Origin of the sequence: Lelliottia sp. 7254-16 (genome assembly GCF_002922995.1) — a bacterium.
In the GTDB taxonomy this organism is placed as follows: Bacteria; Pseudomonadota; Gammaproteobacteria; order Enterobacterales; family Enterobacteriaceae; genus Enterobacter; species Enterobacter jeotgali.
In genome coordinates, this window is record NZ_PQVS01000011.1 from 114,657 (window position 1) to 171,318 (window position 56,662).

The window sequence follows — 56,662 nt, forward strand, 5'->3', positions numbered from 1 at the left end:
CGCCGCCGGGCAAAAAAAAGGAAGGCTGATGCCTTCCTTTTAACATCACTAACCTTACGCCACGTGGCTTGCCGCGATATCCAGCAGGGCCATTTCGTCGCTGTTCAGCAGTTTTTCGATATTCACCAGAATCAGCATACGGTCGCCGAGTGCGCCGAGGCCGGTCAGGTATTCGGTCGACAGGGTCACAGCGAATTCCGGAGCCGGACGGATCTGGTCGGCGGTCAGGGACAGCACGTCAGACACGCCATCGACCACAATACCCACCACGCGCTGGCCCAGATTCAGGACGATCACCACGGTGTTGTCATTATACTCCACGTCACCCTGGCTGAATTTCACGCGCAGGTCGACGATAGGGACAATTACTCCACGCAGGTTGGTCACACCTTTAATGAAGGAAGGCGTGTTGGCAATGCGAGTCACCTGATCGTAGCCGCGAATCTCCTGCACTTTAAGAATATCGATGCCGTACTCTTCATCGCCTAAAGTGAAAACCAGGAATTCCTGCCCTGATGGCTCGCCGGCCAGTTTCGTTACATTACTCATACCGGTCATGTTTTTACCTTCTTAACTAATCAGGCGGCTGTGTACGCCACACGTTGTTCACGATTTAAACCCTGAAGCGCCGACACATCGACGATCAGTGCGACGCTGCCATCGCCAAGGATGGTGGCAGCTGAAATTCCCGGCACTTTGCGGTAGTTGCTTTCGAGGTTTTTCACCACCACCTGGTGCTGACCAATCAGCTGATCGACCAGCAGCGCATAGCGGCGACCCGCGCTTTGCAGAATAACCACGATGCCCTGAGTCGCTTCGGTTTTCGCCCCGTCGACTTCAAACACTTTCCACAATTCCACCAGCGGCAGATATTCACCACGCACTTCGAGCACGCGTTCACCGCCTGCCAGCGGATGCAAATCTTCATCACGCGGCTGCAGGGATTCCATCACCGCATTCAGCGGCAGAATAAACACTTCACCCGCGACTTTGACCGACATCCCGTCAAGGATTGCCAGCGTCAGCGGGAGTAGAATCCGAATCGTAGTACCCGAACCTTGCTTAGATTTGATCTCAACGTGGCCGCCCATCTCCTGGATGTTACGTTTCACCACGTCCATGCCCACGCCACGCCCGGACACGTCAGTCACCTGCTCTGCCGTCGAGAAACCAGGCGCGAAGATCAGCATTCCCACTTCTTCGTCGGTCATGTTTTCGTTAACCGACATGCCTTGCGAAAGCGCTTTCGCCAGAATACGTTCACGATTCAGACCCGCGCCGTCATCAGTTACTTCGATGCAGATGTTCCCGCCCTGATGTTCTGCGGAGAGAATCAGGTTGCCGACCGGGGATTTCCCCGCCGCAATACGGTTTTCCGGGGATTCGATACCGTGGTCGAGGCTGTTACGTACCAGGTGCGTTAACGGATCGATAATGCGCTCAATCAGGCTCTTATCCAGCTCGGTAGAACTCCCGAGCTGAGTCAGTTCAATTTGTTTATTGAGTTTGCTGGCCAAATCGCGAACCAGGCGCGGGAAACGGCTGAACACGTATTCCATCGGCATCATACGGATGGACATCACCGATTCTTGCAGGTCACGGGCGTTACGTTGTAACTGCCCCATGCTGGTAATCAGATCGCCGTGCGTCACTGGGTCCAGTTCGTTAGAACGTTGCGCCAGCATCGACTGGGTAATCACCAGCTCGCCGACCAGGTTAATCAGCTGATCGACCTTCTCTACCGCGACGCGGATACTGGTTGATTCGCTGCTACGGGCGGCCGGTTTTTCACGCTCAGCGCGGTTAGGTGCGCCCGTTTCAGTTGGCACGGCTTTCAGCGCAGGCGCTGTGGCAACAACGGCTGGCGCGCTGGCTTCTGGTGCGGCCAGGACTTCGGCCACTTCAGCAGGCGCTTCAACGGCAGCCGCTTCGGTTTCAAAGGTAATCTGGTCGGCTTCAATCACGAAGCACAGTACCGCGACAATATCATCCTGACCGATACCACCATCGATGGTGGCAGCCAGGCTGTCCGGTCCTTTGACGATATTGCTTAACGTCGCCAGATTGCCCAGTTCTTCTTCCAGCAGATTGACTTCACTCTCTTTCAGACGAGAGAGAACCACGCGCAGCTTTTCTTCGGCTGCTGGCGGGGTCGCGTCTTCTGACGCCAGTGCATCTACCACACTCAATTTTGCCGCGCTGACCGCAGGTGCAGCCGCTTCGCCCTTCGCTTCCAGAGCTAACTGGCGCAGAGCGTTGCAGATGTATTCAAAGCTTGCAGCATCTGGCTCTTGCGAGCTTTTATAGGCGTCGAGCTGTTCCTGCATAATATCTTTGGTTTCCAAAAACAGGTTAATAATGTCGGTGTTGAGCTGCATCTCACCGCGACGAGCTTCATCCAGCAGGTTCTCCATTAAATGGGTCGTTTCCTGCAGAACGGTAAAACCAAATGTACCGGCACCACCTTTAATGGAATGTGCTGCACGGAAAATGGCGTTGAGCTGTTCTGAATCTGGCGCCTCAGGCACTAAATTCAGCAGATGCTGCTCCATGTCCGCCAACAACTCGTCGGCTTCATCAAAAAACGTCTGGTAAAAATCGCTAATATCCATGCTCACGCTATCACCTCGGATTGGCTGGTGGCGATGTTGGAACGGCAGCCGAAGGAACTGCCCCTGGCTGTTTTAAATCGTCCAGTGACTCATTCTGGCTTTCGGCGTTTTCGTGCAGAATGGTCTGCTCCGCCTGCTGATTGAGCACTAAAAGACTGATACGACGGTTAATGGCATCGTCCGGGCCACGGTCGGTGACGCGCATGGTGGCGGCCATACCGACGACGCGCAGGACTTTGCCTTCATCAAGCCCACCGATAACCAGCTCGCGACGCGAGGCGTTGGCACGATCGGCAGAAAGCTCCCAGTTGCTGTATCCCTTCTCGCCGTTGGCATACGGGAAATCATCCGTATGTCCAGAGAGGCTGATGCGATTAGGAATACCGTTCAGCACCGGCGCAATACCGCGCAGAATATCGCGCATGTAAGGCTCGACTTCCGCGCTGCCGGTTTTGAACATCGGGCGGTTCTGGCTATCAATAATCTGGATACGTAATCCTTCCTGCACCAGATCAATTTTTAAATGCGGACGCAGCGCGCGCAGTTTCGGGTCCGCCTCGATGAGCTGATCGAGGTCGCCACGCAGTTTTTTCAACCGCGCTTGCTCCATGCGTTTTTTAAGCTCGTCGATATTGGGCTCTCGTTTCACTTCACCCTTTTGTTGGGTGTAGTCATCACCGCCGCCGGGGATCACGCTTTCACTGTTAGAAATACGCTGTCCACCCGTGACCGCCGTCGCCAGCGGTGTTCTGAAATACTCCGCAATCTGAATCAGCTCTTTCGGGCTGGAAATGGAGATCAGCCACATCACCAGGAAAAACGCCATCATTGCGGTCATAAAGTCCGCATAAGCGATTTTCCACGAGCCATGAGAGCCGCCACCATGACTTTTGTGCTTGCGCTTTTTGACTATGACGATGGGATGGGACTGATTTTTCATGCGTCCTCAGTCGTCGTCTGTTGGTTTGGGTTTTTCACGGCGCGCACGTGTTCTTCAAGCTCGATGAACGACGGACGCTCGCTCGAATACAGAGTTTTACGTCCGAATTCCACCGCGATTGGCGGCGCATAACCGTTCAGGTTAGAGAGCAACGTTATCTTCACGCACTGCATCATCTTGGTAGTTTCAGCACTTTTCTGGCGCAGCACGCTTGCCAGCGGAGAGATAAATCCGTAAGCGAGAAGAATACCGAGGAATGTTCCCACCATTGCGTGGGCAATCAGCGCCCCCAACTCAGCCGCTGGACGATCGGCGGACGCCAGGGCATGAACCACGCCCATTACCGCCGCGACGATACCGAATGCGGGCAAGGAGTCACCCACCAGCGCCAGGGCGTTAGCCGGCACTTCGGATTCGCTTTCGTGCGTTTCGATCTCTTCGTCCATCAGCGCTTCGATTTCGAAGGTGTTCATGTTGCCACTGATAATCAGTCGCAGATAATCGACGATGAAATCCAGCATCATCGCGTCGGCGAGAATACGTGGATAGCTGGCAAAAATTTCACTCTCTTTCGGGTTCTCAATATCACGCTCCAGCGAGAACATGCCTTGTTGACGCGATTTCGCCATTAAGCGATAGAGCAGCGCCAGCAAATCCATATACATGCTTTTGGTGTATTTCGAACGACGAAACAGCAACGGGAGCGCCTTCAGCGTCCCTTTGATTGATTTACCGTTGTTACCAACGATAAAAGCACCTACCCCTGCGCCGCCGATGATAATCAGTTCAGCCGGTTGATAGAGTGCTCCCAGGTGTCCGCCGGTCATCATATAACCGCCGAAAACTGTACCGATAACAACCAGGTAACCTAATAAGATAAGCACGACATCATCCTTCCGCTAGTGACTATGGCAGGACGTCCAGTTCGAAGGCATAACCGGATCGCAGGGTAAAAAAAAGCAGCGGTAATTGCTTACCGCTGCTGGAATCTTGCCCACGAGTTCGGGTTAAACAGCTTGTTCGATCTGTTCATCCAGCAGTTGTGGAATAATATCGGCAGCTTCCGGGGAAAGTTTACGTCTTTTTACCGCACGGGATGGCGGCTGGCATAAACTGCAGGCAAAGCTACCAGCTGGCTGATGAGCATGGGTGATAAAGTTGCCGTCACAGCAGTTACAGCGCGACAATTGCAACAGACCACTCTCAACAAAGCGCACCAGAGTCCAGGCGCGGGTCAGTGCCAGTAAAGGCCCTTCTTCCGGCTGGGGACATTGTTCAAGGTAGAGTTTGTAAGCTTTAATCACGGCGTCCACGCCGCTACACAAACCTGTTTTCAGAAGAAATTGCCAGGCGTTGCAAAACATCGATGCATGGATGTTTTGCTCCCAGGTCATAAACCAGTCCGTTGAAAACGGCAGCATACCTTTCGGTGGCGGACTGCCGCGCAATTCTTTGTACAATTTGATAAGACGACCGCGGCTCAGTTGAGTCTCGCTTTCCAGCATTTGTAAGCGAGCACCCAACGTGATCAGTTCCATTGCCAACTGAATGTCGCGAGCTTCCTGAACAATGCTTTTTTCGCTCATCATTAAGCCCTTTTCTTGCGGGCCACTTCGTCAGGCTGGCTGATTTCGGTGAGAAGGCGGGTGGAAAGCAAAATTCCGGTGTGGATCTGTTGCAGATCGTCAACGCGTGAATCCTGGGTCAGACGGGTAATGGTCTGATGACTGTCGAAGCGGAACTGACAAACCAGCTGATTGGTTTCTGCCAGTTTGACCATCTGAGGGAGGGTTAATCCGCCGAGCGTTGTTGCCATCTCTTCGCTGATACCCAGACGGAACATTGCGGACGGTTTGTCCTGACTAATCAAACGCTGCGCAAGTAATAAGTATGACAAATTAATGTCATAGACATGTTTCAGCATCTCGGATGTATGCATTTTTCCCATCCAGAATAACCAACTATTATTTTTATGCGGTAAGACCGCACCCCGTGATGTCGCCGGGAAAACCCCGGTAAAAAAAAAAGAAAAGGCGAAAATGCATAGTCGAATTAAGGGGTAAACTGGATAAAACACGCGATGTTTAAATGATGATCCCTTTCCTACGCGCTTTATCAATTCTTACAAATAACTAAGATTTTTCCTAATTCGAGGCAACTCTACTCGTCAGTTTTGAGACATACAATGCAGCCCCTCCCGAAATTTAAAAAAAATGTGATCCACGTCACACAATTTAAGCCATAAACTCAGATTAATCCATCAGTATGACTTCTAAGTTGGTTGTTTTTTGCTCAAAGAGTACACTTTTATATTCTGAATGAACGAATACTCATGCAGAGGGATGAACATTCCCCGCATACGGCTCTTTTGGTTTAAAACCCTTCTCTGTGCGCGGATTAGAGAATAAGCCCCTTGAGAAGGGGTAAAATAAAAACCCATAAAAAACATAATGTTAGTCGTTAAATAAAACTAACTAGTTTCAATGAGTAACGATCGCCATTTTGTTGATAACGGGTTAAAACGATTCGTCGGCCAATTATTAACATTGTGGTATTTACGTTAAGTAGCACATTTCCGTGGTTATGTTGGGTTATGACACTATTCGTTTTATAAGAATAATTAATGAATAATTATGATAAGCGTCACACCAATGTCGTATTGCCCTCTTGCGAAGCGCAAAGAATCGCGCTAATGGTGATGAACCATCAGTCTCTGACAATCACAGGAGTGAGTGATGAGTTACTCTCATGTTCTTGTTTGCGTTGCAGTGACGCCAGAAAGCCATCAGCTCGTGGCACGCGCAGTTTCTATCGCCCGTCCGCTTAATGCGCGGGTTAGCCTGATTACTCTGGCGACCGAACCGGAAATGTACAATCAGCTTGCAGCCCCTATGCTGGAAGACATTCGTGGTCTTTTACAGGAAGAAACGCAGGTGTTTTTGCAGGAGCTGGAGGAAAAGGCCCAGTACCCTATCGCACGGACTTTTATCGCCACGGGGGAGCTAAGCGCACATATTCTCGATATTTGCCGTAAAGAACATGTCGACTTGGTCATTTGTGGCAACCACAACCACAGCTTTTTCTCACGCGCCGCGTGTTCAGCCAAAGCGATTGTAGGCTCAAGTCTGGTCGACGTACTGCTGGTTCCCCTCGGCAACTGATGCCGCCGAGGGGCTGAACTCAGGCGAGTTTAGGGAAGGTTGCGACCTTTTTTTGCAGGTTGCTCTCCACGGTTCGAGGAGTTGTCCGCTCAAGATCGCGAATAAAATGCTCCTGCCAGTGGTTAATATCGTTTTCGCGTATGACCTTCATCATCTCAGCATGCCGTGCAATACGCTCTGTCAGCGGCATGGTTAGCGCCCTGTCCAGCGCATTTGCCACATCATCGCTGTCATAGGGATTAACGATCAGCGCTGAACTCAGTTCATTGGCTGCTCCGGCAAACTGCGATAGCACCAGCACGCCTGGGTCTTTCGGATCTTGTGCGGCAACATACTCTTTTGCCACCAGATTCATGCCATCACGCAGGGGCGTCACCAGTCCCACTTCGGAATAGCGGAACACTTTCATCAACACCTTACGGTCAAAATGTTGGTTCAAATAGTAAAGCGGCGTCCAGCCAAGCTGGCCGTAGCGCCCGTTGATCCGCCCGGCTTCAGTCTCTAACTGATGGCGGATATCCTGATAAGCTTGCACCTCTCCACGGGATGTCGGCGCAATCTGCGTGTAACGAATTTTACCGTGATGCTGCGGGAATTTATCCAGCAGGCGTTCGTAGGCCAGGAAACGCTCCGGTAACCCTTTGGAGTAATCCAGACGTTCGACGGAGAAGATATTTTTGACGTTTTTCAGCTCACTTTTAAGCTGTGCCAGCTTCGGCGGTAACGGGCCAGAGGCGTCGGTCGCTATCTCATCGGGTTCAATACCAATGGGATACACCTCCGTATTGAACGCTTTACCCCACGCGGTGTGGGACTTGCCGCTGCGGGTGGTCACGCGAGTCTTACCGGAAACGCTATCCAGAAACGCCAGTCGGTCATTTTCGGTCTGGAATCCCAGCAAATCGTAATCGCATAATCCTTCAAGCAGTTCTTCGTGTGGCGGCAAGGCGTTAAAGATTTCTGGCGTCGGGAACGGGATATGCAGGAAGAAGCCGATCCGGTTATTCACTCCCCTTTTGCGCAGCTCGCTGGCAAACGGAATCAGGTGATAATCGTGGATCCATAAAATATCGTCTTCCTCGATTAAAGGCAGCAGTTTATCCGCCAGCAGCGCATTGACGCGCATGTACCCTTCAAACGATTCCCGCTGGAATTTGACCAGGTCCAGACGATAGTGAAACGCGGGCCACAGCACGGCGTTGGAAAACTGCGAGTAATACTCTTCGTAATCCTTTTCGCCAAGATTAAACGATGCCCAGGTGATATTCCCCTGCGTCACCTTTTTTAGCGGCTGATCCTCGTTACCGACATCACCGCTCCAGCCAAACCACAGCCCACCCGCTGATTTTAAGGCACCTAAAATCCCCACCGCCAGACCACCCGCGCTGGATTTTTTATCGTCCGGTGGCGCAATTCGGTTAGAGACTACGACTAAGCGACCCATCATGTTTTCTCCTGTTGTTATGCGCTATTTTTTCTTGTTGTTGCTGGTTAGCGACTTCAGTGACCCATTCCCAGACGCTGGCTACGTTCGCCAGTCGCCATGCGGCGCAGGTTTCACCCTGCCCGACTTTAATTGATACCCCTCCGGCCTGATTGACGACGCTAAACCCGCTCTCATCCGTCAAATCGTCACCGACAAATACCGGCGTTTTGCCCGCAAACGGTGCCTCGGTCATAAAGGCTTTAATCGCCTCGCCTTTATTGATGCCTTTGGGTTTGATTTCGACCACGCATTTACCCGGCTGCAGGGCAAGTTGCGGGTTCGCTGCCACGACAGATTCTGCCAGCGCCGTTATTGCAGCCTCATGCTGAGGAGCCTGTCGGTAGTGCAGCGCAAAGGCCATCCCTTTGGCTTCCAGTTCCGTTCCCGGAAGACGTTCCAGCGCAGATGTAAGCTGCGCCGTGAGCGTCTGAATGAGCGTGGAAGGGAGTGAGACGATATGCGCGTTGTCATGGATGTCGCGGCGCTCCGCTCCGTGCACACCGGCAAGCGGAAAACGGTAAGGCCTGGCGAGCTCATCTAGCTCGGCCATTGAGCGCCCTGATATCAATGCCAGTGCTCCCTGACTCATCCCGGAGAGCTGGTGTAACACCCGGAGAATATCGGCGGGTAAAACCACCTGGTCGGGATGAGGTTTGATCTCGGCGAGCGTTCCGTCGAGGTCAAAAAAGAATGCAAATTCTCCGGTTAGTGCAGGCGGTACGGTTAACGAATCAGCCACCCTTATCCTCCTTACGGTTTTCGAGATGTAAGACATTTAACATCTCAGTAGCCATGTAAGTATAGACAGTGTGACGCTGCTCGCCATTTAGCAAACCGCCCACCAGCAAAGCTGGCAGGCGGCAAGGAGGTAGAACTAGACTTAAAAGTTGCGCCCGAATTTCCTTATACGGTACGTTTCGCTTTTTGCTTGTAACGGTCGAAGATCACCGCTGCCAGCAGGATTAGGCCGCGAACCACGTACTGAGAGAACGGGGAGATATTCAGCAGGTTCATGGCATTCTCGACGGTACCGAGAATCAATATACCGGCGACCACATATGAGATTTTTCCGATGCCGCCTTTCAGCGAAACGCCACCCAAAACGCAGGCCGAGATAACAATCAGCTCATAACCAATCGAGGTCATCGGCTGACCGCTGGTCATACGTGAGGCCAGAATAATCCCCGCCGCCGCCGACACCAGCCCGGAGAGCACAAAGATAATAATCTTGGTGCGCACCACCGGAACACCCGCCAGACGCGCCGCTTCTTCATTGCCACCAATCGCCAGCGTGTTACGGCCAAACGTGGTTCTGTTGAGCAGGAAACCGAAGATGATCAGGCACCCCACCGTCAGCCAGATAGGTGCAGGCAGACCCAGCCAGTTGGCATAGCCGAGGGTAAAGAAGCGTTCGTCTTCGATGCCTACGGCTTTACCGTCAGAGATAATATAGGCCAGACCGCGCACAATCTGCATAGTGGCAAGCGTGGTGATCAGGGCGTTAATTTTCAGGCGTGCAATAACGAAACCGTTCACCAGACCGCTGAGCACGCCGAGCATCAGACCGGCTAACACGCCTATCCACAGGCTTTCGGTCATGTTGATGACCACCGCCGTCGTCACCCCAGCGCAGGCGATAACCGACGCGACAGAAAGGTCGAAATCACCCGAAGCCAGGCAAAACAGCATCCCGCAGGCGACCATGCCCGACATCGAAATTGCCAGCCCAAGCCCTTTCATATTGATAAAACTGGCGAAGTTCGGCACAAAAATCGCACAGCCAATAAACAGGACCGCAAACACCACCAGCATCCCGTATTGATCCCAGATACGCCCAAGGTTAAAAGCCGACTTTGGCGCACGGGAGGAAGTAACAGAGGACATCATTGACTCCTTGCTCAGGCGACAGCCTGGCTAACTTTAGGCATGGCGAGGCTCAACGCCTGTTGTTCATTCGCCTGTTCATGTAACAACTCACCGGCAATATCCCCTTCGCGCATCACGATGATGCGGTCAGCGACGCCCAACACTTCGGGCAGATCGCTTGAGGCGAACAATACCGCCACGCCGCGTTTTGCCAGCGCATAGATGACGTTATAAATCTCGTGCTTGGCCCCAACATCGATGCCGCGCGTCGGCTCATCGAGCAAAATGACTTTCATCTCCTCCGACAGCCAGCGCCCGAGAATCGCCTTTTGCTGATTCCCGCCAGAAAGGTTCATGATCAGCTGCTCGGCACCGGGGGTTTTAATATTCAGCGCACGAATGTGGTGATCGGCATTGCTCGTTTCCCAGCCGTCGTTTATCAGGCATCCGGCACGGATAAATTTGCGCCGTGCGGAGATATTGATATTGTCCCGCACCGAATGGACAGGAATGATCCCGTCGGCTTTTCGGTCCTCCGGGCAGAGCATTAAACCCGCGCGAATGGCATGGGCCGGTTTCTGAATATCCACCGCCTGACCGTCGATATAGACCTGCCCTTCGGAGATTCGCGTCCCGCCAAAAAGCCCTTTCATCAGCTCGCTGCGCCCCGCGCCAACCAGCCCGAACAGGCCGACAATTTCACCGCTGCGCACCGACAGGCTGATTGGCGTGCGCACACCAGGTGCTTTTACACCGTTCAGGCGCAGGCGTTCCGTGCCGTATTGTCGCGGCTGCCAGTGGTAGATATCCCCCAGTTCACGGCCCACCATCGCCTGCACCAGCTGGTCGTGATTCACCTGCTGCATATCGGTAAAGGTGCGCACGTAGCGTCCGTCTTTGAACACCGTTATCGCATCGCTCAGGGCGAAGATCTCTTCCATGCGGTGCGAGACGTATAAAATGATCCGCCCTTCTTTGCGCAGTTCGCGGATTACACGGAACAGATTGTCGATTTCTCGCGCAGAAAGTGAGCTCGTCGGCTCATCAAAGGCGATGATCTTGGCGTTTCGTGCCAGCGCCTTGGCGATTTCCACCATCTGCCATTGACCAATCGACAGATATTTCAGCGGTGTTTGTGGATCAATATCCAGCCCGAGGTGCTGGAGTTGCAGCCCGGCTTCGTAATTGAGCAGCGAGCGATTGACGATCCCGCTCTTGTGAGGCAATTGCCCCAGATAGATATTTTCCGCCACCGTCATTTCAGGCACCAGATGCAGTTCCTGATAAATAATGGCGACCCCGGCATTCAGCGCCGCTGTGGTATCGGCAAACGCCACCTCTTCACCGCGCAACACAAGCGAGCCGGTGGTCGGGGCGTAGTTGCCGCTAAGGATTTTCAACAGCGTGGATTTCCCCGCGCCGTTCTCCCCCATCAGGGCGTGAACCTGACCGGGATAGCAGTCAAAACTGATATCGGTCAGCGCGTTTACACCGGGAAAGGTTTTACCGATGCCGCGAAAAGAGAGATACGGGTCAGACTGTTGCATAACGTCTCCGTGATTCCAGTAGTGTACGTCTGGCCCCTCAGCAGCGAGGGGCGCAATCACAACAAGTTACTTACCGCCCAGCCCTTTTTTCGCCAGCTCCTCTTTGAAGTTGTCGCGGGTGATCAGCACCACGTCGGTGACTTCAGTGAATTTCGGTGGCTCGGCGTCTTTGGTGACCCAGTTATAGAGCATTTCGCTGGATTTATAGCCATGAACATCCGGGCTTGGCAGGAGCGATCCGTAGAAGCCGGTCGCCTGCGCTTTGGACAGTTCACTCACCGCATCCACACCGTTAATGCCGATGCCAATAACATCAGGTGCTTTAAAGCCCTGGCCTTCGGTTGCACGAACGCCGCCCAGCACGGTGTTATCGTTCATGCCGACCACCAGCCAGTGTTTCACTTCCGGATGCTGAACCAGCATCGAGTTGGCGGCATCAAATGCACCCGGGATATCGTTCGATTTGGTAGGCACTTTATAGATCTGCTTTTCCGGGAAACCGGCGGCTTTCAACGCTTCCATCGAACCGGAGGTGCGGCGGCGAGCGGTATCCAACTCATCCGCGGTGATAGCCATCACCGCACTCTCTTTCACATCCCAGCCGCGTTTTTGCATCTCTTTATAGAGTTCCTGGCCCTGACGTTCACCGATTTTGGTGGCCGCCATCATCACCAGCGGCACGGTGTCCATCGGCTTGCCTTTGGCGTTGACGAACTGATCGTCAACCGCAATCACCTTCATGCCGTAGCCACGCGCTTTCGCCACGATCGCCGATCCGAGTTTTGGGTCCGGCGTACAAATCACAAATCCTTTCGCACCGCTGGCTGCGAGGCTATCGATGGCGTTTAAGGTTTTTTCACCGTCGGGAACGGCAATTTTAATGACGTCAAAGCCCAGATCTTTCCCGGCTTTATCGGCAAATTTCCATTCAGTCTGGAACCAGGGTTCTTCTGGCTGTTTGACCAGGAAACCGAGTTTTAAATTCTCTGCCATAGCGGATTGTGACATAACGGCAGCCAGGCCGATGGCCGCCAGCGTTTTAGTAAATTTGTGCATGGTTAACTCCAGCATTAGCATTCTTTTATGTAGGGTATATTGTCGTGCTTTCTATTTAATCGGACTTAAAACAAGGCATTAGCGCTAAACCTGTAATAAGCGATAGTGCTGGAGATAGTTTTAGCGGGAAATTAATCATCCATAAGAGAGCGCCATCACACCGCAGAATTACAGTAATTGCGTACATAGATTCAGCGATAAATGACATAAAAATGAGGGGTATTGTCGGACAAATAGTGAGGGTTTAAGCAGAATTATCCATGAGGTTAGCTAACATGTCCCTGTAAGACGGGCGCCGTAGCGCCCGACAGAAAAATTACCAGGCGTAGTAAATGTGATCGGCGTGGTCACGCACCGGAGCTTCATCTCCCAGCAAACGTGCCGAGAGCGTCAGGGCAAAATCAAAGGCATGCCCCAGACCTTTGCCGCTGAGCAGATTTTGGTCTTCCACGACCGGCGCATCAACATATTCTCCGTCTTTGACCGTTTCCCACAGTTCCCCGGAACAGACGTAGCGACGGCCTTTCAGCAGGCCATTTCCGCCCAGCACACGGGCAGCGGCAGAGCAGATCGGACAGATGAGTTTTCCGGCATCATCGTGGGCTTTCACAAAAGTAATCACTTCCTTGCTGGCGGCCAGATTCACACTCCCCTGCGGCCCGCCCGGCAGAACGACTGCGTCATACAGGGTATCTGCACGCTCCGTTAGCGTCCCGTCTGCCACCATCGGAATATTATGATAACTCACTACCGCGCGAGACTCCGCGCAGGCCAACGTCTCGACCTCAATCTGCATCCGTCGCAGGATATCAATCGTGATAATTGCTTCCGCTTCTTCAAATCCTGGTGCCAATAACACTGCAACCTTTGCCATTATGATCTCCACGCATAAAATAGATAAAACATCGTTTCATTTTACAAGATGTCATAAGTCAAACCTGTGCGTGGATCACAGTTCCTTAGAAAGGCGAAATGATGGCGTTATTCTTTTTTAATGAGGGGAAATGGATAGCCGGTCACATTAAGATGATGCTGAACGGCTTTATTCTGTTAGTAATCATCCCGTTCAGAAATAAGGATATTATAATGACGACCTCAGGAATGATTCAAAAGCTCAACACCCAGATGAATCTCGAATTCAACGCGTCAAATCTCTATTTACACTTGAGCGACTGGTGTTCAGAGCACAGCCTCAATGGCACCGCCACCTTCCTGCGCACCCAGGCACAAAGCAATATTACCCAAATGATGCGGGTGTTCGAATTTATGAAACAAGTCGGTGCAAATCCGATTGTTAAAGCCCGCGTGATATCCGAAGAGTCTTATTCATCGCTGGAAGAATTGTTCCAAAAAACCCTCGACGAGTATGAGCAGCGCCTGAGTATGCTCAATTCCTTAGCCGGTGAAGCGAAGGCCCTAAAGGACGACACTATTCTGGATTTCTTGCACGACATGGGGAAAGAGCAGCAGCAGGATGGATTGTTATTGAAAACCATTCTGGATGAGGTGCGCAGCGCAAAACGCGCCGGGCTGTGTATGGAGCAGACCGATCAGCATCTGCTCAACGTGGTGAATTATCAGCATCACTGATCCCTTTTCCGTAATTGTTAATTAATAGTTACCAAGTCTCTGCTTTTATTGAAATTTAACAAATCTGATCTGGCTCCCAGCCAATACCCTTACAAAGTGAAATGATTTAATTCATTTCACTTTGATTGACGAGGGAGCTTCATGATAACCATTGAGTTTATTGTCATTATTCTCTGCCTGCTGGTGGGAACACGGTTTGGCGGGATGGGTCTTGGGCTGATAAGCGGTATCGGCCTGTTCATTTTAAGCTTTGTATTCGGCTTACAGCCCGGCAAACCGCCGGTTGATGTGATGCTGACTATTCTCGCGGTGATTGGTTGTGCCGCCACGTTACAGACTGCAGGCGGTTTGAACGTGATGATGCAGTTTGCTGAGCGTTTACTGCGCAAGCATCCGCAGCACATTACTCTCCTCGCACCTTTCACTACCTGGATGTTGACGTTTCTGTGTGGCACCGGGCACGTGGTTTACACCATGTTTCCGATCATCGCTGATATCGCGCTGAAAAAAGGAATTCGTCCGGAACGCCCAATGGCCGTTGCTTCCATCGCTTCGCAGATGGCAATTACCGCCTCTCCGGTCTCTGTCGCCGTGGTGTCGCTGGTGTCGATCATTGGCGCTCAGCACGGTGTAGGTCAGGCGTGGGGCATCCTTGAGATTCTGGCCGTTTCGGTTCCCGCCTCGCTGTTTGGCGTGATGATCGCCGCGCTCTGGAGCCTGCGTCGCGGGAAAGATCTGGCTGATGACGCTGAGTTTCAGGAGAAATTAACCGACCCAAAACAGCGCGAATTTATTTACGGCAGCACCGAAACGCTAATGAATCAGCGCTTTCCGAAGCAGGCGTACTGGTCAACATGGATTTTCTTCGCCGGGATCGCCGTGGTGGTTCTGCTGGGTGCCCTGCCCGATTTACGACCTGCCTTCGAAATTAAAGGTAAAATGACGGCGTTGTCGATGAACCTGGTGATTCAGATGATGATGCTGATTGCCGGGGCCGTGATGCTGATTGCCTGTAAGGTCAATGCCTCCGCCATTTCGAACGGCGCGGTATTTAAAGCCGGGATGGTGGCGATTTTCTCGGTGTTCGGCGTCGCGTGGATGAGCGATACCTTTTTCCAGGCGCATCTCGACGAGCTGAAAATGGCGCTGGAGGGCGTGGTGAAAAGCCATCCGTGGACCTATGCCATCGTACTGTTCCTGGTCTCCAAACTGGTGAACAGCCAGGCCGCAGCGCTCACCGCCGTCGCGCCGATGGGACTGATGCTGGGCATCGAGCCGAAAATGTTAATCGCATTCTTCCCGGCCTCTTACGGCTATTTCGTCCTGCCGACTTATCCAAGCGATCTGGCCTGTATTGGCTTTGACCGCTCCGGTACGACCAAAATCGGCAAGTTTATTATCAACCACAGCTTTATTCTGCCGGGGCTGATCGGCGTGAGCTGCGCCTGTGCCGCCAGCTATCTGCTGGTGCAAACCTTCTTCTAATCGCGAACAGCGTGCTGCCAGTCAAAGACGCCCGGCGGCACTTCGTTTGCACGGGCCTACGGGGTTTTGTAGGCCGGGTAAGCGAAGCGCCACCCGGCAAAAACCTGTTTCAAAATTCAAAACATCGGTTTATTTTAGTGTGACTCACCCTGCGGTGTGAACTTGAGTTCGATAAGCGCAATGGCTTTTTGAATGGCGCGAAGCGTGACGGGATCCGCCGCAGCAGGATGGCTGGTGAAATCGATGTTTTTCAGTTGGGTGGACATTTTTTCCCGCACTTCGGTCGGGGTGATAACGTCTAACACATCCAGGATTTGTTTGATGACCAACTGGCACGCGACGACGTCAGATACCAGTTCCTGATCGGCGCTCAGATTTTGAGACATAGGAAGCTCCTTCAATAAAGAGCGCCATAGTAACAAAATGAGTGCCCTTTCATCTTCCCTCTCGTCGACCGCAGGCACAAAAAAACCTGCCGAAGCAGGTTTTTTTCATCAGAACATTGCGCCTGGTGGTACGTCTTTGAACGTATTGCAGTAGTTTGCCCACATGCTTTTCAGGATTTTGCGCAGTTTCATTTTATGCTCCGGTAATGTGTTATGCAGGTGTTATTGTCTATGCGCATATAATATGACCAGCATCACAAAAATCAATGGTTATGTGATGTGCATCACGGTTATAAAACCAACAATGCTGCCAAGTTGTTATAAAAAATCACGGCAAATCCACAGGTTAGGAACTTATAAGTTCCAGTAAATTTTTATAAAATTTTTTGATATGGCAGGGTAAAGATGACCGAAAACATCACCGGGAAAGAGAGTCGCGGCTTGTCGCCTGCGGCGCTGCTGGTTGCCGGGGCGTTCTTTATGGAGTTTCTCGACGGCACCGTCATTGCCACCGCGCTTCCGGATATGGCAAAAAGTTTTGCCGTGCAGGCCGTCGATTTGAATATCGGTATCAGCGCCTACCTGATTACGCTGGCGGTATTGATCCCCGCCAGCGGCTGGATTGCCGATCGTTTTGGCGCACGCAGGGTGTTCGCTGTGGCGCTGGCAATTTTTACGCTGGCTTCCGTTCTGTGTGGCCTGTCCACCACAGTCGATCAGTTTGTCGCCATGCGCGTGCTTCAGGGTATGGGTGGCGCGCTGATGGTCCCGGTAGGCAGGCTCGCCGTGCTGCGTACCACGCCCAAGCATCAGCTTATCACCGCTATCGCGACCCTTACCTGGCCCGCGCTGGTTGCGCCGATTATTGGCCCGCCGCTCGGAGGATTTATCACCAGTTATGCCGACTGGCGCTGGATCTTCTTCATTAATGTGCCGCTCGGGATAGTGGCGATAATTCTGGCACTGCGAATTATTCCCGATCTGCACGAAGACACGCGTCGACCGTTCGATACACCCGGTTTTATCGCCACCACCGTTGCGATGGTAAGCCTGGTTTATGCTATGGAGTTAATGGGTGCGCAACAGTCCGAAGGATTAGTTCTCACTCTCTGCCTGTTGGCCGTGGGCGCGGCAACACTCATTTATGCCCTGCGCCATTTTCAGCGAGCCCAGTGGCCGATGATTCGCCTCGACGCCATGCAGGTTCCGACATTTCGCGTGACGATGTACGGCGGTTCCCTGTTCCGGGCCTCCATTAGCGCGGTCCCTTTCCTGCTGCCGCTGATGTTCCAGGTCGGATTCGGGATGGACGCTTTTCACTCCGGCCTGTTGGTGCTGGCGGTATTTGTCGGCAATCTGACGATTAAACCGGCGACCACGCCGCTGATTCGCAGTCTCGGATTCAGAAAACTATTGCTGATGAATGGTGCGTTAAACGTCCTGTCGCTGCTGGCCTGCGCGTTTATCACCCCACAAACGCCGGTCTGGCTGATTATGCTCATCCTTTATCTGGGTGGCGTGTTCCGTTCGATTCAGTTTACTGCCGTTAGCACTCTGGCATTTTCGGATGTGCCTTCGGCGCAAATGAGCTACGCCAATACGTTGTTTTCCACCGCGACGCAGCTGGCTGTCGGGCTTGGGATCACGCTCGGAGCGATTGGTATTCGTATCGGGGAAACACTGGGGGCGGTTCTGGGAATGGGGAATGTACCAGGAATCAGCTTCCGTCTGGCCTTTGTCGCCATCGCGCTGATTTGTCTGGTGGGGATGTTTGATACCTTGCGACTCACAAAAGACGCGGGAAGTGCAGTGTCGAATAGACAATGAAACAGGTTTAGTAGGCCGGGTAAGCGAAGCGCCACCCGGCATATTCGAATGACGGATTAACCGACGATACCGCGAACAAAGGCTTCGATCTCTTTGTCCTGACAGTTTTCGAAGAAGCACTGCTGGAAACGCTGGCCGGACACCGCGGTTTTCACCAGTTCAGGATCGATGGCGCGCAGGGTATCCAGATAGTTGTCTTTCACCACGGCGGCTTTCACCTGGTTCAGAATACCGGCGTTACGTACCTGCGGCTCTTTACGCTCTGGTGGATAGCCTTCACCTTTGCGGCCAGTGAACGCTTTTTCGAAGATAAAGCGTACGTTCAACTCCGCGCCCCAGCCGAAGCCTTTTGCGAACGGCAGAGACAGCGCGTTACCGTTGTTGATTTGCGCAAACAGGAACGCATCTGCCGGGTCGATACAGTAGCCGCAGATCACGCCCGGATGGATGTTCAGGGACATCAACGCGCCTTGCCCGGTCCCGCAACCCGTCACGACGAAGTCGACAGCTTTAGAATTTAACAGGATGCTGGCCATGATGCCCAGGTGAATATAGGTCAGATGGTGATCGTTCTCGTCACTCATCCCGACGTTATAGACCGGGAATCCCTTCTCATCGACGACGGTTTTTAATTCGTTGAGGATAGTGGAGTTTTTGCCAGCCTGGCTGTTTTCCATCATCAGTGCAATTTTCATTCTTCATCTCCTGAATGCGTTGCGGTTTTTGCCGCTACAGATAGCTAATCCACCCAACCTTACTATCTAACAAACACACTTTCAAATTAACTGAAAAAATGTTTTAAAAAACGAAAGCCGCCTCACAAATTCAGGTAAAGAGAAGGAAATGGCGAGCTATTGCATAAAGTTAAGAAATCTCTACTCACGAATCCAGCAGTTAGCTAGACTGCTTTTTAAAAGACAATAAAAATTCTCTGGGGAACCACTGTGAATATGCGCCGCCGGACGCCTCGCATCACATCGTTTTTCTTGATAGCAATCCTCACAGCCCTGGTCTGGGCACGAGCGGCTTGTGCACAACCGACACCCGAATCACATGTTATTCCTGTCTGGATTTACGATGCCGACAGCTTCGAATTCTGGCGCACGCCGCAGGGTGAGTTACAGGGTTTTTACCCGGAACTGGTTCGCGCCATCAACCAAAAATTAGATATTCACTTACAGCTCCAGCCGATTTCCGGTCCTGAAATCGGCCAGCGTTTTAATGACGACAGATACGGCGTCTATGCCGGTGTCCTGCGAACCGAAGCCCGTGCGCGCACCAAAATCCTCTCATCGCAGCTTTTTAATAACGAAGTGGTTGTCGCCAGTCCGACCATGTCGGTCAATACGGCCGACGAACTCTCTCATGCCAGAGTCTTGTTTCGCCAGAACGACGCTACGCTGGAAAGCGTGCAAAAGCGCTACCCGGATCTGAAATTCCGCTCGCTACGACTGGTCGCCAGCAGTGAAGAAGCCTTTCGGCTGCTCGGCGAACACCAGGCAGATTTCTACATTAATGACGCCAGCGAAATGGAAAATACCCAGCGTTATTATCTTATCTCCAGGCCCTTCCCTGAACTGCGCATTCCGGTGGTGCTGGCATTCAGCCCAGAATTGAAGGATCTGCGCGAAAAAGTGAACGCTTTTATCGGCGAGTGGTATCGCAGCGGGGAGATACGTAAAGCGCTGGAAGAGAGTAAACGACAGTATCTGCTCAGCCGCATTACCCTCTCGAAAGAAGAACGTACCTGGCTTGCGAATAATCGTCTGCAAATCTGGCTGCCTAAAAATGAGAATTTCGCGCCGATAATCTGGAAAGACGATCGAGGCTATCAGGGAACCGCCATCAACATGATCCATGACATGCGCGAGCTGCTAGGCATGGAGGTGGATGTCCATTTTGTCGATAACTATGCCGAGGAGCTGGCGCAGCAGCGCTGGCCGGTGCGCCTGGTGGACGTCGCAGAGAAAACAGACCTTGATCACGCCGCCGGGCGAATCGGCCCCGACGTTGCCTGGCATAACGTCTATTACAACCGTATCAAGCAACCCTTTTTGTGGGATGAAGAGAGCATCCGCAGCCAGCGCGTTGGCGTGCTGGCGGGATCGTTCTCGGCACGCTATCTCCAGGAGCGATTTGGCAGCGATGTGGTGATCGTCACCCGACACAGCGTTAACGGCCTTATTGATGCGATTGAGAACAATAAAATTGACTATATTTTGGGAGATTTGAGCTCACTGGAATCGACACTTCGCGGCAATGAGCTTTTTCGCGGCGTACTGAAAGTGGCGGGCGTGACGCGCAGCGAAGTGATTATCGGTCCCTGGGTTCAACCCGATAATCCCATGTATCACTTGCTGACTCAGGTGAATCGCCTGTCCAGTTTCCGCACGCAGTTGGAGCGCCACGAAACGCGGGACTTTTTCCCCGCACTGACCAAAAATACTCTCAAGGTCATCAGCGTAATTTTGCTCATCACCGCGCTTTTCAGCATCGGAATGCTGGTAATGATGCGTCGTCATATGAAAGAAAACCGGCTGGTGAACCGCAACATCGTCCAGGCCCTGGAGAAAGTAAACCGCGCGCACGATGATGAAACCGGGAGCCATATTCAGCGCGTGGCGAAATACTGCGGGATGATGGCCCGTGAACTGGATCTATCGCGCAAAATGATCGCTGAAATAGAACATTTTGCCTCGCTGCACGACGTCGGGAAAATTGCTGTACCCGAGCGCATTTTGCGTAAGCAAGGGCCGTTGACCGCGCAAGAATTCAACGAAATGAAACTACACACCACCAAAGGCTATATGATCATTCAGGGTCTGGGTTTGGGTCCGGTGGCAGAAAACATTATCCACTTCCATCATGAAAAATGGGATGGAAGTGGTTATCCCGAAGGGCTTCGCGGGGAAAACATTCCGCTTGAGGCGCGCATCCTGGCGCTGGCGGACGTGTACGATGCGCTGAGGCAAAAACGCGTTTATAAGCCGGGGTTTACTCATGAGCTGGCATGTGAGGTTATCTTTGAGGGTGCCGGGAAACATTTCGATCCGCAGCTTATCGCCTTGTTCCGTCAGCATCATTTGAAGTTCTGCACGATCTTCGACAGTCTCGCTGACTAAATCATATCGTTGTTAAGAGAAAGGGAAATTCATCCGGCTATTCCTGGCATTGTTCGACTGATCGGACGGTAAAATGGTGTATTCCCATTAAATCAGAGCGAAATATGAAGAGATTATTCGTTGCCGGTTTAGTTCTGCTCCTCGCGGGCTGCACGGTCACCCGTCAGGCGCAGGTGAGCAATGCCGATGCGCCAAACGGTGTTGTCCGACTGGATTACGGCCAGGCGATTTTTCAAAATGCCCGTTACGATGACTATGTCACCAACGGGACGGCCACGCGCGAGTGTCAAAGCATGGGCTTCGCGACCGCCTCTTTCTATGGCCAGCCGATTAAAACCTGCAGTCTGTTCAGCGGTTCGGTGTGCCTTAACGAAACGGTGACTATCCAGTACAAATGCATGGCTATGCGGTTAATCCCGCCGCTACGCAAACCTGGTAATAAGGGTAGGGCTGCCAGAATAGTGCTGGCAGCTCATTAAAATAAGAACCAGAACAATTCTCATTAATATATCAACTACTGCCAATGCGTTTTATTCCCATTCGTATTTTTAATAAATAATATAATTATTTTACCTTTTGCAAATATTTAAATAACAAATTATAGTGACGCCCTGACTGACAAAATAAATAATTTCCTGGAGCTGCGCTATGCTGAAAACTGAAATGATTGATAAGCTCAACGAACAAATGAACCTTGAGCTTTTTTCATCCCTGCTTTATCAACAAATGAGTGCCTGGTGCAGCTACCACAGCTTTGAAGGTGCTGCCGCTTTCCTGCGCCGCCATGCTCAGGAAGAGATGACGCACATGCAGCGCCTGTTCGATTATCTCGCGGATACCGGCAGCCTGCCGCGCATCAACCCGGTCGCGTCTCCTTTTGCTGAGTACACCTCTCTGGATGAACTGTTCCGCGCGACCTATGAGCACGAGCAGCTGATCACTCAGAAGATTAACGAGCTGACTCACGCGGCAATGATCGGTCAGGATTATCCAACCTTTAATTTCCTGCAATGGTATGTTGCAGAACAGCACGAAGAAGAGAAACTGTTTAAATCCGTTCTCGATAAATTATCACTGGCGGGTAAATCAGGCGAAGGTCTGTACTTTATTGATAAAGAGTTGTCGACTCTCGACACGCAAAAATAAAGTTTATGGGAGCCTTCCGGCTCCCTTTTTTTAATGCCGACAGATTTTACTTTCGTGCGTTGAAAACCCCTCTTCCAGCGGAACAAATTTCCCGCGCGCCGCCAGAAATGCCACCAGCTCCGCCGCCGTCATATTCTCCGCTGAACAAGTATGAAAACGCGCATGACTGCCAAAGCGTGAATCAATGGCCTGAACCAGGCTCTCCTCGCCGTACTGCTCACCCGACTCAATCATCATGTTGAGCACATCGTGTCCGTGAATCGACGCCATAAATCCTCCGAAGTGAAAGTGACAGCCTAAACGCGAATGTGTATCGCTGCCTTGCGCTGGCTCAGGTTTAACCCTGTAAAAATATCATTACACTGCTTGTAACGGGGATTTGACGAGATTGAGCTTTTGTCTTACTCTGCGCCGCAGATTAGGTTGCCATTGGCGGTTGTAGTAGAGGAAAGCGTGAAGAACAGAACTCTGGGAAGTATTTTTATCGTCGCAGGCACGACGATTGGCGCAGGAATGCTGGCAATGCCGTTAGCCGCAGCAGGCGTGGGATTTAGCGTTACGCTGCTGCTATTGGGATGCCTGTGGGCGCTGATGTGTTACACCGCCTTACTGCTGCTGGAAGTGTATCAGCACGTCCCGGCAGATACGGGCCTCGGTTCGCTGGCGGCACGCTATCTTGGTCGCTACGGCCAGTGGATAACGGGTTTTAGCATGATGTTCCTGATGTATGCCCTGACAGCGGCGTACATGAGCGGCGCGGGTGAACTGATTGCCTCCAGCGTCAACGACTGGTTTGGCACAAATATCTCCCCGGCCACCGGGGTGATTTTCTTTACCCTGATCGGCGGTGGCGTAGTGTGCGTTGGCACTTCTCTGGTCGATCTGTTTAACCGTTTTCTGTTCACTGCCAAGATTATTTTCCTGGTGGTGATGCTGGCATTACTCGCCCCGCACGTCCACAAAGTCAATTTGCTGACCTTACCGCTCCAGCAGGGGCTGGCGCTTTCAGCCATTCCAGTGATTTTTACCTCGTTCGGTTTCCACGGCAGCGTGCCGAGTATCGTCAGCTACATGAATGGCGATATTCGCAAACTGCGCCGCGTATTTGTTATCGGCAGCGCCATTCCGCTGATTGCTTATATTTTCTGGCAGCTGGTGACGCTGGGCAGCATTGGCTCCTCGACCTTTATAGGCCTGATGGCCGATCACTCGGGTCTGAACGGATTTTTACAGGCGTTGCGTGAAGTGGTTGCGTCGCCGCACGTTGAGCTGGCGGTGCATCTGTTTGCCGATCTGGCGCTGGCTACTTCATTCCTGGGCGTGGCGCTCGGACTGTTCGACTATCTGGCGGATCTATTCCAGCGGAATCGCTCCGTCGGCGGACGCATTCAGACGGGCCTGATCACCTTCCTTCCTCCGCTGGCCTTCGCGCTGTTCTATCCACGCGGATTTGTGATGGCACTCGGTTACGCGGGCGTGGCGCTTGCCGTGCTGGCGCTGCTGCTCCCTTCCCTGCTGGTATGGAAAAGCCGCCAGCAACATCCGGATTCGGGTTATCGGGTGTGGGGCGGGAAGCCGTTGTTAGCCCTGGTGTTTGCGTGTGGGATTGGGGTGATTTTGGTGCAGTTTTTGATTGTGGCGGGATTACTGCCCGAAGTGGGCTAAAACCGCCCGGCGGCGCTTCGCTTGCACGGGCCTACAGGTTTTTTGTAGGCCAGGTAAGCGCAGCGCCACCCGGCACTGTTTTTAATGCAAACAACAGCTCTTAAACTTCTTCCCGCTGCCGCAAGGACAGGGATCGTTACGGCCCACTTTGACGCCATTGACGATCGGTTTCTTCGCCAGAGGCTCCTGCGGATTCGCCAGCCAGTAGTTGTACAAACGAATTGCCGCCGGGCGAATGCTGTCGACGCTCGCGTGGTATTCCTCTTCGGTCATCTCTTCAACGCGATCGGTGTTCTCATCGCTGCCATGCAGGGCGATAACGGCTAAATCCGCTTTCAGCTCTTCGGGTAAGGTCGACCAGTCGGTCAATGCCATCCCGCGCATGTAGCCGTAACACCACTCTTCCACCACGGTGTAGGTATTACCTTCGACCTCGTTTTCGCCAAACATCGGTTCAAACTGATCGGGATAATCGCTCAGACGCTCGGCGATATCGTTCATATGCTTAAAGCAAAGATCGATAAAGCGGTTCATTTCACGATCGTTTTTCCAGCGCGGAATATGTTTTTCGCCGCCCCATACAGCCACCAGCCAGGTGTCAGGTTCCACCACAACAGGACCCGACAGCACTGCGGTCAGCATGCCGTCGAGTTCAGAAAGATCGAGAACGGACGCATCGTCATGACCATGAGAGATTAATGTCTCTTCCAGCCACTCCATTTCGTTTTCATTTAATGGGCCTTCAGTCATTACTGATACTCCTGAAAAAAAAGAAAACGATTTTATCACACTTCAGGTTAGTACTCTTTAAATGCCAGCTCCAGCCGGGCAATCAGCGGTTTAAACAGATAGCTCATCAGCGTACGCTCCCCGGTTTTTATCGTCACGCTGGCCGGCATCCCCGCTTTAATTTTGTAGTCACCGAGCAAATGCACCCCCTGTGGGCTAACCTGGACTTCCGCCAGATAATAGGGTTGCTGGGTGACTTTATCGATCAGCCTGTCCGCCGAAACCGTTAAAACACGCGCGGGAACCGAAGGCAGCAGCGCATGATTCAGCGCCGGGAACATCACATCCACCGTCAGCCCCGGCACCATTTTATCTATCGCATGTACCGGTATTTTGGCATCGATTTGCAGCGGCTGATTCGCGGCAACAATATCCATTAAATGTTCACCGGGCTGAATAATGCCGCCGACTGTACTGACTTTCACATCCAGCACAATACCGTCAATCGGCGAGCGGATCTCGGTGTTTTCCAGTTCATGGCGGGTAGATGCCAGTTCGTCCTCGAGCGTCGCAACATCTTTCTGATTGACCGTTAGCTCAGACTCAACCTCACGAATAAACTGGTGATTCACCTGATAGGCTTTAATTCTCAATTCGTTCTGCTGGGATTTCAGTTTGGCGATGTTGAGAATATCCTCCGACACGCTGCTGGAGATCTCTGCCGCCTCGCGCTCCAGCACCAACAGTTGTGCTTTGGGGTAGTAGTTTTTGGCGCTGAGCGCTCTGAGTGTGCCTAATTCACGGTTAATCAGGATGAACTGATGTTCCCGGTAGCCTTTTATTTTATTCAAATTCTCCGTTTGCCCCGCCAGACCATCCAGCGTCTCCTGGATCATCGACAGTTCATCCTGAATAGTTTTTTTGCGCGTATCGAAGAGTTTCTCCTGCAAGCGCCGGACTTCTGCCAGACGTTTATTGGTCGAAAAAGCCGTCGATAATGCGTCGCTAAAGGCGATAAATTTCATACCGTCTCGCTCTGCCAACAGCCGGTCTTCGATGGTTTTCGCGGAGATGTATTGCGCACTTAGGGCGCTGTAACGCATATCGAGCTGGATTTTATCCAGCCGGACCAGGACCTGCCCCTTTTTAACCAGCTCCCCTTCTTTGATAAAAATGTCCGTGACTCGCCCGCCGCTCAAATGCTGAATAGTTTTACGATTGCTCGACACGGTCACCGTCCCATCGGCCACCACACCGGCATCCAGCGGGGCCTGCACGGCCCAAAGCAAAAATCCGCCCACGCCAAGTACAATCACCAGAATGCCCCGCAGCAACGGCGGCCAGATATTGGTATCAACGGTTTTGTCATGATTATCTTTCATCACAGTGCCTCGCGTTGCGGTTCATTTTGCGGTGCAGACGCGGTAGCCACCGGTTTCAAAATATTGGCCTGCCGCAGATTGGCGATCACCTGCTCACGGGTACCGAACTCCTGAATGGTCCCTTCATTGAGCAACAGAATTTTGTTCACCACGCCCAGCAGAGTGGGACGATGAGAAATAATCACTACCGTTTGCCCCTGGGTTCTCAGGGTATTGATGGCCTGAATGAGGGCATATTCCCCGGCGTCGTCCAGACTGGCGTTCGGTTCATCGAGTACCAGAAAAGCGGGATTGTTGTAGACCGCGCGGGCCAAACCGATGCGCTGGCGCTGACCGCCAGAAAGCTGATATCCGTTGGCACCGAGCGGCGTGTCGTACCCTTCTGGCAGTCGCAAAATCATGTCGTGAACACCGGCAAGCGTAGCGGCAGCGACGACCAGTTGACTCTCATTTTGCGTGAAACGGGCGATATTTTGCGCGATGGTGCCGTCAAAGAGTTCGACATCCTGCGGCAAATAGCCGATCGCCGGGCCCAACAGGGCTTTATCCCACTGGCAAATATCAGCCCCGTCGATGCGTACTTTTCCAGACAGCGGTGACCAGACACCGACTAACAGTTTTGCCAGCGAGGTTTTCCCTGAAGCCGACGGGCCGATAATGCCCAGTACTTCACCCTGTTCGAGCTGAAAAGAGATATTACGCAGCACCGGCGTTTTTTGCCCCGGCGGCGCGGCAAACAGAGATTCAACGCTGATATTGCCTTTTGGACGGGGCAGCGTCAGAACCTCTTTCTCGCTTGGATAGTCGCTCAGCAAACGAGAAAGCTGGCGCCAGGCGTGGCGAAACTGCACAAACTGTTTCCAGTTGCCAATCACCTGCTCCACCGGATTCAGCACCCGCCCCAGAATAATGGAGGCGGCGATCATCAGTCCGGGGGTGATTTCACCGGCAATTACCAGCAAAGCCCCCGCGCCCAGCGCCACGGACTGCAGCAAAATGCGCACGAAACGACTCAGGCTACTTAGCCCGGCGGTTTTATCGGCGATTTGCGTCTGTATGACCAGGGCTTTGCTGTGCTGCTCAAGCCAGTTGTGCTTCAGGGTTGGCAGCATTCCCATCGCTTCAATGGTGTCTGAGTTTTGCAGTTGCTTATTCAGCTTGCTGGTATTGTAGATCGTTAATGCATGGGCCTGCTGGATGGGTTTTTTAGTGGTTAATTCGGTGACCAGCGTCAGCGAAAACAGTATAGCGATCCCCCCGAGGGACAAATATCCGAGTAAGGGATGAACAAGAAAGGCGATGAATAAGTAAAAAGGTGTCCACGGAATATCGAGCAGCGCAAATAAACTGTTTCCCGAGATAAACTGGCGAACTTGTGCAAGGTCATTAATCGCCTGCGCGGGGTTATTATCCCCCGTTGCAATACGACGTTTAAAGGTCGCATTAAAAATAAGTTGGTTTAATTTCACATCCAGACGATTGCCGAGGCGCGTCATGACGCTGGAACGGGCAACTTCAATCATCGAAATGACCGTATACAAGCCGATAATAAGCAACGTTAACATCAACAGCGTGGTGGTGTTTTTACTGACCAACACCCGATCGTAAACCTGCAGCATATATATTGCCGGGGCCAGCATCAGAATATTGATCGTGCTGCTAAAAAACAGCAACATGAAAAACACCGGTCGGGTTCCTTTTAAAGCCGTATTCAATTCAGTAAGCGGTTGCTGGCGCGGCATAACGTTCTCCTTATATTCGCGGTGAGCTACGGCCATTTTCATGGCCGTAGCAGCAGGAGTTATAAGATAAAGTCAGACACATTGATGGTGCTGGCCGTGACGCCCGTAAGGGTGATCACGTTACCGTCAATGGTGATGACCGCATCGCCTCCGCTGGCGGCAATCGCCACACGGCTACCGAAGTTTCCGCCGGTGATCCCAAGCCCACTGATATCCATGAGATCCTGTCCACCGCGCGCATCGCTGTCGAAGCCAGTAACGCGATCTCGCCCGAAGCCCGCCGCAAATGTGAACCGGTCATCGCCTGTTCCCCCGTCGAGCGCGTCGTTTCCTGCGCCGCCGCTGAGAATGTCATCTCCGATACCGCTTGAGAGCACATCATCACCTGCCCCTCCGCTCAGGTTGTCATTCCCGTTGGCACCCACGAGGTTATCGTTCCCGTCGCCGCCGTCGAGCACGTCGTTGCCGATCCCGCCCTGCAACAGGTCGTTCCCGCCCATTCCAGACAACCGGTCATTCCCTGTACCGCCAGTGATGGTATTGGCAAGCGCATTCCCGGTCCCCGTGAAATTCCCCTGTCCGGTAAAGACCAACACTTCTACGTTTTCCGTCATCACGTAGGTCGCAAGATTGGTCTGGACGGTATCCGTTCCGCCGTTCAATCCCTCGGTGACCCCATCTGCGGCGTTATCGACGATATAAAGATCGTCACCTACGCCACCGGCCATGATGTCCGCGCCCTGACCGCCATCGAGTTCATCGTTCCCGGCATCTCCGTTCAGAATATCCTGCCCCTGACCGCCGCTCAGATCGTCATTCCCCGCACCACCGTTGAGGAGATCGTCTCCCGCCTGGCCCAGCAGAGTGTCATTCCCGCCTTCACCATTGAGAATATCGCTCCATGCTGTGCCGACCAGGGTATTCGCCGCGTTGGTCCCCGTCACCAAATCGCCGATTGGTTGGGTCGCGGCAGATGTCAGCACCACTGGCGGGTTGCCTTCGTCATCCACCACCGTCACCACCACCTGCAGGGTGCGTCCGATCATGGCCTGCCCCGGCGTGTAAGTCGCCCCTGTCGCGCCGGCGATATTCACAAATCCATTGCCCGCATTCATTCTCCACTGGTAGCTGAAGTTGTTGCCGGTCAGACCATCGCTGTCAGCAATACCCGAGACCACAGCGGTCAGCGTGATGCTTTCCGTCGGCGTGAGATCGCTGATAACCGGAGCGCCTGTTGTCGGCTGATCGCGCACCTGAACGGCACCCGTTTGTGTCGATACCAGTCGCTCGGCATCGCCCATCCGGTCGGTGAAGCTGGCGATAACGCGTAGCGGAGCGCCCAGAATGCCACCCGGTACGCGGAAGGTTTCTCCGCTTGCCTGGTCGCGCCATTGCCCGCCCACCAGCGCCTGCCATGTGAGTACAATCGGCGCATTCGTCGCGATGCCGTTTCCATCCTGAAGATCCGTGAGATTCACGCGCAACAGGTCGCCTACCTCAGGCGTCGCATCGGTGATCGACAGATTCCCGGTAGCTTGCTGCGCTTTGACCCACAGCTGCTCACCGTTGCCAAACTCCACTTTTTCGATATTGAGCAGGCGGTCAACGCCGTCGTTAAACGCCAGCCCGGCCGCCGGAGTCGCGTGGTTCACCGTGAGACTGCCGTCCGCATTGCGGTTAAACAGATAGTTACTGCTCAGATCCCGATAGACAGCCACATCCGTTTCTGAACCGTTACCCTCACGCAATATTTCCCGCACGATGGAAAGCTGATTCGGCTTAAGCGTACCCGCCAGCATGAGCGATTTCAGCTCATTCATACTGTCGGCGCTGGTTAACCCCGGCATACCGGAAACCGCGATGCGAACGTTCAGCCAGGCATCACCATCAATAATGTCGTTACCTGATTTACCGGTGATGCGATCGCTACCGCCGCCGCCGAGTAAAATGTCACCGCCATTATCCGGGTTAAACACCACCGCGTTAGGGTCTGTCAGTCGCGAGCCGCCGACAATGCTCTGCAAACCGGCGATCCTGTCGACGCCTTCCTGCGTGAGGTTATTGGACAGCGGTACGCCCTGAACTGGCGCGGTCCCGATCGGCTGTTCCGTGCCGGTTAAGACATCGTCAAACTTCCAGCCTGACAGCCCTTCCACCAGGTCAAAGCGATCGCGCAGGATGAACTCCTGTTGGTTGACGAAGATTGGAATGCCCAGATCCGAGTTGGCCGCGTTGGGGTCGCCTTTATGGATCGCCCAGTCGAAACCGGCCATGCCGTTGTTGCGCTGGATGCCCGCCCCCTGAACCATGATGTCGTCACCGGCTTCACCATCGTAGTCCGTGTCGTTACCCTGACCGTTGAGGACGTCGTGGCCGATAATGGTGCTGTTGAAGAACAGCTCGGAGTTTTCACCGGTCAGGGAGTCAAATCCGTCGCCGCCTTCAAGCCAGTCATCCCCTTCGTTACCCAACAGCGCATCACCGCCGGAACCGCCGAGCACGAAGTCATTGTCACGTCCGGCAAAGACTTCCTGCGCATCTTCACCGACAACGATAAAATCACTTCCGCTGCCGCCGAAGATCAGATCGTTACCGTTGCCGGAGAAAATGACATCGTGGCCCGCGTCGCCGTGCAAGAAATCCGCCCCGCCAATCGGCGTCCCGGTATCGGTAATAATGTCGTTTCCGTCACCGCCGTGAACCACGTCCGCCTCGTCGCCGCCGTCCAGGCGGTCATCACCCGCATCACCCCACAAACTGTCGATCCCTTTCCCGCCGATAAGCGTGTCATTCCCTGCCGAACCGCCAAGCACTACATGTCCGTCCCCTGTGTATTTCAGATACGCGCCGTCGGCCGCGCCATCTCCGTCAACATCCGCCCCGGCCGCTCGGCGTACCACAAGCGGGAAGAGCAGATCTTTGAGCGCATTCCCCCATTTAGGGTCGACATCTGTTTGCAGCGCTTTGTTGACCTCAAAGGTGTAGTCCGGCGTCTGGAACAAATGGGCTGGCAGGTGAGACGACCCTGCGTCCCCCAGGTCACTGTTACGCATCACCAGTGCCGAGAACGAGTTACCCTCCAGCTCGTTGAGCAAGTTCAGGCCCTGCACGCGGCTCAGATAGTAGAACCGGTCGCCGTCCTGTAGCATTTCCATCTGGGTTTCAAAGACAAAGTTAAAGGTTGAGCCGAGCATGCCGCCAAACTCATTTTTGCGCTCGGCCAGCCCGCCAATCCAAAAATCGACCTTGTTGAGCCCCGTCTCTTTGGTGGCCCACGCTCCGGTTCCCATAAAGAAATCCAGCGCATCGGCACGGGCAGGATCGTCAGCATCACCAAAAAGCAGGAAGTTCACTGCATCGCGGCGTGCTTCATTGGTGGTGGCGTTGAGAATCAACTCATGCTGACCATAGGCGGCCATGAAGTTGATAATCGAGGCCGGATTTTTCAGGAACGACGCAAAATCGCCCCAGCTTGTATACGGCCTGAGCTCACTGTTCCCGGTTAACTCGAAGAACTGTTCCCGCGCCTGGTTCAGCGTTGGCATGAGCGTATCGCGCCCACGGGCGAGGTTCAGCGCGCCGAGATCCAACGGCAGCCCGACCAGGTTATTACGCAGCGCATCGGTAATAAACTCATCAATCTCGTTACCCACCTGACGGGTCATCCCCCGCACAATTGCCCCCACCGCCTGCTCGGTTGAAACAGTCTGTCCGTTAAGCTCATGGAACGCGACCGGGTTCAGAAACGCTTCGATAAGCCCGATATCATCACTCTGCATGTCCTCATCGGTACGCGCGACGGTTTCCGTCAGCATCGAGTGGCCAAAGCGATATACCACGTGGGCAAACTCGGCAAAAATCGCCGGGTTAATGTCCGCGCTGTTCGAGAACACAAACGGATCAACCGCCGGTTGTACGGCGCGGGCGAACTCTTCAAACACCAGATGCTGGTACTCCATTTCCGTGGCGAAACGCCCCGCCTGGAACAGATACTCTCCGTTCCATTGCAGGGTGCTGGTATCCGCAGGAATTTCAGTTATCTGATGATTTGGCAGCAGCCATTGGTTAATCAGGTCAATGTCGTTGCTTTCAAGGATGGTGGTTTTGTACTGCTCAACCAGACGGTTGTGTTCGCTGTGGAATACGGAGTGAACAGCGGTCAGGCCGATGTTTTCGTTGCCACGTCCGTCACCGGTAATAAAGTGGCGATCGAGCAGTTCGTTGTCGTAGGTCCCGCCCGCCTGAGCGTTTCCTGTATCAGAATCGCCATCTGCAACCAGACCTGCTTTAGGCGCAGCGGTGTGGGCGATATCATCAAGGAACGCATGTCCGGTACGGATGGTGTCTGATGGCAGCGTGCCGCCGTTAGCCTCAACCAGACCGCTTGCAGTGACGATTTGCACTTTGCCGTTGTCGCTTAAAATCAGATTGCCGTAGCGATCGGTTGCCAGCAGCGGAACATTGAACACATCTTGATCGGTGAGCGTAATACCGAGCAAGGTTTCAGCCTGATGCTTCACATCCGCCCAGGTCGCCAGCCCGCCGTTGCTGCCTTCAAGCAGATGCCCGGTCGGTTCGGGTTTGCCATCAACCATTACATATTCACGAATAAAGATTTGATGGGAAGGATGGGAGGTGTAGGTCTGGTTCTGATCGATGAACGGTGTAGTGGTGTTCTTGGTATCGTGGTTGGCATTCACTTCAGCACGGGTGAGCAACATAAAGTTGGTCGGGGAACCTTCGACGTATAAGGGGTCGTCTGGCATAAGCGGAATAAACACAATCCCGTTGCCCGCTTTGGGGATCAAGTCCAGCCCGTGGTCAAAGAATTGGCCAAAGAAGGTCATCCAGCCATTGAATGCCGGAGACAAGCCGATATCAGGCGATAAATTGGGGATCGACAGGCTGCCATTGTCTGATACAGTGCCGCCGCCGGGGGCATCAGCAAGCCCGTCGTGCGCCTCCTGTGCGGCCGGGTTAGAGGCCGTTTGGTCAGAAATCAAATTACTGATGATGCGCGGATCGGCATCCATAACCACCTGATTTGGGTTGAGGATCAGGTATTTTTGCAGCGCTTCCAGATTGTTGAGATCCAGCGTAATCAAGCGGGGCATGGTTTGATCGGCCGAGCCGTAAAGCTCCTGACCGGGCAACAAATTGTTCCACGAACCATCCACGGTACGCAGCCCATAGGGTAACAGCGGGCTGGAGACCAGCTCCCGCAGAAGCTCGCCATTAACTGACCCGTCAGGATTAGTCGCCGCTTCAGAAATCTTTATCTGTTGGAGGATAAACGCAAGATCGTGCAACGTAACGGTAAAGTCATATTGTGTGGCCATAATCATTACCTCTGTATTAATAAGCTATCATCATCCGCCTCTGTCGCATTAAGGTATCGACAGAGAAAGAATGAACCTCACCAGAAAGAATTAATCGCCTGAACATCTTTACTTAACCGAAATCCGTTTACTGTTTTAAGTACAACACGTTTAACCCTGAACGAAGAATGCCGGGGTGGAATTATCCTGTCAGATTAATTACCCCAAAGGATTTCCGGGGATAAACACAACGTTTATATATTCAGCTAATGAATGATTAATAACTCTGTAAGATTGTCGCTTTCACAAAGGCAATATATTAGTGACACTTAACTGTCAGTGGACCTTTTATAAAACATGACAGTTTTGTTATGGTGATAACTATGGAGGGTCCTTTCTTTCCTGACATCATACTTTCTGCTGAAAACAATCACCCCTTTACTAAGCTTTTTTCTTAGTACTTCCTGATGAATACTTTTATTTTTCAATACGCCTTTTCGACTCTTGAAGTATTGTCATGCCTGACTACCCTTAATCCAGAAGAATACTTTATGGCTTTTATGATAATTAATCGCATTTAATTCACAAAAATAGCAGACTAAGTATAGGGGGAGAAAGATAATGGCCAATACTAAAATGCCTTTCCTGCCAATTATATATGTCCGTGGCTATGCAATGAGTCGCCGTGAAATAAATGAAACTACGGCTGATCCGTTTAATGGCTTCAATTTAGGCTCTACGATGCTGCGTGCCTCAGCGAGCCAAAAAGACCGTCCGCGAAAGTTCTTTTTCGAATCACCGGTCATTCGTCTTGCGTCTGAATTTGGCTACAGCGACGTTTTTGAGCAGGGCCTGGATTTTACCGACGAAGGCTGGGAATTTGACTCGACGGGAAAACCTACCGGTAATGTGCTGGATGATAAATCCATTATTGTATATCGCTACTATGACGACGCGTCCACGCTACTGGGAACAGGCAAAACGCCGAGCATGGAGGAAGCGGCAATGGGCCTTTCTAGGCTGTTAGCCAAAGTGCAGCGACTGCTCATCAGCAACCCCAACAGCGGCGTGCAGACGTCCGCCGATTTCCGCTGTTATCTGGTTGCCCATTCAATGGGCGGACTGGTGTGCCGCGCATTTCTACAAAATACCGCTCTCGATCCAGAAAAGATGGTGACAAGCGTCGATAAGTTCTTTACCTATGCCACTCCCCATAACGGAATTGATTTTGCAGGGATAAATATTCCTGATCTGCCCTGGCAGAGTAGCGTGACTAACTTTAATCAGCAGCGCATGAGTGAGTATCTTGCGCTTGGGCAAGCTTACGCTAAGTATAACCGGGTCGATTTGATCCCGGAATCACGTCTCGCCTCGGGGCGTATTTTCACTATGGTGGGCACCAATCGCCTGGATTATGAGGTTGCCGCAGGGTTATCGCGCACCTTCGTCGGTAACGGCAGCGATGGGCTGGTCAAAATCGAAAATGCCACGTTAAACGGATTGAACGACGACGGGACGATCGGCGCGCCCTGTGCTAAGGCATTCGCCTATCGCGCGCATTCAGGTTATTTCGGGATTGTGAACAGCGAAGAGGCGTTCCAGAATCTGTCGCGTTTTCTGTTTGGCGACGTACGCGTCGATATCTGGCTGGACCTTGACGAGATCCGTCTTCCTAAAGCAGCAGTGAAAGCCGCCGGTGACGATGCCTCGAAAATTGATGCCATTTATCAGATTGAAACCATCGCATCACCGAGAGGAAAACCCTGGTCCCTCACCCGCCGTATCGCAGAAGAAGACTCCGTTGCCTGTCTGACGCAGAAAGAGTGGCGGGATCAAAAGCATTCGTCGCAGTACCTCTCCAGCGTGTTTTTATCCCGCCGTGCGCGGGTGAAGAAAAGCCGACCATCCCTGGCATATAGCCTGATGCTGGGAGTTAAAATCCCGGATTATGAAATTGAAAAACGCTTCTGGTTTAACGAGCATTTTGAAGGCGGTTATCTGTTCCGCAATTCGCTGATCCTGGAAATCGTGCCGCCTGCAGATGAAACAACGCCCTGGAAGATCAAATATGCCTGGCAGGATTCCGGCTTTGCCAGTGCGGATATTCCGTTGAATCCTAACCAAATGATCGGCCACGAATGCGAAGTCACCATTCCTGTCGTCAGCGGCACCGTTGACACGACGGGAGTCCTGCGCCCCTCCACTCCGGGGATTTCCGGTCAGTTGCGCTTTAAAATACAGAACTGGAATCTTTCTTAATCACGCAGGTTGAGGAAATGGGAAAGGAAGAATAAAGACATTGCCGTAGTATAAAAACAAAAAAACCACCCGAGGGTGGTTTCACGACACTGCTTATCATTGATTTTATTCTTGTTTTCCCATGGTACCCGGAACGAGACTTGAACTCGTACAGCCTATGGCCGAGGGATTTTAAATCCCTTGTGTCTACCGATTCCACCATCCGGGCTCGGGAAGAAATTGGAGGCGCGTTCCGGAGTCGAACCGGACTAGACGGATTTGCAATCCGCTACATAACCGCTTTGCTAACGCGCCTTAAATCTTTTGTCTTGCGACCAGCACCCGCAACTGCCGATGCTTTTTAATTTGGAGCGGGAAACGAGACTCGAACTCGCGACCCCGACCTTGGCAAGGTCGTGCTCTACCAACTGAGCTATTCCCGCATGTCACCAAGCTATTTGTAATCACTTGATTTCATTATCATCCGGCAAGCAGTGCCGCCGTTCGATGCGTTGCATTCTACTTATATGACGATTTGAGTCAACGTTATTTTTGCTTCCCAGGATCGTTTGCTGAAAATTACGCCGAAACGATCACTGATCAAGCAGATCGCCGCGCGAGGCATTGAGGTATTGCAGCATTGACCACAGCGTCAGCACCGCAGCGACCCACAGCAAGCCAATTCCCGCCCACTCGACCCAGGCGTTCGGACGCCACAGCATCCACACAAGAGAGGCCATCTGCGCGGTAGTTTTCACTTTACCAATCCAGGAGACCGCCACGCTGCTACGTTTGCCCAACTCAGCCATCCACTCGCGCAGCGCAGAGATAATAATTTCTCGGCCAATCATCGTTGCCGCCGGCAGCGTTACCCACCAGGTGTGGTAATGCTCTGCCACCAGCACCATCGCAATGGCGACCATGACTTTATCGGCAACAGGATCGAGGAATGCACCGAAGCGCGTGCTCTGATTCCAGCGTCGCGCCAGATAGCCATCAAACCAGTCCGTCACTGCGGCCACAAGGAAGATCAGCGCACATACGAAAGGAGCCCACGTGAACGGCATGTAAAAAGCCAACACAAAGAACGGGATAAGTACGACGCGAAAAAGCGTGAGCAACGTAGGGATGTTAAATCGCATAGTGACGGTAACTGTCTGTTGTCAGTAAAATTTAGCTCTATGTTGCTACAGAGCCCTCAATGTTTCAACGAGTAGTAGATCTTTTCTGCCAGCCCTTGCGAAATACCCGGCACTTTTGCAATTTCCTCTGCACTGGCGTTGAGTAATCCTTGCAATCCACCCATGTACTTCAACAACATCTGACGACGTTTTGGCCCGACGCCCTCGATCGTCTCCAGCGTACTGGTATTTTTCACTTTTGCCCGTTTTTTGCGATGCCCGCCAATGGCGTGATCGTGCGAGTCATCGCGAATATGCTGAATCACATGCAGTGCAGGCGAATCCGGCGGCAAACTGAATCCCTCACCTTCGGGCTCAAGGAACAGCGTTTCCAGACCGGCTTTGCGATCGGTTCCTTTGGCGACACCGAGCAGTAACGGATGATGTTTATCCCACGGTACATCCAGCTCGGCAAAAACCGCTTTCGCCTGACCTAGCTGCCCTTTCCCGCCATCGATCACGATGACATCCGGGATTTTCGTCTCTTCAATCGCCTTGCCGTAGCGACGACGCAGAACCTGGTTCATCGCGGCATAATCATCGCCCGGCGTAATACCGGTAATATTGTAACGACGATATTCGGCGCGCACTGGCCCATTCGCATCAAACACCACGCAGGAGGCGACCGTTTGCTCACCCATCGTATGACTGATGTCGAAACACTCCATCCGCTTCACTTCAGGGAGTTTCAGCACCGTCGCCAGAGCCATGAGACGCTGATGAATGGTAGATTGCTGGGAAAGTTTGGTCGTCAGCGCCGTCGCAGCGTTGGTACGCGCCAGCTTCAAATAGCGGGCGCGGTCACCGCGTGGTTTGGTCTGAACATTAACGCGTCGCCCAGCCAGTTCGGACAGGGAATCTGCCAGCAGGGTTTTATCATTAAGATTAAAGTCGAGCAGGATTTCCGCTGGCAACGTGCGCATCTGGCTGCCCTGCAAATAAAACTGACCGACAAAGGTCTCGACAACTTCGCCCAGTTCGGTGCCACCCGGTACTTTTGGGAAATAGCTGCGGCTGCCCAGCACTTTGCCCTGACGAATAAACAGAACGTGAACGCATGCCAGCCCGGCGTCGAAGGAGACGCCAATCACATCCAGGTCGTCGCCATTGTTCGACACAAATTGCTTCTCAGTGACGCGTCGCACCGCCTGAATTTGATCGCGAATACGCGCTGCCTCTTCAAACGCTAACGCCTGGCTGGCTTTTTCCATCCGCGCAATCAGCTGCGTCAGCACCTGATCGTCTTTACCCGCAAGGAACAAACGCACGTAATCGACCTGCTGCGCGTAGTCTTCTTCGCTGACCAGCCCTTCCACGCACGGGCCGAGACAGCGCCCAATCTGATATTGCAGACAGGGACGCGAGCGGTTGCGATAAACGCTGTTTTCGCACTGGCGAACCGGGAAGATTTTTTGCAGCAATGCCAGCGTTTCACGCACTGCATAACCGTTCGGGAACGGGCCGAAATACTCGCCTTTCGCGTGTTTCGCTCCACGGTGCATCGCCAGACGCGGGTGAGTATCACCGCTGAGAAAAATGAATGGATAGGATTTATCATCGCGCAACAAGACGTTATAACGCGGCTGATAGAGTTTGATGTAGTTATGTTCCAGCAACAGCGCTTCGGTTTCCGTATGAGTTACGGTCACGTCTATCTGCTGGATCTGCGCCACCAGAGCTTCAGTTTTGCGGGAGGCCAGATTATTGCGGAAATAGCTGGAAAGACGCTTTTTCAGGTCTTTCGCTTTGCCTACATAGATAACCGTGCCGCCCGCGTCATACATCCGATAGACGCCAGGCTGGCTGGTCACGGTTTTCAGAAAAGATTTTGAATCGAACACATCACTCACTGACTTGTTAGGGTCTCTGCATTGCACAGACCATGACGAATAGCCAGGTGAGTGAGTTCGACATCGCCATGAATGTTCAGTTTACTGAACATTCGGTAACGATAGCTGTTCACCGTTTTCGGGCTGAGATTCAACTGCTCGGAAATCTCATTCACCTTTTGGCCTTTGGTGATCATCAGCATAATCTGCAATTCACGCTCAGACAAACTGGCAAACGGCGATCCGGTCTTATCCGGTTCAATTTGACTTAACGCCATCTGTTGAGCGATATCCGACGCGATATAGCGTTGTCCGGAGAACACTGAACGAATTGCATTAACCACTTCCTGTGGCGCGGCACCTTTAGTCAGGTAGCCTGCGGCCCCCGCCTGCATGACTTTCGCCGGCAGTGGGTTTTCCGTGTGGACGGTTAGCATGATGACTTTGGTATCAACGTAGGCCCGCGCGATTTTGCGCGTAGCTTCGAGCCCACCGATGCCAGGCATGTTCATATCCATCAGCACCACATCGGCTGAGTGCGTACGGCACCATTTTACGGCATCTTCGCCACAACAGACTTCGCCTGCGACTTTAATACCCTTTATATCTTCAAGTATGCGTCGTATCCCTGCGCGCACGAGTTCGTGGTCATCAACAAGAAGAACGTTGATCAAAGGAATGTCTCCAGAAATAGGGATAACGCGACTGACTGCTAATTTGGCTTATATTAACGGTTTTCGTCCCAAGTTTGAAACGCTAAAAAATGCGCCATTCGATTTCGTTCTCGTTTTTGGAAATTAGCCTGTACAGCAAGTGGAAAGAAAATCTCATTTGAAAAGCTGAATAACCGTAATTTTTAAGCTTCTGTATTCAAAAAGTTACGAAAAAAGCGGCCATCAGCGCAAGGGAAAAACAGCGCTTATATTTTTGTAACAATAATTAACAGTGTGCACACTACCTATAAACAATTAAGAGAGGTTAAAACATTAAAGTGATTCTACTTAATGCTAGTTTACCCAAATAAACAAAGCGCACATTTGAACAAAAAATAACCACTGCTTTTTTCCCTCTGTCTTGTGGTATACTCCGCCGCCATAACTTTCATCGTCGCGCTCAAGCGCCGTTTTGTACTGAGGAATAACAATGAGCACACCTGAATTCGCCACTGCCGAAAATAACCAAGAACTGGCGCAGGAAGTATCCTGTCTGAAAGCCCTACTGACCCTTATGTTGCAGGCGATGGGCCAGGCTGACGCGGGTCGTGTGATCATTAAGATGGAAAAACAAATTGCCCAGATGGAAGATCAGGGGCAGGCAGATGTATTTGCCGGTACGGTTAAGCAAATTAAACAGGCTTACCGCCAGTAATAAAGAAACGGCTGAATGCAATGCATTCAGCCGTTTTCGTGTCTGGCACGCAGAACAGTGAAAGTGTTGTCAGATGAATCCTGTTGCCGCCGCATAACAGGCAATTTGCGTCTTATTCGGCGCGTTAAATTTCTTCTGCATATTCTTCTGATGGAAGTTAACTGTATTCTCTGAAATTGACAGAATAATGGCGATTTCAGCCGACGTTTTTCCTTCCGCCGTCCACTTCAGAATTTCCTTCTCACGCTTGCTGAATTTCATCTCAGGTGGCATCACCATTTCATGTTCAAAGCGCAGCAACGCCGTCAGCGCCATTTGCACTAACATTTGCAGACGCAACTCTATTTCTTCGCTGTCCATCATTTTGCCAAACTGACTGGTTCGGGAAACGGACAGAAAGCCTAACGCGTGATTAGGCAGCATTAAACATTGGGTAATCCCCTTACGGATACCGTGGTCGCGAGCCCCATCCCATAATGGTTGCGCTTCAGAGAATAAGTCATCCGTCCAGGGAAGGTGTCCCTGAATGAAATTCTCTCGCTTTAATACCGGATCAATAGCGAAATAGTTTTCTGACTGATATTGCGACATCCATTCAGGCGGATAGCTTGAATGAACCGAAATTTTAGGCCGCGTAAACGGAACCGGGTGACGAACACAGAGTGAGTAATAATCGAATTCGAGTGCCTGTGTTTGTTGCTGAAGTTCGTTATAAACCTCGTCAACCGTGCCCATTTCCTGGAATCGCAGGAAGCAATTCCGTCGCCATGTGAAAAAGTCTGTATCCCTCATACTTACTGAATGAAGCCCCTGAAAAAGATAATCATTATTATGGTGAATATAACCTAACACATAAATCTTATTTATATGTATAAAATATCGCCCCAAGTGAGAATAGCTTTCATTTCCAGTACTTTAAGTGATGCCAGACAGAATAAATATATCTACATAATCCGTATTATGGAGAATAATTTGCTCCGAATTATCTTTCCGGAGCAAATCAGCTTTAGCCAGACTACCGTGTCAGGAACTTTTCAAGGAACTGACGTGTGCGAGGTAATTGCGGATTAGTAAACAATTCTTTTGCTGGACCTTGCTCCACAATGCGCCCCTGATCCATGAAAATCGCCCTGTCGGCGACATCTCTGGCAAAGCTCATCTCGTGAGTAACGATAACCAGGGTGCGTTTTTCCTGCGCCAGCTGGCGAATAGTGTTCAGCACTTCGCCAACCAGTTCCGGGTCCAGTGCTGACGTCGGTTCATCGAACAAGATAACATCCGGGCGCATCGCCAGCGCACGCGCAATGGCTACGCGCTGCTGCTGTCCGCCTGAGAGACGACGTGGATAGCTGGTCTCTTTCCCCGATAGCCCAACTTTCGCCAGCAGTTCCCGCGCACGCGCGGTCGCTTCCTCTTTCGGCTCACCTTTTACAATGACCGGCCCCTCAATAATGTTCTCCAGCACCGTACGATGCGGGAACAGATTGAAGCTCTGAAAGACAAAGCCCACATGCTGGCGCAGGCGGCGTATCAGCCCCTTTTGTTGCCCGAGGGACTTTCCGGTATCGATGGTGATATCCCCGACGCGAATGGTTCCCCCTTCTGGCTGCTCCAGCAAATTAATGCTGCGCAGTAGGGTGGTTTTACCGGAACCGCTTGGGCCGATAATCGCCACCACCTCGCCCTCTTGCACTTCCAGATCAATACCATGCAACACGGTTTGCCCGTGGAATTTTTTGACCAGGTTTTTGACGTCGATAGCACTCATTTCGGATCTCGCTCCTGGCGGTTAAGCTGGTTCTCAAAATAGTTTTGCAGTGCCGAAAGCACTGTCGCCATGACCCAATAAATCAGCGAAGCTGCCAGATACATGGTGAAAACTTCCAGCGTGCGCGAGGTGATGAGCTGCGCCTGACGGAACAGTTCCGGCACCTGGATCGTCGCCGCCAGTGACGTGTCTTTCACCAGGCTGATAAAGCTGTTGCTGAGCGGCGGGAGCGCCACGCGTGCCGCCTGCGGCAGAATGGCCCGACGCAGCGTTTGCCACGGCGTCATGCCGATACTGGCCGCCGCTTCCCATTGGCCTTTATCGATAGAGGAAATCGCCGCTCGCAGCGTTTCAGAGGTGTACGCAGCGGTATTCAGCGACAGGCCAATCATTGCCGCCGGGATCGGGTCCAGCTCGATACCAAACTGCGGCAGGCCGTAGTAGATCATAAACAGCTGAGCGATCAGTGGCGTACCGCGAAATATTGAGATGTAAAACCGCGCCAGCCAGCGTACCGGCAGGATCGGCGACATGCGCATCAATGCCAGGATAAAGCCCAGCACCAGGCCAAAGAACATCCCTCCCAGACTCAGTTGCAGCGTGAACACCGCCCCTTTGAGCAGGTAGGGCAACGAATCAATAACCAGTTGAATACTTTCTTGCATTATTATTTTCGACCCGCATTTCAGACGTGAGGATGATAGGCAAACAACGCTGGCGCTCCGCCCGTGTGAACAAACAGAATCGGCCCTTCATCCTTAAAGCGTTTCTGGGTAATGCCGTCGATCAGCCCCGCCATTGCTTTACCGGTATACACCGGATCCAGAAGAATGCCTTCCAGACGCGCCAGCAGTTTGATCGCCTCCTGCCCTTCTTCGTTCGGCGTGCCGTAGCCTGGGGCAAAATAGTCATCCCACAGCAGAATATCCGACTTCGCCTGCACTTCCAGCTGCTGTGCAACCGCCTGCTGCAAGGTCACAACCTTTGGCTTCTGATCGGCAACGCTACGCGATACGGTGACGCCAATCAGCTCGACGTCCGGCATCAGCTGTTCCAGCCCTACCGCCAGCCCGGCGTGCGTCCCGGCGCTGCCGGATGCCACTACCACCGAAGACAAGCTCACCGCCCCTTCGCACTGCTGGGCGATTTCCAGCGCACTCTCTACATAGCCCAGCGCACCCAGCGCGTTTGAGCCGCCGACCGGAATCACGTACGGACGAAAGCCCTGAGCTTCGACGCGCGTCGCGAGCGCTTCCAGCTGTGCCGCCGGGTCGGTCAACGCATCACACATCTCAATCTGCACGTTAAATAAGTCCAGAAGCAGACGGTTTCCATTAGTCAGATAGTTTTCCGCGTGCGTGCCGATTGGGTTTTCCAGCAACGCCACGCAGTTCAGCCCGAGCTTCGCGGCCACCGCTGCCGTCTGGCGCACGTGGTTTGACTGAATCGCACCAGCGGTGATCAGGGTATCCGCGCCTTCGCGCAAAGCGTCGGCTGCCAGGAACTCCAGCTTACGCAGCTTGTTCCCGCCCATTGCCATTGGGGTCACATCGTCACGTTTGATAAAAATGTCGCGTCCTAAATAGTCAGAAAAACGCGGCAGGTACTCCAGTGGCGTTGGCGCGCCGATAAACTCGAGGCGCGGAAAACGCGTTAAATTTTGCAGTGACATGAAACCTCCGGTAACGCTGTTTTTGTTTGTTATTTTTATTATGCACGCAAGAGTGCCAGAAATGAAAAAGGCGCTTTTAAAAGCGCCTTTTTTTTAGTGAAAGACTTACTTCGTCACGTCTGCCCCGAACCACTTCTCGGAGAGCGCTTTCAGGCTACCGTCTTTCTGCATATCGGCGATTGCACCGTCCACGGCTTTAACCAAGTCCTGGTTATCTTTGCGGATAGCGACACCGGCTTCCTGACGGGAGAACGCATCACCCGCGACCGCCAGCGTATCTTTGGTTTTCTTCACCAGATCCAGCGCTGCCAGGCGATCAACCAGGATGGCATCGATACGGCCAACGCGCAGATCCTGATATTTAGTCGGGTCATCATCGTACGTACGGATGTCGACGCCCTGAACGTTCTGGCGCAGCCACTCTTCATAGTTAGTGCCCAGACCGACGCCCACTTTTTTGCCTTTCAGATCGGCGGCAGATTTAATCGTGCCTTCGTTGCCTTTCTTCACCAGCGCCTGAATGCCGGACACGGTGTACGGCGTAGAGAAATCATATTTCTTCTTACGCTCATCAGAGATTGTCACCTGATTGATCACCACGTCGATACGTTTGGAGTCCAGCGACGCCAGCATCCCGTCCCATTTGGTCGGTTTGAGTTCGGCTTTAACACCCAGATGTTTCGCCAGCTCTTGAGCAAATTCAACTTCAAAACCGGTCAGTTTGCCGTCATCGCCCTGGAAACTGAATGGCGGATAGGTGCCTTCCAGCCCAACCAGCAGCGTGCCGCGTTCTTTCACTTTATTCAGCAGATTCTCAGCGGCGAAGGTTTTCGCGCTCATCCCTGCGACCAGTGCAACAGCCATGACGCCCATCAGCGCCTGACGACCCAGAAGTGCTAATTTCATAGTGACCCCGATATAGTGGTTTTTTGAGTAGTGTAGGGCTTTCGTTTATAACGTCAAACACGAGTCCGCTACATCTTATTCAATTTTAATATATATCAGAAGTTGTCCCGGCGTAGACTTTCTGCTTCATCACGCCCGGCATTTGCGCTTTATATTGCGCATACTTACGCAGGGCGATGCGATAGTTGTTGGTGCTGGTGGCGGGCAACCAGGGTTCCAGATTTTCATCCAGATAACCGGTTTTCAGCAGATCGCGGGAGATGTTTTGCATAGTCAGATGCTGGCCCAGGCGACGCAGACGAACCACATATTCGCGCACGGTCCCGTGACTCATTTCTGTTTGCTCAAACAGGAATTGTTTAAAGCCGATGATGTCGAAAAAGTCGCTTTGCTCTTTGCAATGCAGATCGCCACAGAACCGGCACAGGGCCACCCACTCTTGCTGCTCCACCTGCCAGGCGGATTCATCCATCAGGGTGTCGAGACGAGAAATCGCGATCTTATTCACGATTTCGCCACGACGAACCAGCGTGATACGGTCAAGTAACTTATTGCAATGGGCGCAATGCGTCTGACTGTGTTTAAAGTCTTTTAGGTAGCGGCTTAAAGGCCGTCTTTTAGATTGCTGCACCGTCATGATAACTCCTGGTTGTCAATACGTTGTGCGGCACTTTTCGGGCGAACATCGCCTATAACTTACCCAGTTTGGTCCGTAAGCGTTTGATGGCCTGACTATGCAATTGGCTCACCCGAGACTCCCCCACTTCCAGAACCGCGCCGATCTCCTTAAGATTCAGCTCTTCCTGGTAATAGAGTGTTAACACCAACTGCTCACGTTCCGGTAAAGCTTCAATAGCTTCCATTACGCGAGAGCGTAAATTACCTTCCAGTAAATGGTGTAACGGGTTTTCTTGCTGATTTTCATCAGTCACCAGCTCAATGCTATCGCCATGCTCTTCGCGCCACTCGTCATAAGAGAAGAGTTGGCTGTTATTGGTATCGAGCAACATCTGGCGATAATCTTCAACAGCAATGCCAAGACGCTCCGCCACTTCTGTTTCCGTCGCGTTGCGTCCCAGTTCCTGTTCGAGCTGTCCCATCGCATGCGCCACTTCGCGGGCATTGCGGCGAACACTACGCGGCACCCAGTCACGGCTGCGCAGTTCGTCCAGCATCGCACCACGAATACGCTGTACTGCGTAAGTCGTAAATGCCGTTCCTTGCAGAGCGTCGTATCGGTCAACTGCATTCAATAACCCGATACCGCCCGCCTGTAGCAGGTCGTCCAGTTCCACACTCGCCGGCAATCGCACCTGGAGGCGCAATGCTTCGTGACGCACCAGCGGGACATAACGCTGCCACAGCGAGTGTTTATCCATTACACCTTCAGCGGTATAGAGTGAATTCACGATAAACAGCCCTGCGTTAATTGAGTTATCGGCATGATTATCCGATTCTGGAGGGGTTTTAATCGGGTGAATAGTGGGTGAAATGAGGGGTTATTTGCAGTAATGGACTATTTAACATTGCAGAGGGTATCTGCCCTCTGCTTTATTAAGCGTTAAAGTGCTGTCACTCAGGCAACCTGTTGCACGTTAACATCTTCTGAACATTTCCTCTGGCTCAGGCGAAGTACAGTTTCAATTATTCTCCCCTGCTCCTCATTAGTCATGTCGGGAAATATAGGAAGACAAAGGATTTTTTCGGCAATTTGGTTGGCCACAGGCAATTCTTGAGGCGCAGCTGAATCTAAATGTCGATACATAGAGAACGAACTAATTAACGGATAGAAATAGCGTCTCGCATAGATGTCCTCTTCTTTAAGCATTTCATAGAGTTCATCCCGGCTTAAGGGGAAATGCTCCTCCACCAGAACCGGGAAGTATGCATAGTTCCACTCGTAATCATCGGCAAATTGATAACACGACAGGCCGGTAGCGAGAGCTAATTCGCGCATATAGCGTTGATAAATTTGCTCTCGAGCAAGCAGAGCACGATCAATATGCTTTAGCTGAAGCAAACCAAAAGCCGCAGAGACTTCACTCATTTTTGCGTTAATGCCTGGCGCGACAACTTTGGTTTCACCGGCAAAACCAAAATTCTTAAGATAATCAATTCTTTGCTTGGTTTTAAGGTCGTGAGATATGATCGCCCCGCCCTCAAAGGTGTTGAACACTTTGGTCGCGTGGAAGCTCAATACAGAGAGGTCACCATTATTCAGTACGCTGGTGCCGTTGCTTTTAACACCAAATGCATGAGCGGCATCATAAATAACCCGCAGGCCATATATATCTGCAATTTGTTGGATTTTATCAACCTGGCACGGAATACCGTAGCAATGTACGGGCATAATTGCGGTGGTCTGAGGAGTGATCAACGCTTCTATTTTCTCAGGATCGATGTTAAACGTGAGAGGGTCGATATCCGCAAAGACGGGGGTTAAACCATTCCATAACAGCGTGTGTGAAGTGGCGACAAAAGAATAAGGCGTTGTGATAACTTCGCCCGTCACACGCAATGCCTGCAACGCTGTCAATAAAGCCAGTGTGCCATTTGAAAACAAACTTACATACTTGACGCCAAGATAATCCGCTAAAGATGCCTCAAGCTCCTGATGAAAACTTCCGCCGTTGGTGAGCGTTCTGCTGGACCACATTTTTTCAAGGTAGGGGATGAATTCCTCCAGTGGTGGCAGCAAAGGACTCGTCACGAATATTTTATTGTTCATTTCTGGCGTCACATATAAGTCGTTTAATCCCTATTTTATAAGTTAATGACGTCAATGATCGCTCGAACAAACGCCAATTTGGTGTCCTTATTACCGGCAAACCGCTGCTGAATCCGCAGCAAAACACGCTATAGGCTAAAAAGAATGCAAATTGCCCTGCTGTTTTCGTCATGGGGAGAGTTCGGCATCGATAAAATAACAAAAATCTCTCATCTGTTCGCAGCGAATCAATCAACCGGTGTTTAACATCATCGCTGAGGTTGTTGATCTGCACATTTTTCTCATCGACTGAGATTCATCATGATCGAAAATCATACCAAACAGCTGCCATCTGCAATCCTCGTCATTTCTGACAACCCTGAGTTATCGCAGCATTTCATGCGCCTTATGGAGAATGTGCCTGAGCTGAAAGGGATTCAGATGAAGCTTTGCTACTCTGCGAAAAACCCACAGCCGGAAGCAATGGCAGCGTTAGGTGCTAAATCAAGCGATCTGCGGGACAGTCTCACTGTGGATGACATTATAGCGACAACCGACCTTGTGTTTAGCCTTCACTGTAAGCAGATTTTCCCTGAAAAACTGGTCACCCATGTCAGGTGTATTAATGTCCATCCGGGTGTTAATCCTTACAACAGAGGATGGTTTCCCCAGGTTTTCTCAATAATGAACAAACTCCCTGCGGGAGTGACCATTCATCTGATGGACAACGAAGTCGATCACGGTGCGATTATTTATCAGTCGGTCATCCAGATTGCAGAAAGCGATACCTCATTCGAGGTGTATCGCAAGATTATCGCTGAAGAAAAAACCTTGCTTGACCAGAATATTATTAACCTTATTTCAGGTGATTACCCGACGACTTGTCCAGAATCTGAAGGTAATTACAATAGCATTGCTGATTTCAGGAAATGCTGCGAGCTTGATTTAGACAAAACAGGATCGCTCAGAGAACACATTGATTTATTAAGGTCACTGACTCACGGAACGTTGAAAAACGCATTCTTCAAAGACGCACAGGGCCGTAAGCACTATATCCGTGTTCAAATAGAATCTCAGGATAGTTCATTCGAAGAAGAAAATAATAATGACGAGAAAAAATATGTCTCAGCATGAATTAGTCAGTATTCTCATTCCGGCTTACAAGGCCGATTTCTTCGAACAAGCACTCCAGAGCGCCATAGATCAGGACTGGCCGAATACTGAAATTATTGTTTGCGATGATGGTGACAACGACGCTATCCGCGTGACGTGCGAGCACCTTGCCCGCTCCTCAGGTAAGCCAATTAGTTATCATAAAAACACTCAACGTCTGCTGGAAACCGGAAATGTTTTGCATTGCCTCAGCCATGCAAAAGGGAAATACATTAAATTTCTGTATGATGATGATCTCATCGCTAAAAACTGTATATCCCGATTAGTCAAAGCCCTAAACGATAATCCTGATATTGTCCTGGCATCTTCACGTAGAACACGCATTGATGAACTCGGGAATATATTACCTGATATTGTCGCCACCGCGTTTCCTTTCCAGCAGGACACGCTTCTCAGCGGAAATGATCTTATTTCCTTCCTGTGTGATTATCAGGTTAACTTTATTGGTGAGCCCAGCGTTTTCCTGTGCTATCGCGACGATCTCCTCGCACTCGGCGATCAAATATTCAATATTGATAACGAGGAAATGCCTTATTTTGCCGATGCCGCGCTAATGATTAAGTTATTCCGTAAAGGAGACCTCGCGTTCATCAGCGAACCGCTCTCTTCATTCCGGATATCTGACTCGCAAATCAGCCAAATGGCAAAATCGCAGCAGGAGCAGGTCACCAGAACCTACTCTTTGATGCCGCAATTGATCAAAAAATTGGGTTGGTATAAAGGTTCGAAAGAAGAAAACCAGCATGTAACGATTGCTGCGTTGCACTCACCGAATGAAGTGCATCAGGTCAATCTTGTGCATGCATTGCAGCACGCGATGCACCGTAGCGCTCAGGATTACCACAGCGAGCAAATAACAAAGTGGGTCGAATCACGAACTCTCCCCCCGCAACATCAAGAGCTGGCTGCCTCTTTCCAGGCATCGCGCGCTATCCAACAGTCACTTTGCGTATTTATCCGCGAAAATGGGCACGCAGATGCGCTTGAACGTACAGTGGATAGTATCACTGCGTGGCAGGGTTTTGGGCTGACGCTTCATCCCGTTATTGTGGGTAACAGTGTTTCACCCACTCGATATCCGACGTCTGTAATAGATGCGACGGTATTAAATGCTGTTTCCCGTATCAACGATTTTCTGACGGCAAGTTCGCACGATTGGGTCATGGTATTAGAGGCCGGCGAACAACTTCTGGTCAGCGGATTGTTATCTTTCGATCTGGCTCTGGAAGGCGCTTCGGGCTGCGATGCTATTTATGCTGACGAAGTGAATATCGTTGGCAACAAAATCACCGGGACCACGCTGCGCCCGGACTTTAACCTCGATTTGCTCCTGAGTAACCCGGCAGAAATGTCCCGTCACTGGATTTTCAAGCGCTCAACGCTGATGTCGCTTGGCGGGTTTAATCGAATGTACCGCCAGGCATGGCAATTTGAATATATCGTCCGCCTGATTGAGCAAAAAGGCATTCAGTTTGCGGGGCATATTCCAGAACCTTTAGTCGCCTCGCACGGCCAGTTCACGATTGCTCTCGATGAAGAAAAAACTATCCTGCGCAATCATCTTCGCCAGCGCGGTTATCCTGCAGGGGAAGTGGAATCAGAGCGTCCAGGGCTCTATGCCTTACGTTATCATCATCAGCAGCAACCGCTGGTTTCCATTATTATTCCGACAAAAGATCAGTTGCCGATCCTCGTTCACTGTGTCACTACCCTGCTGGAAAAAACACGTTATCCGAATTACGAAGTGCTGATCGTCGACAATAACAGTGAAACGCCAGAAGCGCTTGAGTGGCTAAACGGGATTTCAACTATCGATCCGCAGCGCATTCGCGTTTTGCGCTACCCTCACCCTTTTAACTATTCCGCGATCAATAACATGGCAGCCCGTGAGGCGCGTGGCGAATATTTGGTGTTGCTGAACAATGATACGGGTGTGATTGAAAACAACTGGCTCGACCATCTTCTGAATCATGGTTTACGCCCTGAAGTGGGGATAACGGGAGCCCGGTTACTATACCCAAGCGGTAATATTCAGCATGCAGGCGTGGTAATGGGATTAAGAGGCCCTGCGGATCACCCCTTCATTAACAGTGAAAAAGACAAACCGGGTTATATGAATCGTCTGCACTGCGATCAAAACTACAATGTGGTGACAGCCGCCTGTCTGCTGGTCCGTAAATCGGTTTACGAGGCAGTTGGTGGCCTCGACGAAGAACAGTTCCGCGTCTCCTACAATGATGTGGATTTCTGCCTCAAAGTACGTGAAGCCGGTTATCTGACAGTATGGACGCCGTATTCAGTAGTGATGCATGAGGGCAGCGTCAGCCAAAAATCTGTGGATAAAGCTACTCAGGAAAAAAAACGTCAGCGTTTTATGGGTGAGCAAGATGCGATGTATCAGAAATGGCTGCCACTGATTGCCAACGATCCGGCCTATAACCCCAATTTGTCATTGAATAATACCGGATTCCAGCTTCAGACTGATGCACCGGGAACCTGGAAACCACTGCACTGGAATCCGATCCCGACGCTCCTTGCGATAACTGCTGGCAGAACGCATCGCCACCAGCAGCATTTCATCAATCAATTAACGCTGTTCAATGATGAAGCTGTTGCCGAAACGCTGGTGCCTTTCGTACCGCCATCAATCGGTGAAATGGCGCGTATTTCTCCCGCAAGCCTGATTTTGCAGGAGACGATTTCACCGGCCGCTCAGGAATGGCTGGAACGAGTGCGTAAAGCAACATCACAGTTCACCGTCTTCACGCTGGATAATTATCTTCCAGCACTGTCGGCAAAATCGACTTTACGCGAGACACTAACCGGCGATTTGAGCGCAGCGTTGCAGGCCACCCTGCGTCACATAGACCGCCTGGTAGTCAGCTCGCCGATGGTGGCAGAAACATGCGCGACCTGGCATCATGACATTCGCATCGTTACACCGCGTTTATCCCCGACGCACTGGGACAATCTTATAAGCGCGCGTGGATATGGCCACAAACCCCGCATCGGCTGGATAGGTGATGGCGAAAATATCACGGACCTCGAAATCATTCACAAAGCCATCGTGCAGCTATCCAAAAGCGTAGAGTGGGTATTGATGGGATATTGCCCGCCGTCACTGCGCGCTCATGTTACTGAGTATCATCCTTCCGTAACCCCAGAGTGTTATCCGCAAAAACTAGCCTCTCTGAATCTTGACCTTGTCCTGGAGCCGTTCGCGGACACCGCTTATAACCGTCACCGCAGTGTGATCCGCCTGCTTGAGTTTGGTGCCTGCGGTTATCCGGTCATTTGCAGCGATAACATTAGTATGCGCAATGAGTATCGGGTGACTCGCGTGAAAAACACCAATAATAGCTGGATTGAAGCCATCTCCGCGTACGTACAAGATCCGCGCGCTCGCTTGAACGCAGGGGATGCACTTAAAGATCAGGTGAGACAAAACGGTATGCTATGGCGCGATGATTTATCCCTTCATGCCGCACATTGGCTTGCGTAACGCAGAAACAGAAAGGCACCTTTGCAGGTGCCTTTACTTTTTTACTTCCTGTCCATCAACCAGGCTTTGCGCCAGTCATCAAGACCGTTATTTCGCAAATACCAGTCGCGATGAATTGCTTCGCGTAGTTTATCCCCCTGAGAGGCAAGATACTGCGCATCGCTGATGTGCGCCCGAATCGCGCTCATCCAGTTTTTGAAGCGGTTTTCTACCAACGTTACCGGCAGATCGCAGCGATAAGGTTCAATATCCGTGGCAATAATCGGAACCCCACAGGTGCCTATTTCCAGAAGCCGTAAGTTACTTTTACACTCATTGAAGTGATTGATTTCAAGTGGTACCAGCGCCAGATCCAGGTTCAGGCTTGCCAGTTTTTCGGGGTACATTTCGAATGGCACGCCAGGGTGGAATTCGCAGCGCACATTTTTGGGTTTCATTCCCATAAAGACCCACTCGACCTCATGCTCCAGCTCTTTGATGAGAGGCAACAGGATCTCCAGATCTCCGGCATGAGAACTGCCCCCTGCCCAGCCGACGCGGACTTTTTTACCTGTCCCACTCAGACTGCGTAAATGCCCCCACTGGTCCGGTGCCAGGCGGTTTTGCGCGATACGGATATCAGAATGGAAGCGACTGTAGGCTTCTGCCAGAGGCGCGGTAGACACCACCACCCAGTCCGCACTGTCCATAATCTTGCGCAGACTCTTTGCCATATGCTGTGGGAATTTACTGTTATTGCCATTTTTCATCGGCAGATTCAGGAGATAGTCATCATATTCAACGACAATTTTTGCCCCTGAGATATTTCGCATTTGCTGCATCACATCCGGGAAGCGACTTCCTGTCGGCAGTTCAAGTAAAACCACATCAGGTTGTAGCTGTGCCACTTCCATCAGACCAGGAATTGCATTAACCAGCCCCCCTTCCAGCAGCGTATGACGCTCCATTGCTTTGAACGGCTGCAACACGCGATGGTGCCCATTCCCCTGCCAGTTGATGTGGTGCGCCAGAATCACGGGTAAAGGACGGCCCGGAAGCGGCTCATGGAATCGAGCCGTGTTTTCACTCAATGTAAAAGGTGTGCCCGCTTTTTGCATCAGTGGATGATATGAAGGATCGGCCAGTAACGCTTGTCGCCATTCCTGATACAGTGCGGAATAGTCCTCTACCAGCGGGCGTTCCTGAACGTGGAACTTCTGGCTGAGTAGCCGCGTGGCTCCCCCCATGTGTTTTACCCTTGCATAAGGCGTCCAGATATTCAGATAACCCTGGGCCTGCGCACGCAAACTGAGGTCTACATCGGCAAAATAAAGCGGGAATACCTCTTCAGTGAAACCATTCAGGGAGAAGAAAACGTCTTTCCTTACCATCATGCAGGACGCGCTAACGGCATTCAGGTTATGGGGTGTTTTGAGGAAGTGCTCGAACCCGCTGCTGTCACCCTCAACCCCTTCAAATGCAACGCCCACGCCCTGTTGAATACCGGTAAGGTAACCGCCATGCTGTACGCGACCATCTGCATATTCCAGACGAGCACCCACCAGAGCAATTTCAGGACGTAGCGCATGTTCGACCATTGCCTCCAGCCAGTTCCCATCAATAATTTCGCAGTCGTTATTCAGGAACAGCAGGATTTCGCCTCGCGCGTATTGCGCGGCCAGATTATTCATTTGTGCAAAGTTGAACGGTGCGTCATGACGCAGCACGCGAACCTGGTCTATCCCCAGCCGTTCAAGCTGCCCGAGAAAATCGCATGCATCCGCCTCCACTGACTGATTATCGACAATCAACAGCTCGTACTGCGAGTACTGCGTTTTTTCCATCAGGCTTTCGATGCATCGACGCAGTAACGCCACGTGGTCGCGGGTCGGGATGATGATCGAAACCAGCGGTTTAACATCCCAGTGATAGCGAATGCGCGGACGGGGTATATCAGCCCCTTCTTCCAGTGAAGCAGTAATCCCCAGACGCTCAAGATGCTCAATGACGACCAACCGGTGTTCAGCCAATACTTTCGCTGAGGTTTGCCACACCTTAGGCAAACTGTCCGCCGATACCAGAACTTCAGCAACCCGGTCAAACGCAGCGGATCCCCCTGCTTCCACAAAACGCCAGATGAGATCAATCAGCGCCATTTCCTGAAAACGACTGTCGACTCCTCCTACCTGAAGTGCGGCTTCACGGTTGATAAGCCAGGTTTGGCCAGGATAAGGCGTTGCGCGCAGGAGATCGATATTCGTCCCCGGACGCAGCGTCAGCAGCGGCTCTTCGTGAGCCGATTCCAGCATCTCATCACAGTAAACTGCCAACGCTTTCTGGTTTTTCACGCGAAAGGCGGCAAAATGCAGCAGAGCATCATCAGTTAGCGTGAAGCCCGCAGGAACCACCAACAGCGCATCGGCTTTACGCTGATTAAGCAGTGCATTCAGACTTTCAGCCCAGCCCTTGCCAACGCCGATTAACGGTCTGTCGCCAGAGGCAAAATTCTGTTCAGCTATTACATCTACGCTTTCAGCCGGGAGGGACTGCATTGACACTGAGGCCAGCGTCCGCTGGCAAGCTTCTGCATCCCCGTTGCGAGAAATGACTACCACGCCAATACTGTCAGCGCCCGGCGCGTCAACCGCTATCGAAAGCAGCGCATCCCGGCGTGCATCGCTAATTTTGCGGTCTTCCAGCCAGCGGCTCATCGAGTATTTCAGCGACTGGTGCGCCAGAAGCGCCTTTCTGTGCAAAGTCAGCGCATCGCACGATTTTTGATCCAAAACCGTTTTTTTAACCGGGAAAGACGACGTAAAGATCCGCGCAAGGACCTCTTTAATTCCCCAGGTTTTTGACCACTGCACGCGGTTATCACGCGTCCAGCGCGCCGCAGCCTGATAACCATTTTGCAGTAATGAGAGCCATTCTTTGCTATCAGGAGAGTTGCGCAACATCATCCCGCTGAAGTGATTGTGCTCATGGCTTGCAATGTTATCGGCATCGATATAATCGTCAACATAGCCATTAACGGCTAAAAATACAGGGATCCCCAGAGCCAGAGATTTGGCGACTAAAGACTCGTTTGCAATAATAACGTCGTATTGTGACAACCATTCCGGTTCAACAAGATTCAGCTGCTGTTTTTCATCCAGCCAGTGCAGCGTTACCCCAATGTCGGCTGCCTTTTGTTGTAATTCATATATTTCAGCAGACATTTCAGGCGCAACGTACAGGATCTGCTTTAGTTCTGTCGAACGGGCCTGTGCCTGGTAATCTATAAATCGCTGTGGAACAAGCCACGGCATCAGTGCCAGTTGGTCCTCGGCGATACCCGTTAGTTTTAACTGCTCGCACGTCAGTGTAGAAAGCCCCAGCGTCAGGGACGCAAGATCGTTTTCAAGCTGTACGCCGTATGGAATGTAAAGATCGTTGTAATCGCTGAAGTGGCGGAACACTATCGGGCCGCTCAGACGCTGCTCATGCAGCGCGGTCATCAGCTTCTGACTCACGAATCCGCGCCAGATAAAAATTAGATCATACGCTGGAGCGATGTCGCCTTGTTCTTCGCTAATGACCCGGAAACGCCCTGTCTTTTTAAGCTCATCCAGCTTTCCATTCATGGCCCTGCCGGCAGACTGCGTGCACAAGTCAATGTGAATGTCCTGCGCCAACCAGAAATCGACCAGGTCGAGAATCTCAACGGTATAGGGTGTATAAGCGTCGAATTTATCAACACTGAGTAAGTAACTTTGCATCCTGGTTCCTTTTTATGCCTGCACGTCACAACGTTCAGAAGACAGAAATGAAAAACAGGTTATTGTGCGCGACGAGGGGGAATATGAGGCGAAAAACAGCAAACAGAAAAGCGGCTATCTCTTTCGATTGCACATAAAAAAAGGCATCCGAAGATGCCTTTGATTTGCGCTAAGAAAATTAACGCAGCAGGGACAGCATAGTCTGCGGAACCTGGTTGGCCTGTGCCAGAACAGAAGAACCTGCCTGCTGCAGGATCTGCGCACGGGACATGTTCGACACTTCTGTCGCGTAATCAGAGTCCTGAATACGGCTGCGTGCAGCTGACAGGTTGTTTACGGTGTTGTTCAGGTTAGTGATGGTGGACTCGAAACGGTTCTGAGACGCACCCAGCAGGCTGCGCTGGTTATCAACAGATTTGATTGCCGCATCGATGTCTGCCAGTGGGCTGCCATCGGTAGTACCGCCAGAAGTGATAGTACCGCTCAGAACGTCGAAACCTTCTGCAGAAGTGGTACGCGCGTTACCGTTAACCATGCCGCCAGTTGCGCCAGTTGCGCCCGCGGTGCTGAACAGGTTGTAGCTATCGGAGCTGCTCAGGTTGATAGCGATAGTTTCGTTATCTTTAGAGCCAACCTGGAAGCTGTAGCTGCTTGAACCAGTACCGGTGTTCAGCACTTTGATGCCGTTGAAGTCGGTCTGCTGAGTTACGCGGTTAACTTCTTCCATACGCTGGTTAACTTCAGCCTGGATGGAGTCGATGTCAGATGCAGAGTTAGAGCTGTTCTGCGCCTGAACGGTCAGGTCACGGATACGCTGCAAGTTGTTGTTGATTTCACCCAGTGCGCCTTCAGCAGTCTGCGCCAGAGAGATACCGTCGTTAGCGTTACGTGCAGCAACGCCCAGACCGTTGATGTTAGAGGTGAAGCGGTTGGCGATCGCCTGACCAGCAGCATCATCTTTTGCGCTGTTGATACGCAGACCAGAAGACAGACGCTCAATCGCGGTGCCCAGGGAGGACTGAGATTTGCTCAGGTTGTTCTGAGTCATCAGCGACAGGGTGTTAGTATTAATCACTGCCATGGTATGTATCCTTCAATATGAGTCATGGGTTGGCATGCCGCCAGCGGCTTCATCGCCTTCATAAAGGTTATCGACAGGACTCATACAAACTTTAGCGTTTTAAATATTATTTAACGCTTTTTGATTGATTATAAAAGAAAAAAGCGCCGACAAGCGGCGCTTTGATAACGTTAATTAATAAATTAACGCAGCAGGGACAGCATGGTCTGCGGAACCTGGTTGGCCTGTGCCAGAACAGAAGAACCTGCCTGCTGCAGGATCTGCGCACGAGACATGTTCGACACTTCTGTCGCGTAATCAGAATCCTGAATACGGCTGCGTGCAGCTGACAGGTTGTTTACGGTGTTGTTCAGGTTAGTGATGGTGGACTCGAAACGGTTCTGAGACGCACCCAGCAGGCTGCGCTGGTTATCAACAGATTTGATTGCCGCATCGATGTC

Annotated in this window: 45 protein-coding genes, 3 tRNA genes and 1 pseudogene; 12 read left to right on the forward strand and 37 right to left on the reverse strand. The window is 51.8% G+C overall.

Annotation, left to right across the window (positions count from 1 at the left end; genetic code table 11):
• Nucleotides 1–54 precede the first annotated feature (54 nt).
• From cheW to flhD, 6 genes are all read right to left on the reverse strand, one after another.
• A complete protein-coding gene (cheW, locus tag C3708_RS15455) occupies nt 55–558 on the reverse strand; it encodes a chemotaxis protein CheW (protein WP_095282421.1) in 504 nt (167 codons plus the stop codon).
• A gap of 20 nt (nt 559–578) precedes the next feature.
• On the reverse strand, nt 579–2,618 hold the full coding sequence (gene cheA, locus C3708_RS15460) for a chemotaxis protein CheA (RefSeq protein WP_103949665.1): 2,040 nt from the start codon (nt 2,616–2,618) through the stop codon (nt 579–581).
• A gap of 4 nt (nt 2,619–2,622) precedes the next feature.
• A complete protein-coding gene (gene motB, locus C3708_RS15465) occupies nt 2,623–3,552 on the reverse strand; it encodes a flagellar motor protein MotB (protein WP_095282423.1) in 930 nt (309 codons plus the stop codon).
• Nucleotides 3,549–4,436, reverse strand: coding sequence for a flagellar motor stator protein MotA (motA, locus tag C3708_RS15470; RefSeq protein ID WP_095282424.1), 888 nt, complete (start codon nt 4,434–4,436; stop codon nt 3,549–3,551). The genes motB and motA overlap by 4 nt, the downstream gene beginning before the upstream one ends.
• Before the next feature lie 123 nt (nt 4,437–4,559).
• A complete protein-coding gene (gene flhC, locus C3708_RS15475) occupies nt 4,560–5,138 on the reverse strand; it encodes a flagellar transcriptional regulator FlhC (RefSeq protein WP_095284306.1) in 579 nt (192 codons plus the stop codon).
• 2 nt (nt 5,139–5,140) lie between these two features.
• Nucleotides 5,141–5,491, reverse strand: a complete 351-nt coding sequence (flhD, locus tag C3708_RS15480; protein ID WP_095282425.1) for a flagellar transcriptional regulator FlhD — start codon at nt 5,489–5,491, stop codon at nt 5,141–5,143.
• Between the two features lie 796 nt (nt 5,492–6,287).
• On the opposite strand from flhD, the gene uspC reads away from it, so the two are divergent.
• On the forward strand, nt 6,288–6,713 hold the full coding sequence (gene uspC / locus C3708_RS15485; protein WP_095282426.1) for a universal stress protein UspC: 426 nt from the start codon (nt 6,288–6,290) through the stop codon (nt 6,711–6,713).
• A gap of 19 nt (nt 6,714–6,732) precedes the next feature.
• Here the strand turns inward: uspC and otsA are convergent, their stop codons facing one another.
• From otsA to C3708_RS15520, 6 genes are all read right to left on the reverse strand, one after another.
• The gene (gene otsA, locus C3708_RS15490) at nt 6,733–8,157 is read right to left on the reverse strand and encodes an alpha,alpha-trehalose-phosphate synthase (RefSeq protein WP_103946229.1); all 1,425 of its coding nucleotides are present in this window, start codon (nt 8,155–8,157) and stop codon (nt 6,733–6,735) included.
• Nucleotides 8,132–8,938, reverse strand: a complete 807-nt coding sequence (gene otsB, locus C3708_RS15495) for a trehalose-phosphatase (protein ID WP_103949666.1) — start codon at nt 8,936–8,938, stop codon at nt 8,132–8,134. Before otsB ends, otsA begins: the two co-directional genes overlap by 26 nt.
• Before the next feature lie 164 nt (nt 8,939–9,102).
• Entirely contained in the window at nt 9,103–10,083 is a 981-nt protein-coding gene (gene araH, locus C3708_RS15500; protein WP_103946100.1) for an L-arabinose ABC transporter permease AraH, read from the reverse strand.
• Nucleotides 10,084–10,097: 14 nt separating this feature from the next.
• Complete coding sequence (gene araG, locus C3708_RS15505; RefSeq protein ID WP_103949667.1) at nt 10,098–11,612, reverse strand: L-arabinose ABC transporter ATP-binding protein AraG; 1,515 nt, start codon at nt 11,610–11,612, stop codon at nt 10,098–10,100.
• 66 nt (nt 11,613–11,678) lie between these two features.
• Entirely contained in the window at nt 11,679–12,668 is a 990-nt protein-coding gene (araF, locus tag C3708_RS15510; RefSeq protein WP_095282430.1) for an arabinose ABC transporter substrate-binding protein AraF, read from the reverse strand.
• 316 nt (nt 12,669–12,984) lie between these two features.
• Nucleotides 12,985–13,542, reverse strand: a complete 558-nt coding sequence (locus C3708_RS15520; protein WP_103949668.1) for a DJ-1 family glyoxalase III — start codon at nt 13,540–13,542, stop codon at nt 12,985–12,987.
• Nucleotides 13,543–13,754: 212 nt separating this feature from the next.
• Between C3708_RS15520 and C3708_RS15525 the strand changes: the two genes are divergently transcribed.
• The gene (locus C3708_RS15525) at nt 13,755–14,258 is read left to right on the forward strand and encodes a non-heme ferritin-like protein (RefSeq protein ID WP_103946230.1); all 504 of its coding nucleotides are present in this window, start codon (nt 13,755–13,757) and stop codon (nt 14,256–14,258) included.
• 141 nt (nt 14,259–14,399) lie between these two features.
• A complete protein-coding gene (locus tag C3708_RS15530) occupies nt 14,400–15,743 on the forward strand; it encodes an anaerobic C4-dicarboxylate transporter (RefSeq protein ID WP_095282432.1) in 1,344 nt (447 codons plus the stop codon).
• 134 nt (nt 15,744–15,877) lie between these two features.
• On the opposite strand, the gene C3708_RS15535 is transcribed toward C3708_RS15530, so the two are convergent.
• Both C3708_RS15535 and azuC read right to left on the reverse strand, forming a co-directional pair.
• Nucleotides 15,878–16,129: a DUF2766 family protein gene (locus C3708_RS15535; protein WP_095282433.1), complete on the reverse strand. Its 252-nt coding sequence runs from the start codon at nt 16,127–16,129 to the stop codon at nt 15,878–15,880.
• 108 nt (nt 16,130–16,237) lie between these two features.
• A complete protein-coding gene (gene azuC / locus C3708_RS15540) occupies nt 16,238–16,321 on the reverse strand; it encodes a stress response protein AzuC (protein ID WP_014832437.1) in 84 nt (27 codons plus the stop codon).
• A gap of 213 nt (nt 16,322–16,534) precedes the next feature.
• On the opposite strand from azuC, the gene C3708_RS15545 reads away from it, so the two are divergent.
• Nucleotides 16,535–17,956, forward strand: coding sequence for an MFS transporter (locus tag C3708_RS15545; protein WP_103949669.1), 1,422 nt, complete (start codon nt 16,535–16,537; stop codon nt 17,954–17,956).
• A gap of 56 nt (nt 17,957–18,012) precedes the next feature.
• Here the strand turns inward: C3708_RS15545 and C3708_RS15550 are convergent, their stop codons facing one another.
• Nucleotides 18,013–18,651 carry an RpiB/LacA/LacB family sugar-phosphate isomerase gene (locus C3708_RS15550; protein WP_095282435.1) on the reverse strand — a complete coding sequence of 213 codons (639 nt, stop codon included), beginning with the start codon at nt 18,649–18,651 and terminating at the stop codon, nt 18,013–18,015.
• A gap of 255 nt (nt 18,652–18,906) precedes the next feature.
• Between C3708_RS15550 and C3708_RS15555 the strand changes: the two genes are divergently transcribed.
• From C3708_RS15555 to ftnA, 3 genes and pseudogenes are all read left to right on the forward strand, one after another.
• Entirely contained in the window at nt 18,907–21,078 is a 2,172-nt protein-coding gene (locus tag C3708_RS15555) for an HD domain-containing phosphohydrolase (RefSeq protein ID WP_103949684.1), read from the forward strand.
• 104 nt (nt 21,079–21,182) lie between these two features.
• Nucleotides 21,183–21,517 (forward strand): annotated as a pseudogene (gene yecR, locus C3708_RS15560) (YecR family lipoprotein).
• A gap of 209 nt (nt 21,518–21,726) precedes the next feature.
• Entirely contained in the window at nt 21,727–22,224 is a 498-nt protein-coding gene (ftnA, locus tag C3708_RS15565; RefSeq protein ID WP_095282438.1) for a non-heme ferritin, read from the forward strand.
• A 30-nt stretch (nt 22,225–22,254) separates the two neighbouring features.
• On the opposite strand, the gene C3708_RS15570 is transcribed toward ftnA, so the two are convergent.
• Nucleotides 22,255–22,494, reverse strand: a complete 240-nt coding sequence (locus C3708_RS15570; RefSeq protein WP_103949670.1) for a YecH family metal-binding protein — start codon at nt 22,492–22,494, stop codon at nt 22,255–22,257.
• A 183-nt stretch (nt 22,495–22,677) separates the two neighbouring features.
• Here C3708_RS15570 and tyrP point away from each other — a divergent pair, with 183 nt between their 5' ends.
• Nucleotides 22,678–23,889 carry a tyrosine transporter TyrP gene (gene tyrP / locus C3708_RS15575; RefSeq protein ID WP_103949671.1) on the forward strand — a complete coding sequence of 404 codons (1,212 nt, stop codon included), beginning with the start codon at nt 22,678–22,680 and terminating at the stop codon, nt 23,887–23,889.
• An 81-nt stretch (nt 23,890–23,970) separates the two neighbouring features.
• Here the strand turns inward: tyrP and C3708_RS15580 are convergent, their stop codons facing one another.
• The 4 genes from C3708_RS15580 to C3708_RS15595 are packed head-to-tail and all read right to left on the reverse strand — an operon-like array spanning nt 23,971 to nt 33,081.
• Complete coding sequence (locus C3708_RS15580) at nt 23,971–24,639, reverse strand: YecA family protein (protein WP_095282441.1); 669 nt, start codon at nt 24,637–24,639, stop codon at nt 23,971–23,973.
• 47 nt (nt 24,640–24,686) lie between these two features.
• Nucleotides 24,687–26,000: an HlyD family type I secretion periplasmic adaptor subunit gene (locus tag C3708_RS15585; RefSeq protein WP_103949672.1), complete on the reverse strand. Its 1,314-nt coding sequence runs from the start codon at nt 25,998–26,000 to the stop codon at nt 24,687–24,689.
• Nucleotides 26,000–27,742, reverse strand: a complete 1,743-nt coding sequence (locus C3708_RS15590) for a type I secretion system permease/ATPase (protein ID WP_103949673.1) — start codon at nt 27,740–27,742, stop codon at nt 26,000–26,002. Before C3708_RS15590 ends, C3708_RS15585 begins: the two co-directional genes overlap by 1 nt.
• A 59-nt stretch (nt 27,743–27,801) precedes the next feature.
• A complete protein-coding gene (locus C3708_RS15595; protein ID WP_103949674.1) occupies nt 27,802–33,081 on the reverse strand; it encodes a peroxidase family protein in 5,280 nt (1,759 codons plus the stop codon).
• 600 nt (nt 33,082–33,681) lie between these two features.
• On the opposite strand from C3708_RS15595, the gene C3708_RS15600 reads away from it, so the two are divergent.
• On the forward strand, nt 33,682–35,319 hold the full coding sequence (locus tag C3708_RS15600; RefSeq protein WP_103949675.1) for a hypothetical protein: 1,638 nt from the start codon (nt 33,682–33,684) through the stop codon (nt 35,317–35,319).
• Between the two features lie 122 nt (nt 35,320–35,441).
• Here the strand turns inward: C3708_RS15600 and C3708_RS15605 are convergent.
• The 6 genes from C3708_RS15605 to uvrY form a co-directional block, all read right to left on the reverse strand.
• Nucleotides 35,442–35,527, reverse strand: a tRNA-Leu gene (locus tag C3708_RS15605).
• A gap of 12 nt (nt 35,528–35,539) precedes the next feature.
• A tRNA-Cys gene (locus tag C3708_RS15610) sits at nt 35,540–35,613 on the reverse strand.
• Nucleotides 35,614–35,665: 52 nt separating this feature from the next.
• Nucleotides 35,666–35,741: transfer RNA gene (locus C3708_RS15615), tRNA-Gly, on the reverse strand.
• Nucleotides 35,742–35,891: 150 nt separating this feature from the next.
• Nucleotides 35,892–36,440, reverse strand: a complete 549-nt coding sequence (pgsA, locus tag C3708_RS15620; RefSeq protein WP_095282446.1) for a CDP-diacylglycerol--glycerol-3-phosphate 3-phosphatidyltransferase — start codon at nt 36,438–36,440, stop codon at nt 35,892–35,894.
• Nucleotides 36,441–36,496: 56 nt separating this feature from the next.
• Entirely contained in the window at nt 36,497–38,329 is a 1,833-nt protein-coding gene (uvrC, locus tag C3708_RS15625) for an excinuclease ABC subunit UvrC (RefSeq protein WP_103949676.1), read from the reverse strand.
• Complete coding sequence (uvrY, locus tag C3708_RS15630) at nt 38,326–38,982, reverse strand: UvrY/SirA/GacA family response regulator transcription factor (protein ID WP_095282448.1); 657 nt, start codon at nt 38,980–38,982, stop codon at nt 38,326–38,328. Before uvrY ends, uvrC begins: the two co-directional genes overlap by 4 nt.
• 469 nt (nt 38,983–39,451) lie before the next feature.
• Between uvrY and C3708_RS15635 the strand changes: the two genes are divergently transcribed.
• Entirely contained in the window at nt 39,452–39,676 is a 225-nt protein-coding gene (locus tag C3708_RS15635) for a DUF2594 family protein (RefSeq protein WP_095282449.1), read from the forward strand.
• A 69-nt stretch (nt 39,677–39,745) separates the two neighbouring features.
• On the opposite strand, the gene sdiA is transcribed toward C3708_RS15635, so the two are convergent.
• The 8 genes from sdiA to C3708_RS15675 all read right to left on the reverse strand — a co-directional run bounded on the left by sdiA (nt 39,746) and on the right by C3708_RS15675 (nt 46,750).
• On the reverse strand, nt 39,746–40,468 hold the full coding sequence (sdiA, locus tag C3708_RS15640; RefSeq protein ID WP_095282450.1) for a transcriptional regulator SdiA: 723 nt from the start codon (nt 40,466–40,468) through the stop codon (nt 39,746–39,748).
• 223 nt (nt 40,469–40,691) lie between these two features.
• The gene (tcyN, locus tag C3708_RS15645; RefSeq protein WP_103949677.1) at nt 40,692–41,444 is read right to left on the reverse strand and encodes an L-cystine ABC transporter ATP-binding protein TcyN; all 753 of its coding nucleotides are present in this window, start codon (nt 41,442–41,444) and stop codon (nt 40,692–40,694) included.
• Nucleotides 41,441–42,109 (reverse strand): cystine ABC transporter permease, encoded by a 669-nt coding sequence (gene tcyL, locus C3708_RS15650; protein ID WP_095282452.1) that lies wholly within the window; start codon nt 42,107–42,109, stop codon nt 41,441–41,443. The genes tcyN and tcyL overlap by 4 nt, the downstream gene beginning before the upstream one ends.
• Before the next feature lie 20 nt (nt 42,110–42,129).
• Nucleotides 42,130–43,116: a D-cysteine desulfhydrase gene (dcyD, locus tag C3708_RS15655; protein WP_103949678.1), complete on the reverse strand. Its 987-nt coding sequence runs from the start codon at nt 43,114–43,116 to the stop codon at nt 42,130–42,132.
• Nucleotides 43,117–43,221: 105 nt separating this feature from the next.
• Nucleotides 43,222–44,022 carry a cystine ABC transporter substrate-binding protein gene (tcyJ, locus tag C3708_RS15660; protein WP_095282454.1) on the reverse strand — a complete coding sequence of 267 codons (801 nt, stop codon included), beginning with the start codon at nt 44,020–44,022 and terminating at the stop codon, nt 43,222–43,224.
• An 85-nt stretch (nt 44,023–44,107) separates the two neighbouring features.
• Nucleotides 44,108–44,659, reverse strand: coding sequence for a flagella biosynthesis regulatory protein FliZ (gene fliZ, locus C3708_RS15665; RefSeq protein ID WP_095282455.1), 552 nt, complete (start codon nt 44,657–44,659; stop codon nt 44,108–44,110).
• 52 nt (nt 44,660–44,711) lie between these two features.
• Nucleotides 44,712–45,431, reverse strand: coding sequence for an RNA polymerase sigma factor FliA (locus tag C3708_RS15670; protein WP_095282456.1), 720 nt, complete (start codon nt 45,429–45,431; stop codon nt 44,712–44,714).
• A gap of 167 nt (nt 45,432–45,598) precedes the next feature.
• Complete coding sequence (locus C3708_RS15675; protein WP_103949679.1) at nt 45,599–46,750, reverse strand: DegT/DnrJ/EryC1/StrS aminotransferase family protein; 1,152 nt, start codon at nt 46,748–46,750, stop codon at nt 45,599–45,601.
• Between the two features lie 300 nt (nt 46,751–47,050).
• Here C3708_RS15675 and C3708_RS15680 point away from each other — a divergent pair, with 300 nt between their 5' ends.
• Complete coding sequence (locus tag C3708_RS15680) at nt 47,051–47,863, forward strand: dTDP-4-amino-4,6-dideoxyglucose formyltransferase (RefSeq protein ID WP_103949680.1); 813 nt, start codon at nt 47,051–47,053, stop codon at nt 47,861–47,863.
• Entirely contained in the window at nt 47,850–51,404 is a 3,555-nt protein-coding gene (locus C3708_RS15685; RefSeq protein ID WP_158251370.1) for a glycosyltransferase, read from the forward strand. Before C3708_RS15680 ends, C3708_RS15685 begins: the two co-directional genes overlap by 14 nt.
• Before the next feature lie 41 nt (nt 51,405–51,445).
• Here the strand turns inward: C3708_RS15685 and C3708_RS15690 are convergent, their stop codons facing one another.
• From C3708_RS15690 to C3708_RS15700, 3 genes are all read right to left on the reverse strand, one after another.
• Nucleotides 51,446–55,141: a glycosyltransferase gene (locus C3708_RS15690; protein WP_103949682.1), complete on the reverse strand. Its 3,696-nt coding sequence runs from the start codon at nt 55,139–55,141 to the stop codon at nt 51,446–51,448.
• A gap of 178 nt (nt 55,142–55,319) precedes the next feature.
• Nucleotides 55,320–56,222: a flagellin gene (locus tag C3708_RS15695; protein ID WP_103946115.1), complete on the reverse strand. Its 903-nt coding sequence runs from the start codon at nt 56,220–56,222 to the stop codon at nt 55,320–55,322.
• A 182-nt stretch (nt 56,223–56,404) separates the two neighbouring features.
• On the reverse strand, nt 56,405–56,662 hold a 258-nt coding region (locus C3708_RS15700), incomplete at its 5' end, for a flagellin (protein ID WP_255411599.1).

Bases quoted from the DNA above. Each gene is read 5' to 3' on its own strand.
- cheW (WP_095282421.1), bottom strand. From the start codon at position 558: ATGACCGGTATGAGTAATGTAACGAAACTGGCCGGCGAGCCATCAGGG.
- motB (WP_095282423.1), bottom strand. From the start codon at position 3,552: ATGAAAAATCAGTCCCATCCCATCGTCATAGTCAAAAAGCGCAAGCAC.
- flhC (WP_095284306.1), bottom strand. From the start codon at position 5,138: ATGAGCGAAAAAAGCATTGTTCAGGAAGCTCGCGACATTCAGTTGGCA.
- flhD (WP_095282425.1), bottom strand. From the start codon at position 5,491: ATGCATACATCCGAGATGCTGAAACATGTCTATGACATTAATTTGTCA.
- uspC (WP_095282426.1), top strand. From the start codon at position 6,288: ATGAGTTACTCTCATGTTCTTGTTTGCGTTGCAGTGACGCCAGAAAGC.
- otsA (WP_103946229.1), bottom strand. From the start codon at position 8,157: ATGGGTCGCTTAGTCGTAGTCTCTAACCGAATTGCGCCACCGGACGAT.
- araH (WP_103946100.1), bottom strand. From the start codon at position 10,083: ATGTCCTCTGTTACTTCCTCCCGTGCGCCAAAGTCGGCTTTTAACCTT.
- araG (WP_103949667.1), bottom strand. From the start codon at position 11,612: ATGCAACAGTCTGACCCGTATCTCTCTTTTCGCGGCATCGGTAAAACC.
- araF (WP_095282430.1), bottom strand. From the start codon at position 12,668: ATGCACAAATTTACTAAAACGCTGGCGGCCATCGGCCTGGCTGCCGTT.
- C3708_RS15520 (WP_103949668.1), bottom strand. From the start codon at position 13,542: ATGGCAAAGGTTGCAGTGTTATTGGCACCAGGATTTGAAGAAGCGGAA.
- C3708_RS15525 (WP_103946230.1), top strand. From the start codon at position 13,755: ATGACGACCTCAGGAATGATTCAAAAGCTCAACACCCAGATGAATCTC.
- C3708_RS15530 (WP_095282432.1), top strand. From the start codon at position 14,400: ATGATAACCATTGAGTTTATTGTCATTATTCTCTGCCTGCTGGTGGGA.
- C3708_RS15535 (WP_095282433.1), bottom strand. From the start codon at position 16,129: ATGTCTCAAAATCTGAGCGCCGATCAGGAACTGGTATCTGACGTCGTC.
- azuC (WP_014832437.1), bottom strand. From the start codon at position 16,321: ATGAAACTGCGCAAAATCCTGAAAAGCATGTGGGCAAACTACTGCAAT.
- C3708_RS15545 (WP_103949669.1), top strand. From the start codon at position 16,535: ATGACCGAAAACATCACCGGGAAAGAGAGTCGCGGCTTGTCGCCTGCG.
- C3708_RS15550 (WP_095282435.1), bottom strand. From the start codon at position 18,651: ATGAAAATTGCACTGATGATGGAAAACAGCCAGGCTGGCAAAAACTCC.
- C3708_RS15555 (WP_103949684.1), top strand. From the start codon at position 18,907: ATGCGCCGCCGGACGCCTCGCATCACATCGTTTTTCTTGATAGCAATC.
- ftnA (WP_095282438.1), top strand. From the start codon at position 21,727: ATGCTGAAAACTGAAATGATTGATAAGCTCAACGAACAAATGAACCTT.
- C3708_RS15570 (WP_103949670.1), bottom strand. From the start codon at position 22,494: ATGGCGTCGATTCACGGACACGATGTGCTCAACATGATGATTGAGTCG.
- C3708_RS15580 (WP_095282441.1), bottom strand. From the start codon at position 24,639: ATGACTGAAGGCCCATTAAATGAAAACGAAATGGAGTGGCTGGAAGAG.
- C3708_RS15585 (WP_103949672.1), bottom strand. From the start codon at position 26,000: ATGAAAGATAATCATGACAAAACCGTTGATACCAATATCTGGCCGCCG.
- C3708_RS15590 (WP_103949673.1), bottom strand. From the start codon at position 27,742: ATGCCGCGCCAGCAACCGCTTACTGAATTGAATACGGCTTTAAAAGGA.
- C3708_RS15595 (WP_103949674.1), bottom strand. From the start codon at position 33,081: ATGGCCACACAATATGACTTTACCGTTACGTTGCACGATCTTGCGTTT.
- C3708_RS15600 (WP_103949675.1), top strand. From the start codon at position 33,682: ATGGCCAATACTAAAATGCCTTTCCTGCCAATTATATATGTCCGTGGC.
- pgsA (WP_095282446.1), bottom strand. From the start codon at position 36,440: ATGCGATTTAACATCCCTACGTTGCTCACGCTTTTTCGCGTCGTACTT.
- C3708_RS15635 (WP_095282449.1), top strand. From the start codon at position 39,452: ATGAGCACACCTGAATTCGCCACTGCCGAAAATAACCAAGAACTGGCG.
- sdiA (WP_095282450.1), bottom strand. From the start codon at position 40,468: ATGAGGGATACAGACTTTTTCACATGGCGACGGAATTGCTTCCTGCGA.
- tcyN (WP_103949677.1), bottom strand. From the start codon at position 41,444: ATGAGTGCTATCGACGTCAAAAACCTGGTCAAAAAATTCCACGGGCAA.
- tcyL (WP_095282452.1), bottom strand. From the start codon at position 42,109: ATGCAAGAAAGTATTCAACTGGTTATTGATTCGTTGCCCTACCTGCTC.
- dcyD (WP_103949678.1), bottom strand. From the start codon at position 43,116: ATGTCACTGCAAAATTTAACGCGTTTTCCGCGCCTCGAGTTTATCGGC.
- tcyJ (WP_095282454.1), bottom strand. From the start codon at position 44,022: ATGAAATTAGCACTTCTGGGTCGTCAGGCGCTGATGGGCGTCATGGCT.
- fliZ (WP_095282455.1), bottom strand. From the start codon at position 44,659: ATGACGGTGCAGCAATCTAAAAGACGGCCTTTAAGCCGCTACCTAAAA.
- C3708_RS15675 (WP_103949679.1), bottom strand. From the start codon at position 46,750: ATGAACAATAAAATATTCGTGACGAGTCCTTTGCTGCCACCACTGGAG.
- C3708_RS15680 (WP_103949680.1), top strand. From the start codon at position 47,051: ATGATCGAAAATCATACCAAACAGCTGCCATCTGCAATCCTCGTCATT.
- C3708_RS15685 (WP_158251370.1), top strand. From the start codon at position 47,850: ATGTCTCAGCATGAATTAGTCAGTATTCTCATTCCGGCTTACAAGGCC.
- C3708_RS15690 (WP_103949682.1), bottom strand. From the start codon at position 55,141: ATGCAAAGTTACTTACTCAGTGTTGATAAATTCGACGCTTATACACCC.
- C3708_RS15695 (WP_103946115.1), bottom strand. From the start codon at position 56,222: ATGGCAGTGATTAATACTAACACCCTGTCGCTGATGACTCAGAACAAC.